This window comes from Oerskovia sp. PE-21s (genome assembly GCF_056158145.1).
Genome location: NZ_JBUXJM010000005.1, coordinates 56581 through 114251, shown reverse-complemented (window position 1 = coordinate 114251; position 57671 = coordinate 56581). Strand labels below are relative to the sequence as shown.

The window sequence follows — 57671 nt, the reverse complement described above, 5'->3', positions numbered from 1 at the left end:
TGGGCACGACCGACTGCCACAGCTCCGGCCCTCGCTCCTCGCCGTCGACCGCGAGCACCCGCGCACGGGACGGTGCGCCGTCGTCGGCCCCGGGGGCGTGCTCGTCACTCGCGGCGAGCTCGATCGCCCGGACCGTGACCTCGTGCGCCCGGACGTGGTCCGGGTGCCCGTAGCCGCCCGACGGCTCGTACGTCACGACGACGCGGGGCCGGCGCTCGCGCAGGACGCGGGCCAACCGGTCAGCCGCCTCGTCGAGCGGGACGCCGACGAGCGCGCCGTCCGGGAGATCGGCCTCGGCCGCCGCGCGGGCGATCCCGGGAGCGGCCCAGGCCATGCCCGAGTCGCGGTAGGCCACTGCCGACCCGCGCCCCGGGGTGCCGGTGGAACCGCTCGGCGGGACCTGGTCCAGGAACACGTGGTCCCGCACCCCCAGTGCGGCCAGCGCGGCGGCGAGCTCGCCCTCGCGATGTGCCGCCAGAGCGGGGCCGTCCCCTTCGAGGTGCGCGAGGTCGGCGCCGATGACCTCGCCCTGCTCACCACGGGTGCAGGTCACGAGCGTGACCGGCTCCCCCGCCGCGGCCCACGTCGCGAGCAGAGCCCCGGTCGCGAGGGTCTCGTCGTCGGGGTGCGCGTGCACGGCGAGCAGCCCACCACGGGGCTGGACCGGTTCGGACCTCATGCGTCCTCCAGAGGGGGCAGGTAGTGCGGAGCCCGTGCCGCCGGTCACGAGGACCGGCGGCACGGGCTGCGTACTCAGGGGTTGCGCCGTCCTGACGAGGTCAGGACTTCTTCGCGCGGGAGAACGCGCGGGCGCGCTCGGTCTGGTCGAGGATGACCTTGCGGATGCGCACGACCTCGGGGGTGACCTCGACGCACTCGTCCTCGCGGGCGAACTCGAGCGACTCCTCGAGCGTCAGGTGCTTCGGGGGCGTCAGGTTCTCGAAGGTGTCGGAAGACGCCGCACGCATGTTGGTGAGCTTCTTCTCCTTCGTGATGTTGACGTCCATGTCCTCGTTGCGCGAGTTCTCGCCGACGATCATGCCCTCGTAGACCTCCTGGGTGGGGTCGACGAAGAAGGAGCCGCGCTCCTGCAGGTTGATCATCGCGAACGGCGTCACGACGCCCGCACGGTCGGCGACGAGCGAACCGTTCACACGGGTCTCGATCGGGCCGGCCCACGGCTCGTAGCCCTCTGCGATCGAGGAAGCGATGCCGGTACCGCGCGTGTCCGTGAGGAAGCGGGTGCGGAAGCCGATCAGGCCACGCGCCGGGACGACGAACTCCATGCGGACCCAGCCCGTGCCGTGGTTCGACATGGTCTCCATGCGGCCCTTGCGCTGCGCGAGGAGCTGCGTGACGTTCCCCAGGTACTCCTCGGGGACGTCGATCGTCATGCGCTCCATGGGCTCGTGGCGCTTGCCGTCGACCTGCTTGGTGACGACCTGGGGCTTGCCCACGGTCAGCTCGAAGCCCTCACGCCGCATCTGCTCGACGAGGATGGCGAGCGCCAGCTCACCACGACCCTGGACCTCCCACGCGTCGGGACGCTCGGTCGGCAGGACGCGCAGCGACACGTTGCCGATGAGCTCCTTGTCGAGGCGGTCCTTGACCTGGCGGGCCGTGACCTTGTGGCCCTTGCCACCCTTGCCCGCGAGCGGCGAGGTGTTGATACCGATCGTCATCGAGATGGCCGGGTCGTCGACCGTGATGAGCGGCAGCGGACGCGGGTCGTCGGGGTCCGTGAGGGTCTCACCGATGGTGATGTCCTCGATGCCGGCGACCGCGACGATCTCGCCGGGGCCCGCCGAGTCGGTGGGCACGCGGGTGAGCGCCTTGGTCTCGAGCAGCTCGGTGATCTTGACGTTCTGCATCGTGCCGTCGGCACGGGCCCACGCCACGGTCTGGCCCTTGTGGATGGTGCCGTTGAAGATGCGCAGCAGCGCGAGGCGGCCGAGGAACGGCGACGCGTCGAGGTTGGTGACGTGAGCCTGGAGCGGCGCGCCCTCCTCGTACGTGGGGGCCGGGATCTTGTCGAGGATGACCTTGAACAGGGGCTCGAGGTTCTCGCTGTCGGGGACCGAGCCGTCTGCGGGCTGCTCCGTCGAGGCGCGCCCGACCTTGGCCGCGGCGTAGACGACGGGCATGTCGAGGATCGCGTCGAGGTCGAGGTCGGGGACCTCGTCGGCGAGGTCGCTCGCGAGTCCCAGCAGCAGGTCGGTCGCCTCGGCGACGACCTCCTCGATGCGCGAGTCGGGGCGGTCCGTCTTGTTGACCACGAGGATCACGGGCAGCTTGGCGACGAGCGCCTTGCGCAGCACGAAGCGCGTCTGGGGCAGCGGGCCCTCCGACGCGTCGACCAGGAGCACGACACCGTCGACCATGGACAGGCCGCGCTCGACCTCGCCACCGAAGTCGGCGTGGCCCGGGGTGTCGATCACGTTGATCGTGATGCCGTCGGGCTGACCGGCAGCGATCGCTGCGGGACCGGCGTAGTGCACGGCGGTGTTCTTCGCGAGGATCGTGATGCCCTTCTCGCGCTCCAGGTCACCGGAGTCCATGGCCCGCTCGTCGACGTGCGCGTGAGCGCCGAAGGCGCCGGACTGGTGCAGCATCGCGTCGACGAGGGTCGTCTTGCCGTGGTCGACGTGGGCGACGATCGCCACGTTGCGCAGGTCAGAGCGCACAGACATACAGAACTCATTTCGGGAGAGGAGCGAGCGACGGAGGATTCCGCCCGAGTTGGTGGCCGGCGGACGGGCGCCGCCCGCGCAGAGCACGCGCGCGCCGTCGTCCGGGCACGGCTATCTTACCGGGTGGCAGCCAGTGCGTGGAGAGGGTGCTCCGTCACACCCGCTCGTCACGCTCCCCAGACGCGAGATGCCCGACGACGGCGGGTGCCGTCGTCGGGCATCTCACCCGTGCTGCGGACGTCAGGGCTGCTGCGGGATGCGGTCGCCCTCGATGTTCTCGCGGCGGTCCGCCTGCGAGCGCAGGAGCGCGTCGACCTCGTTCGCCTCGTCCCTGGCGATGTCCTTCGCCTCGTTGACGAGCAGGAGGTCGCGGGCCTCGCGACGCACGCGCTGCTGCTCCGGGTCCGGGACGGGCACCGCGGCGAGAAGACGACGCGTGTAGTCGTCCCGCGGGGAGTTCACGACCTGCGCCGTGTCCCCGACCTCGACCAGCTTGCCGTGGTGCATCACCGCGATCCGGTCGGACAGGATCTCGACGACCGCGAGGTCGTGCGAGATGAACAGGCACGCGAAGCCGTGCTCGCGCTGCAGGTCCTGGAACAGGTCGAGGACCTTGGCCTGGACCGACACGTCGAGCGCCGACGTGGGCTCGTCCGCGACCAGCAGCTTGGGCTCGAGCGAGAGTGCACGGGCGATGCCCACGCGCTGACGCTGACCACCGGAGAGCTCGTGCGGGTAGCGGTTGCGCATGGCCCGCGGCAGCTCGACCTGGTCGAGCAGGCGCTCGACCTCGGTGCTCAGCGCCTTGCCCTTGATGCCCTTGTGGAGCATGAGGGGCTCGCCGATCGACTCACCGATCGGCAGGCGCGGGTTGAGCGACGACCCCGGGTCCTGGAAGACGATCCCGACCTGGTTGCGCAGCGGACGCAGGTCGCGAGCGCGCGCCCCCACCATGTTCTGGCCGACGATCGTCAGCTCGCCGCCCGTGACGGGCAGGAGGCCCACCGCGGCACGACCGATCGTCGTCTTGCCCGAGCCCGACTCGCCCACGAGCCCGACGACCTCGCCCTGGCGGATCGTCAGGTTGACCTGGTCCACCGCGCGGAAGCCCGGTGCACGGCCACGGCCCGGGTACTCGATGACCATGTCCTTGGCCTCGAGCACGACCGGACGCTCGTCGACGACGGCCTGCGCCGGCTCGACGACCTCGGCGCGCGCGGTGCCGAGGTGCGGGACCGCGTCCAGCAGCCGCTGCGTGTAGGGGTGCTGGGGCGAGGAGAAGATCTGCGCCGCAGTCCCCTCCTCCACGACCAGGCCGTTCTTCATGACGAGGATGCGGTCCGCCATGTCGGCGACGACACCCATGTCGTGGGTGATGAGGATGATGCCCGAGTCGATGCGGTGACGTAGGTCGCGCATGAGCTTGAGGATCTCGGCCTGGACCGTCACGTCGAGGGCCGTGGTCGGCTCGTCGGCGATGAGCAGGCGCGGGTCGCACGCCAGCGCCTGCGCGATCATGGCGCGCTGGCGCTGACCGCCCGAGAGCTGGTGCGGGTAGGAGTCGAACCGGCGCTCGGGCTCGGGGATCTCCACGAGCGTGAGCAGCTCGATCGCGCGCTTCTTGGCGTCCTTGGGACCCATGTCGAAGTGCGTGCGGAGCGTCTCGACGATCTGGAACCCGACGGTGTACACCGGGTTGAGCGCCGTCATGGGCTCCTGGAAGATCACCGAGATCTCCTTGCCACGGATGTGGCGGAGCTTGCTCGTGGACATCCCGATGAGCTCACGGTCGCCGAGCTTCGCGCTACCGGTCGCCCGGCCGTTCGGCGGGAGCAGACCGATGAGGGACATCGACGACTGCGTCTTGCCCGAGCCGGACTCGCCCACGATCGCGAGCACCTCGCCCGGGTGGACGTCGTAGCTGACGCCGGACGCAGCGGGGAACCACTCGCCGTCGACGTAGAAGTCGACGCCGAGGTCACGGACGGTCAGCACGGGTTCGCCGGTGGGCGCCGGTGCCGCCTGGGGTGCTGTCTCGATTGCCACAGGTATCAGGATCCTTCCTGTATGCGACGGACGTCGGCGCTGGTCAGCGCTCCGGTCGATGTCTGCATCTCTGGGAGTATGGGCCCATGGGACCCACACACGTTTTCAGGTCGACGTACGGCCGGATACTGACCGGTGCCGCGGCGCTGGTCGCGCTCGTCACCCTGGTCAGCCTCGCGACGTCGGGGGGCGTCGAAGAAGTACTGCGCTACGGCGCGTGGCCGCTGCTGGCGGTGCTGGTCGTCTGGGCGCTCTTCTGGTACCCCGAGGTCCAGGTGAGCGACGGCGAGATCGTGCTGCGCAACGTGCTGCGCACGGTGCACGTCCCGTGGCCCACCTTCCGGAGCGTGGACTCGCACCTCGCGCTCAAGGTGACGACGACGAGAGGCACCTTCACGGCGTGGGCCGCACCCGCGAGCAGCGGCTCCGTGGCGAGGCTGCGCAACCCCCGCACGGTCGACCCCACCAAGGGCATGGTCGGCGACCGGCTGGTCAGCGGCGCCAACGCCGACGCGGTGGCCCTGGTGATCGGCGAACGCTACGAGGCGCTCCGATCGGCCGGCTACCTGGACGGCGACGACCACGGTCTCGCGCCCCGTACGACGTGGCACCTCGCGACCGTCGCCGGCCTCGTGGCGCTCACGGTCCTCGGGGTGCTCGCGCCGCAGCTCGGCTGAGCACGCCACCGGTACCGGCGGCACCCCGAGGGGGACCGTCGGCACCGGTGGCGTGAGGCCGGTCATGTCAGTTCCCGCCACCCATGGCCATGCCCGTCTGGCCGCCCTGGGCCTGCAACGGGATCGTGGTCTCGTGCGCCCTGCCGGCCGCGCGGTCCATCTTGCGCTGCGAGGGGATGCGCTTCTGGCGCGGGTCGAACGCGTCGCGCAGACCGTCGCCGATGAAGTTGATGCACAGCGCGATCACGACGATGAACAGACCGGGCCACCAGAACAGCCAGGGCCGCGTCGCGAACGACGACTGGTACTGGCTGATGAGCTGGCCGAGCGAGATGTCCGGCGCAACGATCCCGAAGCCCAGGTAGCTCAGCGCGGTCTCGAGGAGGATCGCCGAGCTCATGAGCAGCGTCGTCGCGACGATGATGACGCCGATCGCGTTCGGCAGGATGTGCTTGAAGATGATGCGCGAGTTGGACGCGCCCGCGACGCGTGCCGCGTCGACGAACTCCCGCTCGCGCAGGCTGAGGAACTCACCGCGCACCAGACGGGCCAGGCTCGGCCAGAGGATCAGGCCGAGCGCGGCACCGAAGATCGCCGCGCTGAGGGAGCCCGCCATCTTGCCGATGACGGCACCGATCACGATGGTCGGGACCGTGATGACGAGGTCGGTGAAACGCATGAGGACGCCGTCCGTGCGACCACGGAAGAAGCCCGAGAGCGAGCCGATCAGGACACCGAGCACGCAGGCGATCGTGCCGATGATGAACATGACCCCGAGAGAGGTCTGGGTGCCCTTCATGACGTAGTAGAACATGTCGTGCCCGTTCTCGTCCTGACCGAACGGGTGCTCGCCGATGGCGAAGCCGGACCCGCCGAGCCAGGTGGGCATGCTCAACGTGGGCGCTCCGCCCGAGTTGATGACCTTGCCCGACCCTGCACCCTGCGGCCACCATCCCGGCACCGGGCCGAAGCCCACCGAGGTGAAGGCGAGCAGCACGACGAGGATGAGGACGGCGAGCCCGACCATGGCGCCCTTGTGCCGGAAGAACCGGCTGCGGACGATCTGCCCCTGGGACAGGCCTTCGACGTCCTTGAGCTCGATCGCGTTCTCGATGGTGACCGAGTCGTCGCCGTTCTGGGGGTTCTGAGGGGTACTCATGCGTTCACCCGAATTCGTGGGTCGAGGGCAGCGTAGATCAGGTCCGCCACGATGTTGGCGATGATCGCGAGCGCAGCGGTGATCAGGAGGTAGGCCATGACCGGCTCGATCTCAGCCTCCTGGAGCGAGTTGAGGAAGAGCGCGCCCATGCCGGGCCTGTTGAAGATCCGCTCCGTGACGACCGCACCACCGATGAGCGTGATGACGTCGATCGGGACGATCGTCGCGAGCGGGATCAACGAGTTGCGGAAGCCGTGGCGCATGATGACGGTGCGCTCGCTCAGCCCCTTGGCGCGGGCCGTGCGGATGTAGTCCTGGCTCATGACCTCGAGCATGCTCGAGCGCGAGTAGCGCGTGTACCCCGCGAAGGCGACCAGGATCAGCGTCAGGGTCGGCAGCAGCAGGTGCGTGTACTGGTCGAGGACCTGGACCCAGTAGTTGCCGCCGAGGTTCGGGGTCCGGTCACCGAACGTCGCGATGGGACGGCCGTTGATCGCGTTCGAGTTCACGTACGCGGGCCAGACCTGCATGACACGGTCGACGTAGATCATGGCCGCGACCACGAACGCCGTGATCCCGCCGGTCCGCGCGGAGACACCCCAGTCGGGTCCGCGGAACAGGAAGCCGACCAGGACGCCCACGCCGATCGCGACGAGCGCGAGGCCGAACATCATGAGGTGCGACGGGGTGACCGCGCTGAAGAAGCCCTGGAGCGGGTAGTAGAGGGCCACGCCGATGGCCACGGTCGCGAGCGCCGTGTAGAGGGCGCGGCGGTTGCGCAGGCCCGCGGAGAGCGCGGTCAGCGCGAACGCGAAGCCGACACCGGTGATGGCGATCAGCACGGGGCCCAGCTGCGGCCTGGACCACCAGTCGGTGAGCTGGACGTAGAGCATGACGCCGAGCGTGGCCGCGAAGGCCAGGCCGAAGGTCTGCAGCCTGCGCTTGACCGAACCGCCGATCGCGAGCACCCACAGCAGGCCCATGAGCGCCGCGACGACGATCAGGACCGGTATCGACAGGGCCGGGTCCGCGAGGAAGTCGTTGAACCCGATGGCCCCCCACTGCTTGAGGAGGACGGCGACCCAGAACGAGGGCAGCGAGTAGAGCAGGAAGGACAGGAAGATGATCAGGTAGTCGAACGTCGCGTACTGGCGCAGGGCGCTGACGATACCGACCGAGACACCGAGGATCAGCGACAGGACCGTGGCGGCCGTCACGAGCTGGAGGGTCGAGCCGATCGCGTGCGAGACCATCGTGCCGACGTCCTGCCCGGAGCGCCAGGCGATGCCGAAGTCTCCCTGGAAGGCGTGGCCGAGCCACTGGAAGAAGCGCACCACGACGTTGGTGTCGAGGTTGAGCATGTCCTCGCGTGCGGCGATGCGGGCCGCCTTGTCCGCTCCGCGGTACTCCCGGAGGTCGGCCAAGGGGTCGATCGCCAGATCGACCAGGAGGTACATCAAGAAGATGGCCACGAACAGAGTGGCTATGCCGGCCAGAAGGCGGCGCGTAATGAACGTCAACACGTTGGGATAAACCTCGCAGACGACTGAGGACTCGCGATCAGCGAGTCATTCTATTCCGCGGCCTGGCAGATGATGCACGGCGGATACTGCTGGCCGGCGTGTGCAGGCACGCGCGAGGGCGCCGGATGGGTGCTTCCGGCGCCCTCTCGTCGTCTCCGACCGAGGAGATCTTACGCGCTCGCGGGGAGGGGATCACACCCTCCCCGCGAGCGACTCGTCTCACCTGACGGAGTCGGTACTACTTGCTGGCCTCGGCGTTGCCGGTCGTCCAGTCCCAGAACCCGTAGAAGATGCCCGGGGCGATCGTGAGCGGCTTGACGCCCGAGATCTTGGACTCGTTCCAGGCGGTGACGCCCGGGAACTGGAAGATGGTCACGCCGAACGCGTCGTCGACGAGGTGCTTCTCGACGTCGCCGAGGATGCGGGTCTGCTCGGCCGGGTCGGTCTCGGTCTGCAGCTCGTCGAACAGCGCGTCGACCTCAGGGTTGGAGTACCCGTAGTGGTTGTTCGTCGCGCCGGTGCGGTAGTTCGCGTCCGACTCGGTCACGGCGGTCGAGGTCGACTGCCAGCCGAAGAGCGCCGCGTCGTAGAACGACTTCGCGCTGCTCAGGTCCGTGCCCCAGTCGGTCTGGACCTGGTACGGCGTGACCGTGAAGCCGGCCAGCGCGGCCGACTCGGTGATGAGCTGCGACTGGTTGACACGACGCGTGTTGTTGGGGTCGAACAGCAGGCGGACGGAGACGGGCGAGGTGACGCCGGCCTCGGCCAGGAGCGCCTTGGCGCCCTCGATGTCGACCTGGTCGTACTGCGACTGGCCGTTCGCCGCGACGATGTCGTCGTAGGCGGGCGAGCCGGGGACCGTGGTGTACGAGTTGCGGATCTCGGCGTCCGGGTTCAGCGGCTTGATCAGGTTGTCGATGATCTGCTGGCGCGGGATCGTCTTGAGGAACGCCTGGCGGACCTTCTTGGCCTTCTCGGCGTCGCCACCGTAGGTGACCGGGTCGAAGGGTCCACCGTTGGAGAACTGCAGGTCGACGTGCTCGTACGTGCCCTCGGTCGCGGACTCGACCTGGACGCCGTCGAGAGCACCGACCGCGGAGAGGATGTCAGCCGTGGACTGCGGGTTGATGAGGTCGACCTCACCGTTCTGCAGTGCCTGGACCTGGCCCATCGGGTCGCCGTTGTAGCGGATGGTGACCTGGTCGATGCCGGCCTTGTGCTCGCCCTTGTACGACTCGTTGGCCTTCAGCGTGACGTACTGGTCCTTGACGAAGTCCGTCATGACGTACGCGCCGCTCGAGAGGTAGAGGTTCTCGTCGTCGGGGAGCTCGGTGTAGTTGAAGTCCTTGTTCCAGACGTTCGCGATCTTCTGCAGGCTCGCGATGTCACCGTCCTGGATGGCCTTCACGACGGCGTCGCTCGCCTCGGCAGCGTCCTCGATGCCGAGCGCGCGCTGGCCCACGACGTGTGCCGGGAGGTTCGGGGCGATCGCCGTCTCCCAGTCCGCGAAGGGCTTGGAGTAGGTGAACGTGATCGAGTCGTCCTCGATGACGGGGACGTCGGTCACGAGCGAGATGCCCGGGGACGAGGCGTCGAAGTAGACGCCGGCGTCGACGGCCTCCTGGTTCGTGACCTCGCCGGTCTCCTCGTCGTACTCCGGCTCGACGTTGTTGTACTTACCGGTCTGGGCGACCCACTCGAGGAGGAGGTCGGCGGGGCCGGCCGCGACGCCGTCGGACCAGCCGGCGGTGTCCGCGTAGGTGTACTTGATCGTCAGCGGGTCGTCGGAGACCTTCTCGTACGTGCCGTACGACTCGTCCGGAACCAGGTTCAGGTCCTCGTCGTAGTAGTTGAAGCCGGCGCGCATGAGGTAGAGCACGACGTTGTTCGCCGTGGCGTTACCGGTCATGGAGTTGCCGTTGTACGAGTAGAACGGCTGGTTCCACGCGATGTTGACGCTCTCGCTGTCGTTGATGCCTGCGCCGTCGTCGCTGTTGCCGTCGCCGGACCCACCGGCGCACGCGGAGAGCGCCAGTGCGCTCGCCGCCACGGCTGCGACAGCCGCAGACTTCCGTGAGATCTTCAATGTTCCTCCTCAAGGGGATGGTGGGTTCCCCGTCGACGTGCCCCGCAGCAGCACTGCGCGCGGAGCTCGGCGACACTCGCGGGAGACCCACCATTGGTTTGGGGCAACGGTACCGACCAAGATGGGCGACTTCACCCGGTTGCACCTTTCGAGCGGCCGATCGTTACCGAGTTGATACTGGCCGGTACGGTGCTGTTTCCCATTCGATACCCGGAGAAACCGGTACGTAACGGACCGGAAACACAGGACGGGCGCCCCCTGCGTCTCACGATGCGGCGGCGCCCGTCCCATAACCGGCGAATGTGGCAGACCTCATAGCGGCCCGCCAGGGGTCAGACGTTGAAGCGGAACTCCACCACGTCGCCGTCGACCATCACGTAGTCCTTGCCCTCGATGCGGGCCTTGCCGGCCGCCCGGGCCGCCGCCACGGAGCCCGTCTCGACGAGGTCGTCGAACGAGATCACCTCGGCCTTGATGAAGCCCCGCTCGAAGTCGGTGTGGATGACCCCGGCTGCCTGCGGCGCGGTCCATCCCTTGCGGATGGTCCAGGCGCGCGACTCCTTGGGCCCGGCCGTGAGATAGGTCTGCAGGCCGAGCGTGTCGAACCCGACGCGCGCGAGCTGGTCGAGACCGGACTCCTCCTGGCCCGTCTCCGCGAGCATCTCGGCGGCCTCCTCGGGCTCGAGCTCGACGAGCTCGGACTCGAACTTGGCGTCGAGGAAGATCGCCTGCGCGGGCGCGACGAGCGCGCGCAGCTCGGCCTTGCGCTCCTCGTCCACGAGGCCCGCGTCGTCGGTGTTGAAGACGTAGATGAACGGCTTGGCCGTCATGAGCTGAAGGCTCGCGATCTCCGCCAGGTCCAGCCCGGCGGCCTTCGCGCCCTGGAACAGGGTGATGCCCTGCTCGAGCAGGGTCTGCGCCTTCTGGGCCGCGGCGAGCAGGACGGGGTCGCCCTTCTTGATCTTGACCTCCTTCTCGAGGCGCGGGAGCGCCTTCTCGAGGGTCTGGAGGTCCGCGAGGATCAGCTCGGTGCTGATGGTCTCGATGTCGTCCGCCGAGTCCGTCGACCCCTCGACGCGGATCACGTCGGGGTCGTCGAACGCGCGGGTCACCTGGCAGATCGCGTCCGCCTCACGGATGTTCGCGAGGAACTTGTTTCCGAGCCCCTCCCCCTCGCTCGCACCCTTGACGATGCCCGCGATGTCCACGAAGGACACGGTCGCGGGCAGGATGCGCTCGCTGCCGAAGATCTCCGCGAGCTTGTTCAGCCGCGGGTCCGGGAGGGACACGACGCCGACGTTCGGCTCGATCGTCGCGAACGGGTAGTTCGCCGCGAGGACCTGGTTGCGCGTCAGGGCGTTGAAGAGGGTGGACTTGCCGACGTTGGGCAGGCCGACGATGCCGATAGTTAGAGCCACGGGGCCTGAGTCTACGCCGAGCGACCGTGCGCGCCGCTCGCGCCGGAGCCGGCGGCCGGGCGCCCGGACGGCCTGACGGCGCCGCTCGCGCCGGGCGACCACGTGCACTGCTGCACGGGCGCACCTGGGCGAGCGGCGCCGTCGGGCCGCTGCGGGGACCGCCTACTTGTAGCTCATGACCTGCTGGAGGAGCTCCGGTCCGCGCTGGTCGACCAGGCGGCCGCCCCAGCGCATGCCCACCACGAGGAAGACCACCCCGAGGCCGACGCCCACGACCAGCGCGAGCCAGCCCCAGACCGCCACCCCCGTCAGGACGTTCGTGAGCGCCAGCCCCGCGGCCGGCAGGCACAGCGCCGTGAGGACCAGCATCGTGATCATCTGGGCGACCAGCGTCGCCATCGCGGCGCCCTGCGGAGACTTGAACGGGCTGTCCCCCGGCTTCGGCACCGGGTAGAGCAGGCGCGCCGAGACCACGCTCGACACGCCCAGCCCCGCACCCAGCACACCCAGGCTCAGCCCGATCGTGGCGACCAGGAGGTCCCAGCGACCCGTGAACGCGACCGAGCCCACCGCGAAGACCAGCACGACCGGCACCCCGATGACCGCGGCCGCGACCACACGGCCCGCGCGGTCCGCGAACCCGCTCACACCCGACGACACCTGGGTCCAGAACGCCGTGTGGTCGTACGCGACGTCCGCCGAGATCGCGAACCCGAAGGTGAAGGCCGTGACCGGGCCCAGCACGAGCATGAGCTCGACGAACCCGTCGCCGCCGTCGGCCCGCATGCTCGACCCGACGAACCACAGCAGGACCGGGAGCAGCGGGACCACGGCGATCGAACCCGAGTAGCGCGGGTCCCGGAACCAGTACGTCAGGCAGCGTGCCGCCACGGCTCCCACGGGCGTCGCGGGGAAACGGTCGAACCAGCCGAGCCCCTTGGACTTGCCGGCCGAGGCTCCGCCGTGCGGCGCGACCAGGGCCTTGGCGAGCGCGCGGTCCCACACGACCCACGCCGCGACCAGGACGACCACCGCGATGGCGAGCCGCGCGAGCGCGAGGCCCCAGGCGCCGTCGGACACCGCGGACGCGACCGCCCACGGCGCACCGAACGGCGTCCAGCCCAGGACGTCCGCGATGACCGGCAGCACCTCCTGGCCGCGCGCGATCGCCGACGTCGCCCAGCCGATGATCGGCCCGGCGAGCATGAGCGGCACGAACGCCGCGATCGACAGGACCTCGCGGTAGCGCCGCGAGTCGAGCAGCGGGGCGAGCGCGGTCGTCGTCGCACGGGACCCGACGACGCACAGCGCGACCGCGAGCAGCGCGCCCACGAGCGCGGCCAGGGCCGCGAGCGGCGAACGCCACCACGCGAGCGCCGTCCCGGCCGAGGCGACGAGCGTCACGATCCCCGGGATGCCCACGAGACCCGCGACCGCGAGCCCCGCGAGGAGCTGACGCTGCGGGACCGCGAACGTCACGAAGCGCTGCGGGTCGAGCGTCGCGTCCACGCCGAACGCGAACAGCGGCACGATCCACCACGCGAGCACGACGACCGAGCCGACGATCGTGATGATCTGGCCCGCCACCTCGGGGGCCGTGGTGCCCAGGACCGTCAGGCCGATCAGGGCCATCGAGATGACGCCCAGCCCGTAGAGGATGCCGAGGACCAGCCCCACCGTCTGCCACACGCTCTTCTTGAGCGTGTTGCGCAGGAGGGTGAGCTTGAGCCTTACGAGGTGCGCAACCACGACAGCCCCTCCGTGGTGTGACGCCCGCCCACGAGGTCCACGAAACGGTCCTCCAGGCTCTGGCCCGCGCGGACCTCGTCCACGGTGCCGGCCGCGAGCACGTGCCCGCCCGCGATGACCGCGACGTGGTCGCACATGCGTTGGACCAGGTCCATGACGTGCGAGGACACGATGACCGTGCCGCCGCTCGCGACGTAGCCGTTGAGGATCTCGCGGATGTTGGCCGCGGAGACCGGGTCGACGGCCTCGAACGGCTCGTCGAGCACGAGCAGGTTCGGGGCGTGGATCAGTGCCGAGGCCAGCGCGATCTTCTTGGTCATGCCCGCCGAGTAGTCGACCACGAACGTGTTCGCGTCGGCCGCCAGCCCCAGGGCCTCGAGCAGGTCCGCGGTGCGCTCGGCGACCGTCTCGCGGTCCATGCCGCGCAGCAGGCCCGCGTACGTGATGAGCTGCGCGCCCGTGAGCCGGTCGAACAGGCGCACGCCGTCCGGGAGGATGCCCAGCAGACGCTTGCCCTCGAGCGGGTTCGCCCACAGGTCCAGGCCGTGCACGTGGACCGAGCCGAAGTCCGGGCGCAGCAGACCCGTGGCCATCGACAGCGCGGTCGTCTTGCCCGCGCCGTTGGGGCCGACGAGCCCGTAGAACGAGCCGGCGGGGACGTCGAGGTCGATGCCCGCCACGGCGACCTTCTCGCCGAACTTCTTCCACAGCCCGCGCACCGACAGCGCAGGGGCCGTGCCCGCCGCATAGGTCGGGGGTGTGGGCGTCGCAGGGGCGAGCACCGGCGCGGCGGTCTGCAGGCCAGGCGTCGCGGGTGCTGCCGGGGCGGTGTCGTCGACGGGTGGGAACTGGTCGCGGGGCTCAGGATCGTGGGCCATACGGACAAACCTAGTGGAGCCGGACGGCCTCTCCCCAGGAGATATGTCACGTCTTTCCAGGTGGGAGCCGGATTCACCCGCGCGGGCCGTCGCGCGAGGACCTCCGACGCGCCCGACGACGCAGCTCCCCGTCCCGTGTGGGTACCACCTGGCAGAGTGCGGGCATGGACAACGCCCTGCCGTGGCTCATGCTCGTCGTCGGACTCCTCGTGGGAGCCCTCCTGGGCTGGCTCGCGCGCCGCACCTCCCCCGACTCCGGGCGCGCCGAGATCGGCCGGCTCACCGGGCTCCTGACCCAGGCCCAGCAGGAGGCCGCGCGCGGCGCGGGCCTCGCCGAGCGCCTCGCCGCAGAGCGTGAAGGGTTCGAGCGTCAGCTCCGGACCGAGCGCGAGGCGTTCGGTCGCCAGCTCGCGGGCACCGAGCGCGCCGCGGACGAACGCTTCGACATCGAGCGCGCCAACCACGAGCGGGCGATCGAGGAGCTGCGCGCCGGTTCCGAGAAGCGGCTCGCAGAGATCCGCGGCGACCAGGCCCGGCTCGAGGCCCAGTTCGAGGCCCTCGCGCGCAAGGCGCTCGCGACCAGCTCCGAGCAGTTCCTCACGCAGGCCGAGGAGCGCTTCAAGCGCAGCCAGCAGGTCGGGGAGGCCGAGCTCGCCAAGCGCGAGCAGGCCGTGCAGCAGCTCGTCGAGCCCCTCAGCAAGGCCCTCGACCAGGTCAAGGCCGAGGTCTCCGCCGCAGAGCAGGCGCGCCGCGAGGCACACGGCACGCTCGCCGAGCAGGTCCGCGGCATGCGCCACGACTCCGAGGCCCTGCGCGCCGAGACCGCCCAGCTCGTGACCGCGCTGCGCTCCTCGCAGGTCCGCGGCGCCTGGGGCGAGCTCCAGCTGCGCCGCGTCGTCGAAGCCGCGGGCATGATCCCCCACGTCGACTTCATGGAGCAGGACCAGGTCAGCACCGACGACGGTGCGCTGCGCCCCGACATGGTCATCAAGCTCGCAGGCGGCAAGAACATCGTGGTCGACGCCAAGGTCGCCTTCCTCGGCTACCTCGACGCGCAGCAGACCACCGACCCCCGTGTCCGGGAGGAACGGCTCGCCGCGCACGCACGCCACTTCCGCAAGCACATCGACGACCTCGCGGGCAAGCGGTACTGGGACCAGTTCAGCCCCGCGCCGGAGTTCGTCGTCATGTTCGTCCCCGCCGAGTCGTTCCTGTCGGCCGCGATCGAGCAGGACCCCTCGATCCTGGAGTACGCGGTCGCGAAGAACGTCATCATCGCGGCCCCGATGACCATGATCGCTCTGCTGCGGACCGTCGCCTACGCCTGGCGGCAGGACGCGCTCGCCGCGAACGCCCAGCAGGTCCTCACGCTCGGCAAGGAGCTCCACGGGCGCCTCGCCGTCATGGGCACCCACCTCGCCAAGCTCGGCCGGTCGATCCAGGGAGCCGCCGAGTCGTACAACAAGACCGTCGCGTCCCTCGAGACGCGCGTGCTCGTGAGCGCGCGCCGGTTCGCCGACCTCAACGTCGTCGACGAGGACCTCGAGACCCCCGCCGCGGCCAACCCGCAGCTCAGCGCGGTGAGCGCCCCCGAGCTCCTCGCCTCGGTCCACGAGAGCTTCGTCGCGATCGACGAGATCCCGGGGTCGCGCGCAGGCGCCGCTCCGGCGGACGACGAGCAGGAACCGCTCGACGCCGGGATGCTCGGGACCATCAACGCCCCCGGGCGGCACGAACGCGACCGGGGAGCGGACGCGTCCTGACGTGACGACGGACGAGGCCCGTCCCGGAGCGTCCGGGACGGGCCTCGTGCACGTCAGCGAGCCAGCGTCAGACGGGCTCGACCGAGAGCGCCGTGCGGTTCTCGCGACGCGGGCGCGCAGGCGCGTTGCCCGCGGCCTTGAGGTCCGCGCGCAGCTCCTTGGGGAGCGAGAACATGAGGTCCTCGGTCGCGGTGCGCACCTCCTGCACGTCGCCGTAGCCGCGCTCGGCCAGGTACGCCAGGACGTCGTTCACGAGGATCTCCGGGACCGAGGCCCCCGAGGTCACACCGACGGTCGTCACGCCCTCGAGCCACGACTCGTCCATCTCCTGTGCGCGGTCGATGCGGTACGACGCGTCCGCGCCGGCGCCCAGGGCGACCTCGACGAGACGCACCGAGTTCGACGAGTTCGCCGACCCGACCACGATCACGAGCTCGCACGCGGGCGCGAGCTTCTTCACCGCGACCTGACGGTTCTGCGTCGCGTAGCAGATGTCGTCCGACGGCGGGTTCTGCAGCGTCGGGAACCGTTCGCGCAGGCGGTCGACCGTCTCCATGGTCTCGTCGACCGACAGCGTCGTCTGCGAGATCCACACGACCTTCTCCGGGTCGCGGACCGTGACGTTCGCGGCGTCGTCGGGCGAGTTGACGATCTGGACGTGGTCCGGGGCCTCGCCTGCGGTGCCCTCGACCTCCTCGTGGCCCTCGTGGCCGATCAGCAGGATGTCGTAGTCGTCCGCCGCGAAGCGCACGGCCTCCTTGTGCACCTTGGTGACCAGGGGGCACGTCGCGTCGATCGTCTGGAGGTTGCGCTGGGCGGCCGCCTCGTGGACCGCGGGCGAGACGCCGTGCGCCGAGAACACGACGCGCGCGCCCTCGGGCACCTCGTCGGTCTCGTCGACGAAAACCGCGCCCTTGTCGCTCAGCGACTCGACGACGTACTTGTTGTGCACGATCTCCTTGCGGACGTACACGGGGGCACCGTAGTGCTCGAGCGCCTTCTCGACCGCGATCACCGCACGGTCGACGCCCGCGCAGTAGCCGCGGGGGGCGGCGAGGAGGACACGCTTACCAGTCGGGGAAGTCACGCCACAAGTCTAGGTGACGGGTCTGCGGCGCTCGGCCTGGCGGCCGGGTCCGGGCAGGCTCCGGGCCATGTCCTGGCAGCAACTCCACAGGATCCCCACGGGTCCGCCGGCCAAGACCGGCGGGTGCGTGCGGGATCGGCGCCTGTCACACCCATGAGGCAGGCTTGACCCGTGACCGACCGACCCGCCGACCCCACCGGCCCCCCGGCCTCCCCGGTACAGCCGCCCGCGCAGCCGACCGCGCTCCCCGTCCGGGCCCTCGACACGAGCGCCGAGCACCCCTGGCCCGTCCGGCTCCTGTCGAGCAAGATCACCGCGTACATCGACAAGATGGCGCCGGTCTGGGTCGAGGGGCAGGTCGTGCAGCTCAACCGTCGTCCCGGCGCCTCGATGGCCTTCCTCACGCTCCGTGACACGGACGCCGACATGTCCCTCCCGGTCGCCGCGATGGCCCGGGTCTTCGACGCAGCGAGCACGCCGCTCGCCGAGGGTGCGCACGTCGTCGTCCACGCCAAGCCCGTGTTCTGGCCCAAGCGCGGTTCGTTCCAGCTCCAGGCGAGCGAGGTCCGCACGGTCGGGATCGGCGAGCTCCTGGCCCGGATCGAGCACCTCAAGCGCATCCTCGCGGCCGAGGGCCTGTTCGACGCGGACCGCAAGGTCCCGCTCCCGTTCCTGCCCGCTGTCGTGGGCCTCGTGTGCGGCCGCGAGTCCAAGGCCGAGCACGACGTCGTCGTCAACGCCCGCGCACGCTGGCCCCAGGTGCGCTTCGAGATCCGCGAGGTCGCGGTGCAGGGCGCGAGCGCTGTCTCGCAGGTGAGCGCCGCGATCGCCGAGCTCGACGCGCGCCCCGACGTCGACGTGATCGTGGTCGCGCGCGGCGGTGGCGCGGTCGAGGACCTCCTGCCGTTCAGCAACGAGGCGCTCGTCCGGGCGGCGGCCGCGTGCCGCACTCCCCTGGTCAGCGCGATCGGCCACGAGACCGACACCCCGCTCCTCGACCTGGTCGCGGACTACCGCGCCTCGACGCCCACGGACGCGGCCAAGCGCATCGTGCCCGACGTGGGCGAGGAGCGTGCGCGCGTGCTGCAGGCCCGGTCACGGATCCGGGCCGCGATCACGCACCAGCTCCAGCGTGAGCAGTCGCGTCTCGACAGCGCGCGCTCTCGTCCGGTCCTCGCGGCCCCCGAGACCATGATCTCCACACGCGAGCAGCAGGTGCTCGCGGCCCGGGACCGGGCCCGCCGCTCGCTCGACGCGATCCTGCTCCGCGCGCACGGCGAGGTCGACCGCCTCGCGGCCCAGGTGCGCGCGCTGTCCCCCGCGTCGACGCTCGAGCGGGGCTACGCCGTCGTGCACGGACCGGACGGCGGGATCGTCCGCTCCCCCGAGGACGTGAGCCCCGGCGACGCCCTGCACGTGCGCCTCGCGAGCGGCGCGATCGACGCGACCGTTCGCTGACCCGATCCCTCCGGCCGGTCCGGGCCCAGCCCGCCCAGCCCACCGTCCCGCTCTCCGACGCCCCAGCCCCTCAGCCCAGGAAGGCCCTCCACCATGAGCAGCACCACCCCGCCCCCCGCCGACGTCGCAGCGCTCACGTACGAGCAGGCGCGCGACGAGCTGGTCCAGGTCGTGTCCCGCCTCGAGGCCGGCGGCGAACCGCTCGAGGCCTCGCTCGCCTTGTGGGAGCGCGGCGAGGCCCTCGCGGCCCGGTGCCAGCAGTGGCTCGACGGCGCACGTGAACGTCTTGCGTCGGCCCGGGCGGCAGACGGCGCCCCGGCCACCTCGGTCGACGCGCAGGGCGCCGGCACCGAGGACGACTGACCGGGACGCCCGGGGGTCACGCGCTCTTGCGCGCCTGACCCTCGGTCTGCGCCTGAGCCCGTTCGAGCGAGGCGCGCCGGTCCTCCTCGTTCTCCTTGTCGAGCCGGTCCACCTCGTCCTGGTCGTGCGTGAGGTTCTCGCCCGTCTCGGGGTCGAAGACCATCATCTTGTCCGGGTCGAACCAGAGCTCGGTCGTGTCGCCGTCGCGCACGCGGGACGCCGAGTTGAGCGCGACGACGAACTGGGTGCGCAGTCCTTCGCCGTCGAGCTCACGGTCGAGCTCCTCGAGCTTCGCCGCGACCGAGGCGTGCATCTCGAACGGCACGTAGGCGTAGAGCTCGGCGCCGAGCCACTCGGTGACGTCGATCTGCGCGTCGAACGTCCGCCCCCGGTCCTTCTTGGTCGGGTCGACGAGGCGCGCGTCCTCGAAGTGCTCGGGGCGCAGCCCCACGATCACGAGCTCGCGCCCCCCGATCGCCGAGACGATCCGCTCGGGCAGCTCGAACGTGCCGAAGGGCAGCTCCATGCTGCTCCCGGAGACCTCGCCCGGCAGGAAGTTCATGGGCGGGGACCCGATGAACCCCGCGACGAACAGGTTGACGGGCTGCTCGTACAGCGCGCGCGGGCTCGCGATCTGCTGGAGCTCGCCCTTGCGCAGGACGGCGACGCGGTCGCCGAGCGTCATGGCCTCGGTCTGGTCGTGCGTCACGTAGACCGTCGTGGTCGCGAGGCGACGCTGGAGGCGCGCGATCTCGGTGCGCATCTGCCCGCGCAGCTTGGCGTCGAGGTTGGACAGGGGCTCGTCGAACAGGAACGCCTTGGCGTCGCGCACGATCGCCCGACCCATCGCGACGCGCTGGCGCTGCCCGCCGGACAGGTTGGCGGGCTTGCGGTCGAGGTGCTCGTTCAGGTCGAGGAGGTCGGCCGCGTGCTCGACCTTCTCGCGGATCTCGGCGTCGGTGAACTTGCCCTTGGTCAGGCGCAACGGGAACGCGATGTTCTCGGCGACCGTCAGGTGCGGGTAGAGCGCGTAGTTCTGGAAGACCATCGCGAGGTCGCGGTCGCGCGGGGCCTTCTCGTTGACGCGGTCGCCGTCGATCAGCAGGTCGCCCGAGGTGATGTCCTCGAGGCCGACGATCATGCGCAGCAGCGTAGACTTCCCGCAGCCCGAGGGGCCGACGAGGATCACGAACTCGCCGTCCGCGATGTCGATGCTGACGCCTTTGACGGCGGGGAACCCGTCGCCGTACTTCTTGACGATGTTCTTGAGGGTGATGGAGGCCATCAGCTCTCTCCTCGGTCGGGGGACGGGCGGCGAAGGTTTCGGGGGCGGGGCCGGAGCCCCGGCCAGGGTGCGGGCCCAGGCTCGTACGCGCGGGCGCCCTGCCCGCACGGGGTGGGCGGCGCCGTCGGGCGGATCGTGGTGCTCATCCCTTGACCGCCCCCTGCGTCAGGCCGGAGACGATCTGACGCTGGAACAGCACCACGAGGATCACCACGGGGATGGTCACGACCACGGCCGCGGCCGAGATGGCACCGGTGGGCTCCTCGAAGTACGACGCGCCCGTGAAGAACGCCAGGGCCGCCGGGACGGGCCGGGCCGCGCTCGTGGACGTGAGCGAGATGCCGTACACGAAGTCGTTCCAGGCGATGAAGAACGCGATGAGCGCCGTGGTGAACACGCCCGGCGCGGCGAGCGGCACGATGACCTTGCGGAACGCCTGCCAGGGCGTGGCGCCGTCGACCTGCGCGGCCTGCTCGAGCTCCCACGGGATCTGGCGGAAGAACGCCGCGAGGGTCCAGATGGAGATCGGGAGCGTCAGCGACAGGTACGGGATGATCAGGCCGAGCCACGTGTCGTAGAGGCCGATGTTGCGCCACAGGTTGAACAGTGGCGTGACGATCGAGACCACGGGGAAGATCGAGACGCCCAGCGCGGTCGTGAGGATCAGGCGCTTGCCCGGGAAGTTCAGGCGCGCGATCGCGTACGCGGCGAGCGTCGCGAGGACGACCGCGATCGCGGTCGCGATGAGCGAGATGCCGACCGAGTTGCGCAGGGCCGACAGGAACAGCTCCTGCGCCGAGCCGCCCGAGGACAGGATCTGCTCGTAGTTGTCGGTGCTCCACTGCGGCGGCAGGAACGTGCCGGAGTTGAGGTCGCTCGGTCCCTTGAAGCTCGTCATGAGGATCGACAGGACCGGGAACAGCGCCCCCACGAGGACGACGACCGTGATGACGGCCCACCACACGCGGGCCCGGGTGCTCAGGACGCTCCCCATCATCGCTCCCCTCTCGCGCCGGCCAGATCCACCTTGAACAGCTTGATCGCGACGAAGCAGATCCCGATCACGCACAGGAACAGCAGCACGGAGATCGCCGACCCCATGCCGATCTGGAGCTGTCCGATCGAGGTCCGGTAGGCCAGCAAGGACAGCACCTCCGTGTTGTTCGCGCCGTTGGTCATGATGAAGACGTTGTCGAAGATGCGGAACGCGTCGAGCGCGCGGAACAGGACGGCGACCATGATCGCGGCCTTCATGTTGGGCACGATCACGCGCGAGAAGCGCTGCCAGGCGGTGGCGCCGTCGACCTTCGCGGCCTCCTCGAGCTCGCCCGGGACCTGGGCGAGGCCCGCGAGCAGCAGGAGCGAGATGAACGGCGTGGTCTTCCACACCTCGGACGCGATGATGACGAACAGGCTCGTGCCCTGGTGGGCGAACCAGTTGAGGTCCGGCCCGATCCCGGGCACCCAGTCGAACCAGCTGTTGACGTACCCGGAGGTGATGTCGAACGCGTAGAACCACGCGAACGCCGAGACCACGGTGATGATGCCGTAGGGCACGAGGATCGCGGTGCGCAGGAGCCCGCGCAGGCGCTTGATCGCGCGGTGCATGACGAGCGCGAGCGCGAAGCCCAGGACGAGCTCGACGACCACGGACACGACCATGATGAAGAACGTCACGGCGAAGTCGCGCCACCAGACGGGGTCGGTGAGGATCACGACGTAGTTGCCGAGGCCCACGAACGAGCGGTCGTCGGGGGCCGTGAGCTTGTAGTTGAACAGCGAGTCGTAGACGGCCTGGAGGATCGGGTAGAGCGTCACGGCCAGCATGACGACGAACGCGGGTCCCGCGAGGTACCAGCCGAGCCGCGCCTCGGCCCGGGCCCGGTCGCTGCGCGCGGCCTTGGCCTTCTTGTCGGGGACGAGGTCCTGGCCGTCGGGCGCGGGGTCCGGTTCGGGCTGGGGGCGACGTGCGCCCCGGGTGTCGGTGCTCACAGCAGTCGCTCCCCTCGCAGGACGGCGGTGATGAAGTCGGTCGACTTCACGGGCGTGCCGTCCTCGGTCACGCTCGCGGGCGGGTACCACGTCTGCTGGAGGCCCGTGGAGACCTCGTTGTAGAACGGCGTCTGCGGCCGGGGCGCGGCCTGTTCGAGCGACTGCCGGATCACGTCGTACATGGGGTAGGCCTCCTGCACGGCGGGGTCGTCGTAGGCCGCGGTGTTCGCCGCGGGGTTCCCGTCGGACACGAAGTAGGCGGCCTGGTTCTCGGCGCTCACGATGCACTGCGCGGCCTCGTAGGACAGGTCGGTGTGCTCGCTGAACGCCCCGACGCCGAGGCTGATGCCGCCGTAGGGCGGGCGCGTGTCCTGCCCTTCGACCACCTGCGGGTACGTCGTCCAGCCGATGTCGTCGAGCAGGGACTGCTCGAGCGAGCCCGCCTCGACGCCGCTCAGGGTCGAGGACCACACGAACGGCCAGTTGACCATGAACGAGCCCTTGTCCCCCTGGAAGAGGGTCAGCGACGCGGACTCGTCCTCGCTCGGCAGGCCCGGGCCGCCGAGGCCCGAGCTCCCGATCTCGCCGATGATCCGCGCGGCGGCGCGGCCTGCGTCGGTCTCCAGGCCGAGCGTGAGCTCGTCGGCGGGGGCCTCGGGGTTCTCGAGGATCTGCCCGCCGGCGGACTCGACGAGCGCGTTGATCCACACGGTCAGCGACTCGGCCTTGGCGCCCTGCACCGCGAGGTACTTGTCCTGGTCCTGCGCCGCGGTCATGATCTGGTCCCACGTCACGGGCTGCGTGAGGTCGAGCCCCGCGGCCTCGGCGACCGACTTGCGGTACCAGAGGAGCTGCGTGTTGGCCCAGAACGGGATCGCGACGAGCTCGTCCTTCCACGTCGAGCCGTCGATCGCGCCCTGCACGACGTCCTGGGTCGTCGCGGTCGCGACGTCGTCGGGCACGGGGGCGAGGAAGCCCGCCTCGGCGAGCTCGGGGATGAACGGCGGGTCGAGGCTCATGAGGTCGATCGACGAGTCCTTGGCCGCGAGGCGGCGCGCGAGCTGTTCGCGCTGGGCCGCGGCGTCGCGCGGCAGCAGCGAGGTCTCGATGCTGTACGCGCCGCCCGAGGCGTCGCTGCAGGACGCCGCGATCTCGGCCTGCCCCCCGTTGTCCGGGTTGATGTACCAGGTGAGCACGGGTGGGCCGGAGCCCTCCCCGGTGCTGCACGCGGCGAGCGGCACGATCGTCGCGACGGCCAGCGCCGCGGCGAGTGCCCGGGTGCGTCGGTGCACGGTCTCCCCTTCTTCCAACGAGCGCATCGCTGCGCCGTCCTCGGTTGGTTCCTCCTTCTAGGGGTACCCGGTTCCGGGACGTCTCGCCACGCGAGCGACATTTCCACCGTGCCCGACGGCGCCGCTCGCCCGGGTGCGCACGTCCGGGTGTCCAGGGAGGTGGTCAGATCGTGAACGCTGCGCACGGCACGGCCCGAGGTGAGCGAACATGGAGGTTGTGACGACGACGAGCAGCACCCCCGAGACCACCTCCATGACCCCTGCCGAGGCCTGGGCCCAGCTCCGCGACGGCAACGGACGCTTCGTGCGGGACGAGATGGAGCACCCGTCGCAGGGCGCCGCGCGTCGCGCCGAGGTGAGCGTGGCCCAGCACCCCCACACGGTGATCTTCGGCTGCGCCGACTCGCGCGTCGCGGCCGAGATCATCTTCGACCAGGGGCTCGGTGACGTGTTCGTCGTGCGGACCGCGGGTCACGTCCTGGACACCACGGTGATCGGGTCGATCGAGTACGGGGTCAACATCCTCGGCACGCCGCTCGTGGTCGTGCTCGGCCACGACAGCTGCGGTGCGATCGCGGCGGCCGCCCACACGCTCGCGACGGGCGAGCAGGCAGACGGGTTCGTCCGCGCGGTCGTCGACCGGGTCATCCCCTCGATCGTCAACATCACGAGCAGCAAGGGTGGCGTGTCCGCCGTCGACCCCGACACGCTGCGTCGTGAGCACGTGCGCCACACCGTGGACATGCTGCACGGCTACTCCGCGGCGCTCGCCGACGCGGTCGCCGAGGGACGGCTCGCGATCGTCGGCGTCGAGTACACGCTCGCGGACGGCCGTGCCCGGCTGGTCGAGGTCGTGGGCGAGGTCGGCGACACCCCGGACGTGTGAGTCCCTGGTCCCGCCTGCGGGCGGGACCTGCCCGACGCTCCGCTCGCGGGTCGTGGACGGACCGGTTCGAGAACACCCGTCCCGGTGCGGCACCATTAGGCCCATGACTTCTGCCGAAGCTTCCGACTACCGCATCGAGCACGACACCATGGGTGAGGTCCGCGTCCCCGCGGCCGCCCTCTACCGCGCGCAGACGCAGCGCGCCGTGGAGAACTTCCCGCTGTCGGGCACTCCTCTCGAGCGCAGCCACATCGAGGCCCTCGCTCGCGTCAAGAAGGCTGCCGCGCGCGCGAACGCCGAGCTGGGGGTGCTCGACGAGGACGTCGCGGCCGCCATCGTGGCCGCCGCCGACGAGGTCGCCTCGGGCGCCCACGACGCCCACTTCCCGATCGACATCTTCCAGACGGGCTCCGGCACGTCGTCGAACATGAACACCAACGAGGTCCTCGCGACGCTCGCGACGCGCTCGCTGGGCCGCGAGGTCCACCCGAACGACCACGTCAACGCCTCGCAGTCGTCGAACGACGTCTTCCCGACATCGGTGCACCTGGCCGCGACCGCGGGCGTCGTGCACGACCTGGTCCCGGCCCTGACGCACCTCGCGGAGGCCCTCGAGGCCAAGGCGGCCGAGTTCGCGACGGTCGTGAAGTCGGGTCGCACGCACCTCATGGACGCGACCCCCGTCACGCTCGGCCAGGAGTTCGGCGGGTACGCCGCGGCCGTGCGTTACGGGATCGAACGTCTGCAGTCGGCGCTCCCCCGCGCGGCCGAGGTGCCCCTGGGCGGGACGGCCGTCGGCACGGGCATCAACACCCCGGCCGGCTTCCCGCAGCGGGTCATCGCGCTGCTGGTCGAGGACACGGGCCTGCCGCTGACCGAGGCGCGCGACCACTTCGAGGCGCAGAGCTCGCGTGACGGGCTCGTCGAGCTCTCGGGCGCGCTGCGCACCATCGCGGTCTCGATCACGAAGATCTGCAACGACCTGCGCTGGATGGGCTCTGGCCCCAACACGGGCCTGGGCGAGATCTTCATCCCCGACCTGCAGCCCGGTTCGTCGATCATGCCGGGCAAGGTCAACCCGGTCGTGCCCGAGGCCGTCCTCATGATCGCCGCGCGCGTGATCGGCAACGACGCGACCGTGGCCTGGGCCGGCGCGTCGGGGAGCTTCGAGCTCAACGTGCAGATCCCCGTCATCGCCCTCGGTGTGCTCGAGTCGATCCGCCTGCTCTCGAACGCGTCGGTCGTCCTCGCGGACAAGACGGTCGTGGGCATCACGGCCAACGTCGAGCGTGCGCGTGCACTCGCGGAGTCCTCGCCGTCGATCGTCACGCCGCTCAACCGCGTGATCGGCTACGAGGCGGCGGCCAAGGTCGCCAAGCACTCGGTCAAGCAGGGCCTCACGGTCCGCGAGGCCGTGATCGACCTGGGCTTCGTCGAGCGCGGCGAGGTCACCGAGGAGCAGCTCGACACGGCGCTCGACGTCCTGTCGATGACGCGCCCGCCGCAGGCGTGACCGTTCGCTGAGGCTCCTGCCCGAGAGGGCGGCGCCTCAGGAGGAACGACGAACGGCGTGGGCCGGGCGCTTGTCACCCGGCCCACGCCGTTCGTCGTTCCGGGCAGCTGAGCGCTACTCGGCCCCGTGGTTCGCGACGAGCTCCTGCGCGGGCGAACGCCGGGCGGCCCAGATCGCGGCACCCGCCAGGACGGTACCGATCGCGGCACCGATCGAGTTGGTGAGCCAGTCGTTCGTGTCGCACGAGCGACCGAGCGCGGGGGCCAGCGCCTGCACCAGCTCGACCGCGGCGGAGCCCGCGACGCCACCGAGGAACGCGACCAGCGGGCGGCGGCTCGCGATCGCCGCGAGCAGGACGGGCGGCACGAAGAGGATGACGTTGGCCATGAGCTCGACGCGGCCGAAGGTGGGCAGCGCCCAGGCGACGGCGCACCGTTCGACGATCTCCCGACCGGACGGGACGAGCGTGAGCAGCACGATCGGCACGAGCGAGATCCCGAACAGGACCCACGCGACGCGTGGGCGCCCGTACAGCCACCCGCCTGCGACCGGGCCGGCGATCACGAGCAGAGCGAGGACCGCCGGGGAGAACCACGGGTACTGGACCAGGAGGGTGGAGATCACGGTGCGAGGACCCTTTCAGCCGAGTCGGGTACGAGCGCCCCACCGTAGCCCGCCACCGCGATGCTACCGGCGACGCGCACCGTCCTTCGGGGCCCCACCGGCTCAGTAGTCGACCGGGTCCACCCGTCGCAGCACGATCGCGAGCAGCTCGCCGAGCCGTTCCCGCTGGTCCTCGGTGAGCCCGTCGAGCGCCGCACGTTCGCGGTCGAGCTGGGCGGGGAAGAGCTCGTCGACGAGCCGTTCGCCCTCCTCGGTCAGCGAGAGCAGCACCCCGCGCCGGTCGCGCTCGACCACGGTCCGCTCGACCAGCCCCTCGCGCTGGAGGTGGGCGAGCCGCTTGGTGATCGAGGCGCCGGGCGCGCGCGTGATGGTCGTGACCTCGCGGGCCCGCAGGGGGCGTCCCGCGCGACGGAGCGCGGCGAGGACCTCGAACTCGGGCCGGGTCAGGGAGCGTTGCGCGAGGGCCGCGTCGCTCGACTCGGCCAGGAGCGCCGCGATGCGCGTGATCCTGCCGATCGAGTCGACTGGCGAGAAGTCGACGTCGGGCAGCCGCTCGACCCACTGCGCCCGCAGGCGCTCCACGTAGTCCACGGGGCCAGCCTAGGGCCTCGCTCCCGATAGTTCACATATGAAACATCTACGAACGAGGCGTATCCTGGACGGGATGCCACCCTCCCCGCCCCTCGCTCCCCCGTCCACCCCCACGACCACGGCGCCCCATCAGGCGCCGACGACCCGGCCGACGACGACCGCCCGCCGCTCGCAGGTCCGCACCGCCGCGCGCGAGGTCCTCGACCCCGCGCACCTGCGCGCCGCCCTGCGGCTCACCTCGGTCGACGCGACGCTCGTCGCCGCCCTGCTGTGCGGGGCGAGCGTGGCGATCACGCTCGTGATCGCCGCGACGAGCGGCCATCAAGACCTCGCAGGCTTCGCCGCCCTCGGCGCCCTGACCTCGCTGTACGGGCGCTTCGACCCGTACCGGCGGCGCGCCGCGCTGCTCGCGTCGGTCGGCGCGATCATGGTCGGCTCGATCCTGGTCACGACGGCCGTCGCCGCGGCCGGCGCCCCGACCTGGGTCGCGCTCGCGGTCGTCGCGCTGCTCGCGGGCGGCATGACCGCGCTGTGCCAGCTGCTGCGCACGGGCCCTCCCGGCGCGACGATCGTCGTCTTCGCGGCCGGTGCGGGCCTGGCAGGAGCGCCCACGTTCGCCGACCTCGCACCCCGGGGGCTCGCCGGGCTCCTGGGCGTCGGCGTCGCCTGGGTCGTGTGCGTCGCGGGATTCGTGCTCCGGCCGAGCGGCCCGGCGCGGCTCGCCGTGCGTCGCGCGACCCTCGCCGCCGAGGCCGCAGCCCTCGCCCCCGACGACCGCAGCGCCGTCGGGCGGGCGCGCGACGCCGTGGCCCTCGCGCGGACCGTCCTCGCCGACGACGCGTCGCACCGCCGCACGCGCGCGACCGCGCTGCGCCTCGCCGACGAGCTCTCGGGGGCCGCCGGGACGCCCGCCGACCTGCCACCTCGCCTGAGCCTGCGCGCGACCGCGCGCGAGTCCCTCGCGGGAGCGGGCTGGCGGCTGCGCTCGGTGCGCGTGACGCTCGCGGCCGCCGCCGCGGCGGCGGTCGCGCACGTCGCAGGGTTCGGGCACCCGGCCTGGGCCGCGATGGGTGCGACCGCGACGCTCCAGGGCACGACGACGCAGCACGCCGTGGTCCGTGCGCTCCAGCGGGCCCTCGGCACGGTCGCGGGCGCCCTGATCGCGTGGCCGCTGCTCGACCTGCACCTCGGCTTCTGGGCGACCGCAGCCCTCGTCGTGGGACTGCAGGTCGTCACCGAGATCGTCGTCGGGCGCCACTACGGCCTCGCGATGCTGACCATCACCCCCATGGCCCTGCTCATGACCTCGCTCGGCGGCTCGAGCGAGGGCATCGCGCTCGACCGGGCCCTCGACACGGCGGTGGGCGCGGTCGTCGGCGTCCTCGCGGTCGTGCTGGTCCACGCGCGGTCACGGTCCGTGCGGGGTCTCACCGCGGCGGCGCGGACCTGACCGAGGCTCCGCGAGAGGCGCGCACCCTGTCCTCCAGCTCGTCCTGGACCTCGTCGAAGAACACGGTCTTGGCGCGCGTGTAGTCGTCGTAGTCGCCGTCCTCCGCGTGCTCGCGAGCCAGCCGGCGCTTGAGGTCCTCGTACTGCTCTCGTCGACGCGAGTCCTCTCGCAACAGGTCACGGAGCGCGACCGTGTACGCGGCCCAGGGCGAGTCCGTGCGCCTGACGTGCAGGATCGCAGCGGGCAGAGGCGACACGAAGAGGCACTTCCTCCAGAGGGTCTCGTCGTCGCGGCCGGTACTGCCTCGGGGAAGGTCGAACGTGACCCCCGGGGAGTCCGGCCGGCTGCCCCGCGCGGGACGGAACGTCGTCGTCCCGAGCGCTCGCGTCCAGTCCTCGACGGGCAGGAGCACCGGGACACGCACCTGGAGGTCGAGGAAGGGCTTGGCCGCGAGCCCGGGAACCGCCGTCGACCCGATGTGGTCGTAGACCATCCCCTGCGCACCATCGAGGACGGCGAACGCGGAGCGCACGACCGCGAGGAGCTCGACCGCCTGCTCGCCCCACGCGGGATCCGGTGGGACGAGGGATGCGGGACCTGGGCTCATCGACCGATGATGCCGCGCCCTCGCACCGCAGACCATCCCGACGCGCCGGGGCTCGGCACGACGTGCGCCCTGTCGCACGCACCACCACCCCCCCAGGTTCCCCGTGGACGGCTCAAGTCCCGCAGATCTCCACCCCACCGAGCCGACCCGCCGGTTCCTCGTGCGCGGCGTCGTGGCTCCGGTCCCCCGCGGCCCGGAGCCACGACCCGGGCCGACGCGCCGGGCCTCAGACCTCGATGCTCTCCAGCATCTCGGTCACGAGCGCCGCGACGGGCGAGCGCTCGGACCGCGTCAGGGTCACGTGCGCGAACAGCGGGTGCCCCTTGAGCGCCTCGATCACGGCCGCGACACCGTCGTGGCGCCCCACGCGCAGGTTGTCGCGCTGGGCGACGTCGTGCGTGAGGACCACCCGGGAGGACTGGCCGATGCGCGAGAGCACCGTGAGCAGGACGTTCCGCTCGAGGGACTGGGCCTCGTCGACGATGACGAACGCGTCGTGGAGCGAGCGCCCGCGGATGTGGGTCAGGGGCAGGACCTCCAGGACGTCGCGGTCCACGACCTCGTCCATGACGTCCTTGGACACGAGCGCGCCCAGGGTGTCGAACACCGCCTGCGCCCACGGGTTCATCTTCTCGGCCTCGGAGCCGGGCAGGTAACCGAGCTCCTGACCGCCCACGGCGTACAGGGGGCGGAAGACCATGATCTTGCGGTGCTGCCGCTTCTCCAGCACCGCTTCGAGGCCCGCGCACAGCGCGAGCGCCGACTTGCCCGTCCCGGCCCGGCCACCGAGCGACACGATCCCGATCTCCTCGTCGAGCAGCAGGTCGATCGCGATGCGCTGCTCGGCCGAGCGGCCGTGCACGCCGAACACGTCCTGGTCCCCCCGGACGAGCTGCACGTGCTTGTCGGCCGTGACCCGGCCGAGCGCCGAGCCCCGTGGCGAGTGGATCACGAGCCCCGAGTGGACCAGGAGCGGCTCGGCGGCCGCGACAGCGGCCGGGTCGAGGCCCGAGAGCTCGACCGACTCGTGCTCCCACAGGTCGGCCATCTGCTCGTCGCTCACGTCGATCTCGCCCATGCCCGTCCAGCCCGAGTCGATCGCGAGCTCGGCCCGGTACTCCTCGGCGCGCAACCCCACCGCGGAGGCCTTGACCCGCATGGGCAGGTCCTTGGACACCACGGTCACGTCGCAGCCCTCGCTCGCGAGGTTGGCCGCGACCGACAGGATGCGTGTGTCGTTGTCGCCCAGGCGGAACCCGGCGGGGAGCACCGCCGGGTCCGTGTGGTTGAGCTCGACGCGCAGCGTCCCGCCGACCGCGCCGACGGGCAGCGGGGCGTCGAGGCGACCGTGCTTGACCCGCAGGTCGTCGAGCATGCGCAGCGCGCTGCGGGCGAAGTATCCGAGCTCGGCGTGGTGGCGCTTGGCCTCGAGCTCGGTGATGACGACGACGGGGAGGACGACGTCGTGCTCGGCGAAGCGGAGCATCGCTCGCGGGTCGGACAGGAGCACGGACGTGTCGATGACGAAGGTGCGACGACCCGCAGGGCTCGCGGGGTCGGGGCTCGTCGGGTCAGGGGACGCGACGCCCGTGACGTCGGGTGCAGCTCCAGAAGCAGAGGCGGTTCGGACCACAGCAGGCTCCCTCCGGCGCACGGCGCCGTTCTCGCTGGGTGGGGCGGGCGACCGGCCGACGAAAGGCCGGTGCCGGCCCTCCTGCGCGGAGCAGAAACTCCATCGGATGGCCTCCCGGAGGACGACGTGTGTCGTCCGTCACGTTCGAAACTACGCCCGTGTCGTTCTCCCGTGTCGAGGCAACACGCCGCACGTCCGAGATGTCACCTGCCGTTCACACGAGGACGTCCCGCCCACCCCCTGGGACGGGGTGGGCGGGACGGGAGGCCCTCAGTCCGCGTGCGCGACGTGCGTGGCACGCATCGAGAGTGCCGCGACGAGCCCGATCACCAGCACACCCGCCGTGACGAGCAGCGTCTGCCCGACCGCGAGCGAGAACCCCTGGTGCAGGGCCGTCGTCGCGGCGTCGCGGATCTGCGCGGCGGCCTCGGGCGGGATGCCCGCGGGGAGTTCCATGTGCTGCGCTCCCCCGGTGAACGAGCCACCGGCGGCGGCGAAGCCGTCGACGAACTGCTGACGGAGCTCGGCGGGGAGCCCCGCCGAGGCGTCGCGCGCAGCGGCCGGCAGGGTCGCCGAGAGCCGGCTCGTGAGCGTCGCGACGATCGCGGCCGAGCCGATCACGCCGCCCACCTGGCGGAACGTGTTGAACGCTCCGGCGCCCGCGCCGGCTGTGCGGTGGTCGAGCCCTGACGTCGCGAGGTTCGCGAGCGGCGAGAAGAGCGCGCCCGTCCCGATCCCGAACAGCGTCATCGGCGCGACGATCGACCAGGCGCTCGCGTCGGGCGTGGCCGCGACGCTCAGCCACACGACCGAGGCCGTGAGGAGCGCGAAGCCCGTCGCGACGACCCACTTGCCCGGGATCCGGTCCGAGAGCCGGCCCGCGAACGGCGCCACGACACCGGACACCAGCGAGCCGGGCAGGTTGATGAGCGCCGCCTCCAGGGGTGAGAGGCCCAGGATCGACTGCAGGAAGATCGTCAGCGGGAAGAAGATGCCGATCATGCCGAACGACACGGCCATGCCCGACACGTTCGCGAGCGAGAAGTTGCGCGAGTGGAACAGCGTGAGCGGCAGGAGCGCACGCTCACCGAGGTGACGCTGCCACAGCACGAAGGCCGCGAGGACCAGGACGCCGAGGCCGATGATCGTCCAGATGTTCAGCGGTCCCACGACCGTGCCCCAGTGGTAGGTCTCGCCCTCCTGCAGGCCGAACACGAACAGGAACAGGCCCACGATCGACAGCGCGACCCCGACCATGTCGAAGCTGCGCTTGTTGGTCGGCAGCGACGGCAGGCTCCGCAGCGCCAGGACGAGGGCCACGACCCCGACGGGGATGTTGACGAAGAAGATCCACTCCCAGCCCCAGGTCTCGACGAACACGCCGCCGAGCAGCGGGCCCGCGATGGTCGCGACGCCTGCGACGGCTCCCCACAGCCCCATCGCGGAACCGCGCTGACGTGGCGGGAAGACGCGCGTGATCATCGACATGGTCTGCGGGGTCATGAGCGCGGCACCCACGCCCTGGACGGCGCGCGCCACGATGAGCATCTCGACCGAGCCGGACAGCCCGCACCACAGCGAGGCGAGCGTGAAGACCACCAGGCCGAGCACGAACACGGGCTTGGGGCCGAAGCGGTCGCCCAGGCGACCGGCGAGCAGGAGCAGCACCGCGTACGTGAGCAGGTAGGCGCTGTTGACCCAGCCCACCGCGGTCAGGGTCGTGTCGAACGTGTCGACGAGCGTCGGGACGGCGATGTTCACGATCGTGGTGTCGACCATGATCATGAAGAAGCCCAGGCACAGGGCCGGGAGGATGCTCCACGGGCTGCGCCCGCCGAGGTCGACGAGCGGGGGGCCGGCGGGTGCGCCGGCAGGCGGACCGGCGGGCGCGGTAGCCGTGGTGGACGACGCGGCACCGGTCGCGGGCAGGCTCCCTGAGGGAGGGGTCGTGGTCATGAGGTCCTCTGAGGTCGAAGGAGGGCAGGGTGTTCAGGAGGCTGCGCGAGCAGCCGCGGCCGGGCGCGATCCCGGCGGCAGGTCAGGGCACGTGGTCCGTGGCCTGCGCCCGCGAGCGGGCGGCGACGAAGTCGCGGAAGGACTGCGGGACGGGCTCGTCCCAGTCCAGGGCGCCGGAGTCGAGGTCGGCGAGCAGGCCGTCGAGCCACGCGAGCTCGGACTCGATCCGGTGGAGGTCGTACTCGACGTCGAGCAGGAGTCGACGGGGCAGACCGTGGCTCCGCACGACGTCGTACCTGCGGGACCAGGCAGCGAGCTCCTCGGCCGTCGCCGCGCGCCGGGCCCGCAGCGCGGTGACCGCACCCGACCGGTCGATCGCGTGCGCCTGCGACAGCGCGAGCGGGAAGCAGGGGTGCTCCTGCCGGGGTTCGCCGAGCAGCAGGGCCGTGCGAGCAGCGAACGCCTCGCGCCCCGCATCGGTCAGCCGATAGGTGGTGCGCTGGGGGCGGTTCCCCTCGCGGTCGGTGCCGACGGCCTCGACGAGGCCGTCGGACGCGAGCCGGTCCATGGAGTGGTAGACCGAGCCCGGCGTGATGCTCGCGAGCCGGTCGTCGCCGCGCTGCTTGAGGGTCTGGTGGACCTGGTACGGGTGCATGGGGCGCTCGTGGAGCAGCCCGAGGAGGAGCAGCGCAGCGGCGGAGAGCTCCTTGCGTGCCATGCGTCGCCTCCTCGTGGTCGCTCCCGGGTGGAATACTCCGGCTGGAATATACGCCTCGGGCAACCGTCAGGTCGAGGGGTGCGTGCGCGTCGTGAGCGGCATCACGGGCGATGCCGGGACACGGCGCGTCGAACCGACCTGCCGCGGCGAGGGGCAGACGGGTGACGGTCCCCGGCGCTAGGGTCGGGGGAAGCAGGTCGGGGAAGCAGGACCCGCACCCGGAAGGCAGAGCGTCGCCGCAGGTCAGCGTGCCCTCCGGGCAGCGAGACGGGCGGCCCCGCGAGGGCCCGGCTCCCGCCCGCCGACGGCACCGGGGCAGCATCGAGGACGAGCTCGACACGAGGAGACGCATGGACACCACCACGGGCACGTCACCGGCAGCGTCCTCGGCAGGAGGACCAGCACGTGAGACGCCCCGCGCCCCCGGGAGCGCCGACGCGGCGCTCACACCGGTGGTCCCGCTGCCCGGCGGGTCGTTCCGTCGGGGCTCGGCCGAGTTCTACCCCGACGAGCAGCCTGTCCACGAGGCCACCGTGGCCCCCTTCGAGATCGAGCAGCACCCCGTGACCAACGCGCAGTTCGCCGCGTTCGTCGCCGCGACGGGCTACGTCACCGTGGCCGAGCGCCCGCTCGACCCGGCCGACTACCCCGGCGTGGCGACCGAGGACCTCGTGCCGGGCGCGCTCGTGTTCACCCCGACCGCGGGCCCGGTGAATCTCTCGGACTGGCGGCAGTGGTGGCGCTGGCAGCCGGGTGCCCGATGGAGCGCCCCGCACGGCCCCGGGAGCTCGACCGAGGGCCGCGAGGACCACCCCGTCGTGCAGGTGTCGTTCGAGGACGCTCAGGCGTACGCGGCGTGGGCCGGTCGGTCGCTGCCGACCGAGGTCGAGTGGGAGTACGCGGCCCGGGGAGGGCTCGACGGTGCGCGTTTCGCGTGGGGCGACGAGTACCGGCCCGACGGCGAGCTGCTCGCCAACCACTGGCAGGGGTCGTTCCCGTACCGCAACACGGGAGCGGCGGGATGGGTCGGGACGAGCCCCGTCGGGGCGTTCCCGGCGAACGGCTTCGGCCTGGTCGACATGATCGGCAACGTCTGGGAGTGGACCACGTCGTTCTACACCCCGAACCATGCGGCCGAGGCCCGGTCCGCGGCCGAGGTCGAGGCGGCCAGGTCCGCGCTCACGGTCGAGATGCCCGCGTGCTGCTCGCCGAGCGCCGGGCAGGCACGGGGTGCGCGCCACGACGCGGCGGACGCGCACTCCCCCGCCGGCTCGGTCGGCAGGCCTGGCACGCCCGACGTCGACCCGCGCGCCGCCGCGAGCGCCGAGCCCGGCTCGACGATCCCCCGCAAGGCCCTCAAGGGCGGCTCGCACCTGTGCGCCCCGGAGTACTGCCTGCGCTACCGGCCCGCGGCCCGCTCGCCCCAGGCGGTCGACACGGCGACGAGCCACATCGGGTTCCGCTGCGTGGTGCGCCCCCCGGTGCCCGTCACGTCGACCGCTCCGGCGATGCCCGGCTCCGCACGCAACCTGCCGGGCTGAGCCGTGACGTCAGGGTTCGCGGTGCTGCTGCGGGGCGTCAACGTGGGCGGCGGCCGCAAGGTCCCGTCGGCGGTCCTGCGCGAGATCGCGCAGGACGCCGGCTTCACGGGGGCACGCACGCTCCTCGCGAGCGGGAACCTGGTCGTGGCGCCGGGCGCGTCCGGCGCCACGGGGCCCGACGACGTCACCCGCCTCGTGCGCAGCGGCCTCGCCGACCGCCTGGGCCTGGACGTCGACGTGCTCACGCTGACCGGCGCGGACCTGGCGGCCGCGATCGCCGCGAACCCGTTCGACGACGCCGCGCGCGAGGACCCGTCCCACCTGCTCCTGACGTTCCATCCGCACGCGCCCGCTCCCGACCGGATCGAGGCCTTCGACCCCGCCCGCTACGGCATCACGCACATGGCGTGGTCGGGCCCCGTGAGCTACACGTGGTTCCAGGGCGGGGTCGGCACGTCGAAGCTCACGCCCGCCGTCCTGCTCCGGGCGCTCGGCGTGTGGGGCACGGCACGGAACTGGAACACCGTGACCAGGCTGGCCGCGCTCGTGGACGAGACGGGCTGACCGCGGCTCTCAGGCGCGACGCCCGACGCCGATCGCCCCGGCCCCGACACCGTCGGCCACGAGGCGCCAGTGCTGGACGGCGCCCTCGTCGCGCACGACGACACCGATCGCGGCGAGATCCTCCCGCACGTCCCGGGCGTGCGCCTCCTTGCCTGCCTCGAGGAGCCCCGCCCGCGCACGGAGCAGCGCGTCCGCCCCGGCGGGCAGCGTCTCGTCGCCGGTCTCCCAGCGGCGGTACGCGGAACGGAAGGGGTCCCCGCCCTCACGCCAGGGCCAGCCGTGGCCCGCGAACGCCGCCGCGACGTGCCGGGTCGGCAGGTCCGCAGGCCACCGGTGGAGCTCGCTGCCACCACGCAGCAGCACGATCACCGCACCCTCGACGAACACGTCGGTCACCTCGGTGCGGCCGACCGTCTCGAGCGTGTCCTTGTTCTTGAACCCCGCCCCCGTGACCGTGACCGCGATCCGGCCCATGCTCTCCACCAGGTGCTGCGCGAAGCACGCCCCGACGACCGCGCCCGCGGCACCGAGGCCCACGAGGGTCCATGCGCCCCACACGTCGGCCAGGGCGTCGACGGAGCGAGCCAGTCCCTGCCACGGGACCCACGGCAGGCCCGCCATCCAGGCGGCGAGCCAGCGCAGGCCGACGCCAGCCCCTGCGCCCAGGACCGGCAGGACGAGCCGGAGGAAACGGGTCTCACCGGAGGAGGCCCCGACGACCGTCTCCGTGGGGTCGTGGGAGCCGGCGTCCGTGGTCAAGGATTCGTGGATCTTCTCGTGCACCCCGTCATGCTCCCGTGCACCGAGTGCCCGAGACATCCCCCTTTCGGCGGACTTCCGGCCCGTCGAGGTCCTCCTTCCGGCGTGCCGCCGACCCAGGGCTCCGCCTGCCGGGCCGACCGCCCGGTAGGATGGCAGGCTGGTGTGCCGGGAAGTCTGGTCGGCGTGACGTCGACGACCCCTCAACCACAGGAGACCTGTGAGCACGCACGAGCAGCACACCCCCACCCCGGACGAGACCCCCCGGGGAGACCCGGCCCTCCCCACGGGAGCGACGCCGTCGGGCGCCCTGCCCCTCGTGACGACCCAGCGGCCGAGCGCCGGGCGCCGCTGGAAGCGCTGGGTCACCCGGGAGACCACGGGCGGTGCGCTCCTCATCGGTGCCGCGATCCTCGCGCTGCTGTGGGCCAACTCGCCCTGGCGCGCGGCGTACTTCGACCTCGCGGCCTTCACGGTCGGTCCCGAGGCGTTGCACCTGGACCTGTCGCTGTCGACGTGGGCCGCCGACGGCCTGCTCGCGATCTTCTTCTTCGTCGTGGGCGTCGAGCTCAAGCAGGAGTTCGTCGCCGGATCGCTGCGCAACCCGCGCGAGGCCGGGGTGCCCATGCTCGCGGCCGTGGGTGGCATGGTCGTGCCCGCGATCCTCTACGTCACGGTCGCCCTGTGGGGCGGCGGTGCGGACGCCGTGCACGGCTGGGCCATCCCGACCGCGACCGACATCGCGTTCGCGCTCGCGGTCCTCGCGGTCTTCGGCCGCGGCCTCCCGACAGCGATCCGCACCTTCCTGCTGACGCTCGCCGTGGTCGACGACCTGCTCGCGATCGTCGTCATCGCCGTCTTCTACACCGAGACCCTGCACTGGGCGCCGCTCGGCCTCGCCCTCGTGGGCGTCGCGCTGTTCGCGTTCCTCGTGCGCCGCCGCCGCACGCACTGGTGGCTCCTGCTGCCGCTCGCCCTCGTCGTGTGGGCGCTCGTCCACGCGTCCGGCATCCACGCGACCGTCGCGGGCGTCCTGCTCGGCTTCATGGTCCCCGCCCTCGCGATCCACGGCGAGAAGACCTCCCGGACCCACCAGTACGAGCACCGCATCAGGCCGATCTCCGCAGGGATCGCGCTGCCGATCTTCGCGTTCTTCGCCGCAGGTGTCTCGCTCGTCGACGGCGGCGGGGTCGGCGAGATGATCGGCCAGCCGGTCGCGATCGGCATCATCGTCGGGCTCGTGGTCGGCAAGGGGATCGGCGTCCTGGGCGTCACGGCGCTCGTCACGAAGCTGACGCCGCTGCGCCTCGCGCCCGGCATCGGCGTCCGCGACCTGCTGCCCGTGGGCCTGCTCGCGGGCATCGGCTTCACGGTCTCGCTGCTCATCGCCGAGCTGTCCTTCCCCGACTCCGAGCACACCGAGTCGGCCAAGGCCGCGGTGCTCCTCGCCTCGGTCGCCTCGGCGCTCCTCGCGGCCGCCGCGCTGCGCTGGGACGCCCGGCGCAAGCGCTCCGACGACATGAACGAGGACGGCCTGCCCGACGGGATCTCGACGTACATCGGCGACGCCGCGGACGACGAGCGTTGACCCGGCAGCTCTGCACCGGCACCCGCCCGGCGGAGACCTGCTGACGCCCGGGGCAACTGCATTGAGAGAGCATGCGCGACTCTCTGACCTCGACCGACGACCGCACCTGCGTAGCCGGGTGCGACGAGAACCGGTGCCGGTGCGAGACACCGCCTGACGTCCGGCGCCCCCGAGGTCGTCGGACCGTCGGGACCCGGCTCCTCGGCGTAGCGCTCGTCGCGGCCCTGGCGAGCGGGACGGCCGCGATCCCCGGCGACGCACCGAACCCCGTGGCCGGCGCCTCGGCCGCCGCGACCGGCGACACCGAGCGCGCGAGCGCCCAGGAGAAGGCGGCCCGGTTCGTCGAGCGCGCGACCCGCACGGTCGAACGGGCCGCGGGAAAGGTCGACGAGGGTCTGCGCAGCGCGCTGCGCCGCGCGATCGACGAGGTCGGCGTGCAGGCCGAGAGCACCTCTCGTACGCCGAGCCCCCTCCTCGCCCGGGGTCTCGCGCGTCTTCGCATCGCCGTCGAGCATGCCGAGGGCCTCGACGCCCAGGTGCGTCTGGCGACCGCGAGCTACGAGTTCGAGCAGTCACGGGCTGCCGCGGCGCAGAAGGCGGCCGCCGAGCAGGCGGCAGCGGAACAGGCCGCCGCAGAGCAGGCCGCAGCGGAGCAGGCGGCCGCGGAACAAGCGGCGGCAGAGCAGGCCGCTGCGGAACAGGCCGCCGCCGAGCGGGCCGCCACCGAGAAGGCAGCAGCAGACCGAGCGGCCGCGGACAAGGCGGCCGCAGCCCCGCAAGCTGCCACCTCCTCGCCGTCGCAGGCGGCCCCCGCGCAGTCGATCCAGGAGGTCGGCGAAGCGACCCTGCGCAGCCTCCCCGGCAACGGCGGCGTCTCCCTCTCGTGGGACGACCCTGGCCTGTCCGGCCACCTCGGTGGCGTGTGGAAGGGCAACACCTCGACGATCCTCGTCAACGCCTCGCGCCTGGCCGGGCAACCGGCCAAGACGAAGGACGTCATCCGGCACGAGATGGCCCACATCTACCAGGGGCGCCTCATGGCCGCACACGGCTTGTCGTGGTCGCAGGTCGACGGCCTGCTCGCGGGCGCCTACGGCTCCAACGCGAGCGAGAAGGTCGCGGACTGCGTCGCGATCCGCTTCGGCGCGTCCTGGGTCAACTACACGAGCGACTGCTCGGGAGCGGACAAGCAGGCGTGGGTCGACGCGTTCATCGGGGGCTACCTGCCCTGAGCGTCACGAGCGACCCACCACGCTCTCGGTGGCGCGATCCTGCCAGCCCCGTACGATCGCACCCGTGACGCCAGACGCCCCGCGCCAGTCAGAGACCGCCCCGACCACCGGGACCGCGACGGCTGCGGAGCACCTGCCCCGACGCGGTGCGCAGGCCGCGCCGGAGACCCCCGACACGGTGACCCGTGCGGACGCGCCCCGAAACGGTGACCGACCGGCGCGCCCACCGCTGCGCCGTCGGGCGTGGGCATGGCTCCAGCACTACGCGCGCCGCTTCTCGACGACCGGCCTCGTCCTCGCCCTCCTGTTCTTCTGCTACTCGCTCACGCCCTCGCTCATCCCCCGCGCCTGGTACTACCAGGCGCTCATCACGGGCATGAGCATGGTCGGCGGATACGGGATCGGGGCGTTCGTCGAGTGGTTCGCCCTCAAGGTCGGGCTGCGGATCCGCTGGAGCCCTCGCGTGAGCCGCATCGCGTGGTGGGTGCTCGGCGCCGCCACTCTCGTCCTGGTGCCCCTCTTCCTCGTCCTGGGCGCCCGGTGGCAGCACGAGCTGCGCGCCCTGTTCGGCATGCCCGAGCAGGCACCCGCCAACGACGTCGCGACCGTGTTCGTGGCCCTGCTCATCGCGATCGCGGTCCTGCAGCTCGCCCGAGCGCTGCGTCGCGTCGCCCAGTGGGTGAGCCTGCTCGTCGACAACATCATGCCGAAGCCGGTCGCGCGCTTCCTGAGCGGCGTGATCGTCGCGGTCGTCGTGGTCCTGCTGTTCAACGGCGTGATCTGGGCCGGCGTGCTGCACATGCTCAACAACGTCTACGCGAGCGCCAACGAGCAGATCGACCCGAAGCTCTCCCCGCCCACCGAGCCCGAGCGGTCGGGCTCGGCGGAGTCCGGCTCGTCGTGGGAGTCGCTCGGCGCCGAGGGACGACGCTTCGTGGCGCTCGGCCCGACCCAGACCGAGCTCACCGAGTTCGCAGCAGGTGGAGACGTGGTCGACCCGGCGGACGTCCAGGTGCCGATCCGCGTCTATGCGGGTCTCGACCCCGCGGGAGACCTCGACGCGACCGCGCAGCGCGTGGTCGACGAGCTCGACCGCACGAACGCGTGGGACCGGTCCGTCCTGGTCGTCGCCACCACGACGGGAACGGGCTGGGTGGACCCGGGCATGAGCAACTCGCTCGAGCTCATGCACGGCGGCGACACCGCGATCGCCTCGATGCAGTACTCCTACCTGCCGAGCTGGATCAGCTTCGTGGGTGACCGCAGCACCCCGCCGGACGCGGGCAAGGCCCTCTACGAGGCCGTGTACGAGGCCTGGTCGCAGCAGCCCGAGGACTCCCGGCCGAAGCTCATGGCGTTCGGGATCTCGCTCGGCTCGTTCGGCGCGCAGGGCGCGTTCAGCGGCCTCCAGGACATGACGACCCGCACCGACGGCGCCATGTTCGTGGGCACGCCCAACTTCACGCCCAACTGGACGTACTTCACGACGAACCGCGACCCGGGCTCGCTCGAGTACTCGCCCGTGTACGGGGACGGGCGTCAGATCCGCTGGGGCACCGAGGTCTCGAGCGCCGCGAACGTCTGGTCCGTGCCCGGCACGTGGGAGACCCCGCGCGTCGTCTACGTCCAGCACGCGTCCGACGGCGTCACGTGGTGGTCGCCCACGACCCTGTGGTCCGAGCCCGACTGGATGCGCGAGCCCCGCGGCCCCGACGTGCTCGACGCCGTGCAGTGGCGACCCTTCGTCACGTTCTGGCAGCTCACGGGCGACCTGTTCGTCGCGGCCGCCTCCGACATCCCCGCAGGTCACGGGCACGTGTACTACCTCGAGTACGCCGACGGCTGGTCGGCGCTCAACGCGCCCGGCGGCTGGGACGAGGCCGACACCGCACGGCTCAAGGAACAGATGCTCACCAAGCAGCCCGCGGCGTCGAGCTCGACGGGCTGAGCCGCCCTCCCTGCTGCCCGACGGCGGGGCGCGCCTTCCGCGTGAAGGCGCGCCCCGCCGTCGGGCGGACGAGCGGGACGGCTACCAGGCCTGGGTGCCCGCGGCGTCCAACGCCGAGAGCCGGCCCCACGCACGGTGCAGGCCGACGGCCTCGACGAGGTCGTCGAGCAGGCCGTCCGACAGCTCGTCGGCCGTGAGAACTCCTTCGGCCGCGATGTCGATCCCGGCCGCGACCAGGACGTCGACGCCGTCGCCCCAGGCCGCGATCGCCTTGCCGTGGCGGAAGGCCTCCTCCAGCACGGTCCGCGTCCGCGGGTGGGTCCCGAGCGCAGACCCGGCCGTGCCGTCCGCGACCACGACCGCGTCGAGCTCGATCGAGCGGACGGTCGCCGCGGTGCGGTCGACCTTCTGCTCGTCGGCCCCCGAGCCGACCACGCCACCGCGTGCGGCGACGACCTTGACGAGTGCCTGCTCGGCGCCGATCCGCTCCCGGACCGCACGAAGGCCGTCGACCAGGTCCTCGCCGACGAACACGCCGACGTTCCTCCCCGCGATCGGGCCGGGGACGTCGCTGACCTCCGAGATCGCGGCAGACCGCGTGATGCCGTCGGACTCCCCCGCCCCCGGTCCTTCTCCCGCGCCGTCACGACCGTCGCCGGGCTCGCCCTCGGGGACCAGCAGGCCCAGGCCCGTCGCGACACGAGCGACCAGGTCGGCGTCGATCTTCGCCAGGGCGCGCAGCTGGTGCACGCGCACCTGCTCGTCCTCGCACTTGCCGAGCTCGAAGGTGTAGGCCGCCACGGTCTGGGTCTGCTCGATGGGCGTGAGCGAGTTCCAGAACATCCGGGGCTGCGTGAAGTGGTCGGCGAACGACACCGGGTTCTCCCGGACCTTCTCGCCCGACACCGGGGTCGGCAGCGTCACGTAGACGCCCGGGTCGCTCATGGGACACACGGCCGGCAGGCCGTCCGCCAGGGTGTTCGGCTGGTACGTCCCCAACCCCTCGTGCACCGCCGTCTGGTGCATCCCGTCGCGCAGCATGTCGTCGACCGGCGCGTGCGGCCGGTTGATCGGAAGCTGCGCGAAGTTCGGCCCGCTTAGACGGCTGATCTGCGTGTCCAGGTAGGAGAACAGGCGCCCCTGGAGGAGCGGGTCGTTCGTGACCTGGATGCCGGGCACCAGGTGGCCCGGGTGGAACGCCACCTGCTCGGTCTCGGCGAAGTAGTTCGACGGGTTCGCGGTGAGCCGCAGCCGCCCCACCTTCTGCACCGGGCACAGCTCCTCGGGCACGATCTTGGTCGGGTCGAGGAGGTCGATGCCCATGAACATCTCGTCCGGGGTGTCGGGCATGACCTGCAGTCCCAGCTCCCACTCGGGGAACGCGCCCGCCTCGATCGCGTCGGCCAGGTCACGACGGTGGAAGTCGGGGTCGAAGCCCGCCGCGAGCTGCGCCTCCTCCCAGACCATGTTGTGCACGCCCGCCACGGGCTTCCAGTGGAGCTTGACCAGCGAGGTCTCCCCGGCGGCGTTCTCCATGCGGAACGTGTGGACGCCGAACCCCTCGGTCGTCCGGTAGGACGCCGCGAGCCCGCGCGGCGACATGACCCAGATCGTCGTGTGCTGGGCCTCTGTGTGCCGGGACACGAAGTCCCAGAACGTGTCGTGCGCGCTCTGCGCCTGCGGGATCTCGCGGTCCGGCTCGGGCTTGACCGCGTGAATCAGGTCCGGGAACTTGATCGCGTCCTGGACGAAGAACACCGGGATCACGTTGCCGACCAGGTCGTACACGCCCTCGTCGGTGTAGAACTTGGTCGAGAAGCCCCGGACGTCACGGACCGTGTCCGCCGAGCCCCGCGACCCCGCGACGGTCGAGAAGCGGACGAAGACCTCGGTCTCCTTGCCCTCCTGCGCCAGGAAGCCCGCCTTGGTGATCGCGGACGCGTTGCCGTACGAGGTGAAGACACCGTGGGCGGCCGCGCCCCGCGCGTGCACGACGCGCTCCGGGATCCGCTCGTGGTCGAAGTGCGTGATCTTCTCGCGCAGGTGGTGGTCCTCGAGCAGGACCGGGCCGCGCGGTCCGGCCTTGAGCGAATGGTCGGTGTCGTGGACCCGCAGCCCCTGGGCCGTGGTCAGCCGGTCGCCCTGCTGGGCGCGGGGGTCCGGGTCCTTCTGGTCGGCGGGCACGCCCGTGGGGCTCACGTCCGCCGGGGGCTCCTGGTCGGGGGTTCGTCGCGCGCTCATGGGTGATCCCTTCGGTCGGGGCGTCGGTGGTCGGTCCGGTGGCGCCTCCGGTCGCTCGTGGCGTCCGGAGCCTGCGGACCCGCCACCGTAGGCACGGCCCGGGACGGCTCGCACGCGCTCGCCCCGCCCGGTGCCGACGCTCAACGGCGGCAGGAGCACCGGAGTCCGGGTTCACCGGGTTGCGGGCCTGTCCTCCGCCGCTGCTAGGGTCGACGCATGAGCAGCTCGTCGACCGTCATGATGCGCCCCACCCGGGGCCCTTCGTGATGCGCTGACGCGCTCCACCACCCAAGGCCTCGCCGCAGCGAGGCCTTTCGTGTGTCCGGGCCCGGTGCGGTCGAGGCGCCACCGCACCCGTCGAGGGTGCGTCCCCGAGAGGACTCCCGCCATGACCGCCCAGACCTCCCCCGCCGGCGCGCCCGCCCGGCCCACCTTCTACGTCACGACCGCCATCCCCTACGTCAACGGCGCCCCGCACCTCGGCCACGCGCTCGAGCTCGTCCAGACCGACGTCCTGGCCCGGCACGCCCGCCTGCGCGGACGCCCGACCCGCTTCCTCACGGGCACCGACGACCACGCCCTCAAGAACGTCAGCGCCGCCCGCGCGGCGGACCGCGAGGTCGGGGCGTTCGTCGCCGAGCACGTCGAGGACTTCCGCGCGCTGCGCCCAGCGCTGTCCCTGTCCACGGACGACTTCCTGTCGACGTCGACCGACCCCCGGCACCGCCCCGGCGTCGAGGCGCTGTGGCGGCGCTGCGCCGACGCGGGGGACTTCTACCGGCGTTCCTACGAGGGCCTGTACTGCGCGGGCTGCGAGCAGTTCTACTCCCCCGACGAGCTCGACGCGTCGGGCCGCTGCCCCGAGCACCTGCCGCTGCCCGAGCGGGTGGTCGAGGAGAACTGGTTCTTCCGGCTGTCGCGCCACACGGAGGCGATCCGCGAGGTGATCACGTCGGGGCGTGTGCGCATCAACCCGGCCGCCAAGCGCAACGAGGTGCTCGCGTTCCTCGACGCGGGGCTCGAGGACTTCAGCGTCTCGCGTCCCGCGACCCGCTCGGACGGCTGGGGCATCCCGGTCCCCGGGGACCCGTCGCAGGTCGTCTACGTGTGGTGGGACGCGCTGACCAACTACGTCACGGCGCTGGGCTACGGTGTGGACCCCGCCGCCCCGGGAGCAGCGGACGACTACCGCACCTGGTGGTCCGGCGGCGACGAGCGCGTGCACGTGATCGGCAAGGGCATCACGCGCTTCCACGCGGTCTACTGGCTCGGGCTCCTGCTCTCGGCGGGCGAGCCGCTGCCCACCACGATCCACGTGCACGACTACGTCACGGCCGGTGGCGCCAAGCTCGCCAAGTCTGCGGGCACCGCGGTGCACCCCGTCGGGCTCGTGGACGCGTTCGGCACCGACGCCCTGCGGTGGTGGTTCGCGCGCGAGGTCCCGCTCCTGGGCGACGCCGAGTTCACGACCGAGCGTCTCGTCGCGCGGCACGACGACGAGCTCGCGCACGGCGTGGGGAACCTGGTCAACCGCACGCTCACGCTCGTGCACCGGTTCCGCGGCGGCGTCGTGCCCGCGATCCCGCGCGCCCGGGCGACGGACCCCGACGAGCTGAGCGCCGCCGTCGGGCAGGTGGGGGCGGCCGTGGACGCGGCCCTCGCCGACGCCGACCTGCGCGCCGCGACCGGGGCCGTCCGGCGCGTCGTCGACGCGGCCAACCGGTACGTCAACGCGGAGAAGCCGTGGGAGCTCGCGGCCCGCGAGCGCACCGGGAACCAGGACGCGGGCGGGCGCCTCGACCACGTCCTCGCACGGCTCGTCGAGGCGTGCCGGGTCGTCGCGGTCGAGCTCTCGCCGTTCGTGCCCGACGGCGCCGCGCGCCTGCGCGAGCAGCTCGGCTCCCCGCAGGTCGCCCAGGCCTCCGGACCTGACCGCGTGGGCCACCCGACACCGGTCTTCCCCCGCCTGGGCTGACCGCTAGCGCAGCGCCGGGGCGTGGGACTCCAGGAAGCGGAACACCTCGGTCTGGTCCACGCCCGGGAACGCCCCGACCGGCATCGCGGCGAGCATGCTCGCGTGCGGGCGCGCGCTCGGCCAGGACCGGTCCGCCCAGCGCTCGGTCAGGGCCGCGGGCGGGCGACGGCAGCACGACTCGTCGGGGCAGCGCGAGACCGTGCGCTCGGTCGTCTCGCGCCCGCGGAACCACTTGACGTGCCCGAACGGCACGCCCACGCTCACCGAGAACTGGCCGTCGTCGGAGTCCTGGACCCGCGAGGTGCACCAGTAGGTGCCCGTCGGGGTGTCGGTGTACTGGCTGAACGGGCTCAGCCGGTCCTCGACCGCGAACACCGTGCGCGCGGTCCAGTTGCGGCACACGTACTGCCCCTCGACGGCCCCGAGGGGGTCCGCGGGGAAGCGCACGCCGTCGTTCTCGTACGCCTTGTGGATGATCCCCGACTCGTGGATCTTCATGAAGTGCACGGGCACGCCGAGGTGGGTCGTGGCGAGGTTCGTGAACCGGTGGGCCGCGGTCTCGTACGACACCGAGAACGCGTCGCGGAGGTCCTCGACCGAGATCTCGCGTGCGTCCTTGGCCTCCTTGAGGAGCTTGACCGCGTCGCGCTCGGGCAGCAGGAGCGCGGCCGACAGGTAGTTGGCCTCGACGCGCTGGCGCAGGAACTCGCCGTAGTCGCGCGGCTCGTGGTGGCCCAGCACGTGCGACGCGAGGGCCTGGAGCAGGGCCGAGCGCGGGTCGCTCGACGCGCGCGTGCCCGTGCTCGGCAGGTACACGCGGTGGTGCCGCAGGTCGATGACCGAGCGGGTCGAGTGCGGCAGGTCGTGCACGTAGTGCAGCGAGAACCCCAGGTGCGTCGCGAGGTCAGCGGCCACGCGCTGCGACATGGGACCGCGCGCGTGCCCGACGCCGTCGAGCAGCTCGCGCGCGGTCGTCTCGAGCTCGGGGAAGTGGTTGTCCTGGGCGCGCATGGTCGCGCGGAGCTCGGTGTTCGCGCGGCGGGCCTCCTCGGGGGTCGCGGCCCGCTCGGTGTGCAGGCGCTCGAGCTCGCGCTGGAGGCCGACGATCGCCTCGAGGGCGTCGCTCGGGAGCGACTTGCCGACCCGCACCGCGCCGAGCCCGAGCGAGGCGAACAGCGGGCCGCGCTGGGCACGTTCGAGCTCGATCTCGAGGGCTGCGCGGCGCGTGGGCGGCTCGGCCGAGAGCAGGTCCTCGACGCTCGCGCCGAGGGCACGGGCGATGGCCTGGAGCTGGGAGAACTTGGGCTCGCGGCGCCCGTTCTCGATCACGGAGACCTGCGAGGGCGCCCGGCCGATCGCGGCTCCGAGCTCGTCGAGGGTCATGCCGCGCTCGGTCCGCAGGTGCCTGACGCGACGGCCGATGGTCAGGGCGTCGGCCTCGTCCTCGACGGGCATCGTGGCGCCCGGCGGCGCCCCGCCGTGGTGTCCGAGGAACTTCTGTGCTGACTGCGCGTCAGATGCCATGACTGAGGGTGACACACGCCACTCCTTGCGCACAACAGAAGAAGTGCATTTCTTCTACCGAAGAAGTCCTTGTGGACCCCTTGCGCGGCGAAGGAAGGTCGTTCCACGTCCACCGCTCATCCGGGCGGCGGCCGGAACGAGTACCACCGCACGCAACGAAGCTCTGGAGGCACCCCGTGACCACCCCGCCCATCATCAGCCGCCGCTCCGAGAACGAGTACGCCACGCCCCGGGCGTCCGCGACCTCCCGGACCGAGGACGTCACGGCCTCCGTCGCACCGTCCGGCCACGCCACCGGGCACGCACCTTCACGGCCCGGCGACCAGCGCCAGACCGCCGCCGACCTCGCCCTGTCCTGGGCGACCGACCCCCGCTGGTCCGACGTGCAGCGCGACTACACGGCCGAGGACGTCGTCGCCCTGCGCGGCTCGGTGCGCGAGGAGCGGACCCTGGCCCGCCGCGGCGCCGAGAAGCTGTGGGACCTCATCCACACCGAGGAGTGGGTCGCCGCGCTCGGCGCCATGACCGGCAACCAGGCCGTGCAGCAGGTCCGCGCGGGCCTCAAGGCCATCTACCTGTCGGGCTGGCAGGTCGCGGCCGACGCCAACCTGTCGGGCCAGACGTACCCCGACCAGTCGCTCTACCCCGCGAACTCGGTGCCTGCCGTCGTGCGCCGCATCAACAACGCGCTGCTGCGCGCCGACCAGATCGAGACCTCAGAACGGTCCGGATCGGCCGCCGGGCAGACGCCCGAGCGCGACTGGATCGCCCCCATCGTCGCCGACGCCGAGGCCGGCTTCGGCGGTCCCCTCAACGCCTACGAGCTCATGCACTCGATGATCGAGGCAGGGGCCGCGGGCGTGCACTGGGAGGACCAGCTCGCGTCCGAGAAGAAGTGCGGCCACCTGGGCGGCAAGGTCCTCGTCCCGACCGCGCAGCACATCCGCACCCTCAACGCGGCCCGCCTCGCCGCGGACGTCGCCGGGGTCCCGACCGTCATCATCGCCCGCACCGACGCGCTCGCCGCCGACCTCATCACGTCCGACGTCGACCCGCGCGACCAGGAGTTCCTCACGGGCGAGCGCACGGCCGAGGGCTTCTACCGGACGCGGCCTGGCATCGACACGGTCATCTCGCGCGGCCTGGCCTACGCCCCGTACGCCGACCTCATCTGGGTCGAGACGGGAGAGCCCGACCTCGAGCTGGCCCGCCGGTTCGCCGAGGTCGTCCACGCGCAGTACCCCGACAAGAAGCTCGCGTACAACTGCTCGCCGTCGTTCAACTGGAAGAAGCACCTCGACGACGCCCAGATCGCGAGCTTCCAGAAGGAGCTCGCCGCGATGGGCTACGCGTTCCAGTTCATCACCCTGGCCGGCTTCCACGCCGTGTCCCACTCCATGTTCGAGCTCGCCCGCGGCTACAACGACCGCGCGATGAGCGCCTACGTCGAGCTCCAGGAGGCCGAGTTCGCCTCCGAGTCCGACGGCTACACGGCCACCCGCCACCAGCGGGAGGTCGGCACCGGCTACTTCGACCGCGTCGCCACGGCTCTCAACCCCGACAGCGCCACCCTCGCGCTCGCCGGGTCCACCGAGACCGCCCAGTTCCACTAAGCCCCGCCCCGCCTCGCCGAGGTGGAGGTCCCGCGTCGGGGTGGAGGGCTCCCTCTACCCCGACGACTCCCCTCCGCCTCGCGGCACAGACCATCGGAGCCAGCCATGCCCAGCACCGCCAGCACGCTCAGCACCCACTCCTCCGGCCCGACGACGTCACGCACCTCGTCCGGTCAGCACCCCGGCCCCCAGCCGGGCCACCACGACGGGCGAGTCGACAGCCCTACCCGCGCGACGCCGTCTGGCACCCTGGACGTCACCGGGCCCCTCGGCGAGCGCTACCGCGAGATCCTGACCCCGGGCGCCCTCGACTTCCTCACCGCGCTGCACGACCGCTTCCTGGCCGCCCGCCACGGGCTGCTCATGGACCGCCAGCAGCGCCGCCAGGACGTGGCCGACGGGATCGACCCCGACTTCCGCGCCGCGACCCGGCCCGTGCGCGACGACCCGTCGTGGCAGGTCGCCGGCTCGCACGGCGCCCCGGGGCTCGAGGACCGCCGCGTCGAGATCACCGGACCCACCGACCCGAAGATGGCGATCAACGCCCTCAACTCGGGCGCCAAGGTGTGGCTCGCCGACCAGGAGGACGCGTCGTCGCCCACGTGGCGCAACGTGATCGAGGGCCAGCTCGCGCTCCACGACGCGATCCGCGGCACGCTCGCGTTCACGTCCCCCGAGGGCAAGCAGTACGCGCTGCGCTCGACCGCGCTGACCGACCTGCCGACCATCGTGTTCCGGCCCCGCGGCTGGCACCTCATCGAGAAGCACCTGCGCTACGTCGACCGCGCGGGCGTGGCGGTCTCGGCGTCGGCGTCGCTCGTGGACTTCGGGCTGTACTTCTTCCACAACGCGCGCGAGCTCGTCGAGCGCGGCCGCGGACCGTACTTCTACCTGCCCAAGCTCGAGGGCTACCGCGAGGCGCGCGTCTGGAACGACGTGTTCGTGTTCGCGCAGGAGTACCTGGGGATCGAGCAGGGCACGATCCGCGCGACCGTGCTCGTCGAGACCCTGCCCGCCGCGTTCGAGATGGAGGAGATCCTGCACGAGCTGCGCGACCACTGCGCGGGGCTCAACGCGGGCCGCTGGGACTACCTGTTCTCGGTCATCAAGTCGTTCCGCACGCGCGGCGACCAGTACGTCCTGCCCGACCGCTCGCAGGTGCCCATGACCGCCCCGTTCATGCGGGCCTACACCGAGCTCCTCGTCGCGACGTGCCACCGGCGCGGGGCGCACGCGATCGGCGGCATGAGCGCGTTCATCCCCGACCGCCGCCGCCCGGACGTGACCGAGAAGGCGTTCGAGCAGGTGCGTGCGGACAAGCGTCGCGAGGCCGGCGACGGGTTCGACGGCACCTGGGTCGCGCACCCCGACCTCATCCCCGCGGCGCGCGCCGAGTTCGACGCCGTGCTGGGCGACCGGCCGCACCAGGTCTCGCGCCTGCGCGACGACGTGAGCGTGGGGCAGCACGAGCTGCTCGACATCGGGTCGGTGCGCCGCGCGGGCGCGACGGTCACCGCGGCCGGGCTACGGTCCAACGTCTCGGTCGGCGTCCGGTACATCGAGTCGTGGCTGCGCGGCGTGGGCGCCGCGGCGATCGACCACCTCATGGAGGACGCCGCGACGGCCGAGATCTCCCGCTCGCAGGTGTGGCAGTGGATCGCGTCCGGGACGCGCACCGACAACGGCGTGCCCATCACACGGGCCCGCGTCGAGGCGCTGCTCGCCGAGGTCGTCGACGACCTGCCGCGCGGCGAGGGCAACCGGGTCGACGATGCCGCGCACGTGTTCCGCGCCGTCGCCCTCGCCGAGGACTTCCCGACGTTCCTGACCATCGGGGCGTACTCGCAGTTCCTGGTCGGGTCGCCCGTGGACGGGCCGCGCGAGGGCTGACCACCTGAGCGCCGGCCGCTGCCGGCGGAGGTCGACCACCGCCCGCTGCCGGCGGAGGTCGAGAACGGGGTTGAGGTCGTCATCGAGGGGATGACGACCTCAACCCCGTTCTCGAGCGCACAGAACACCGGCTGAACTGCGCAGATACCACTGGCGCGCCCGGTCCGGCGGGTGCGATGATCCACCCGCACGGCGCGCGAGCTGCCGAGCGACACCCTTCCTGGACCGTCCGGTCCCGTCGCCCCGTGGAGCCTTCGTGAGTGACCTCTTCGCCCCGCCCTCGTCATCGCCGAACCAGCACTCCGACGCGGGAGCACCCGGTCCCGCCTCCCCGACGGCCCCGTCGCCCGTCCCGCCGGCGAGCCCCGCCACGACGGCTCCACCAGCCGCGGGGTACCCCGTGGCGACGGCGTACCCCGGCCCCGGGACGGCCGCCCCGGCCGGGGCTGCGGCACGCAACCCGTACGCCGCGTACCCACCAGCCCCGCAGCACGGGGACGGCGGCCCGTCCACCCCTGGACCGTACGCCGGGCACGGCGGCGTGTACGGCCCGGGGCACGCTGCCTCGCACCCTGCGCCGGCCGCGTCTCCGTACGCGAACCCCCCGGCCGTCCCGGGAGCTCCCGCCCCCGGTGGGAGGACGGGGCCCTCACGCGTCCTGGTCGGCGTGCTCGCGGGGGTCGCGGGCCTGGTGATCGGGGGCGTCGGCGCGACCGGCGTGACCCTGGCCGTGGTCGCGGGCAACGAGCTCTTCGCGGGCGCGGAAGCGGCGGCCGACCCGTGGTCCCTGGGACCGGCACCCGACGAGGAGTCGGACACCTACGGCGACGAAGACGTCGCGGGCCGTGACGGTGGCACGGTCGAGGACCCCTGGCTCCTCTCGGACGAGGTCTACACCGAGGAGTGGTCGGTCCTGCTCGACGCACCCTACGAGGCGACGGCCGAGGTCCTCGCGCACGACGACGTCAACGTGCCGCCCGCCGACGGCATGGAGTACTGGATCGTCCCCGTCCACGCGACGTACTTCGGCCCCTCGCTCGAGGCGAGCGCGCCGCAGTCCATCACCCTGGAGCTGGTCGACGGAACGGGGGCGGTCTTCGACGGCCGGTGCGGCGTCGTGCCCGACGGCCTGACGGGCAAGGGGTTCATGTCCACGGACGAGTCCGTCTCGGGCAATGTCTGCCTCCCCGTGCCCGCGGGCGCACCAGGCCTGTGGCGGCTCACGATCGACGACTACATGCCGGTCTACCTGACCACCGACCCATCGACCACCAAGTCCTGAGACCTGTCCGCGGAGGCCGGCCGTCACCAGGCGAGCGCGTCGCGCAGCTCGTCCTCGAGCCGCGTGGACAGCGCCGTGTCGTCGCGCACCACGGTGCGCTCGGCTACGGCACGGCGCGGGCTGCTCGTGATGATGCCGTCGACGCCGTTGCGCAGCTGGGCGCGCATCGCGGCAGGGTCGTTGACGGTCCAGACGTAGACGTCGATCCCGGCCGCGCGAGCCTCGGCGCGCACGCGGGCGGAGTCGGAGGACTGCTCGATCGCGACGAAGTCGACCGGCAGGCCGCCGAGCGCTCCGCGCAGGAACGGGACGACGTGGCCGACGGCGATCTCGGGGCCGAGCGCCCGCACCTCGGCGGCCTGCTCGGGGTAGATCGACTGGACCAGGTACTCGTCGGCGACGCCCTGCGCCCGGAGGAGCGCGACGACGTCCGCGACGAACGTCGGGGTCTCGTGGCCGTGCGCCTTGAGCTCGATCAGGAGCGGCACGTCGAGCTCGCGGGCCCGCTCGACGAACTCATCGAGCGACGGGACCCTCGCCTCGAACCCGCCCTGGCGGATCGTGGTCGCGGTCAGCTCGTCGAGCGTCATGGTGTGCACGGCACGGTCGGAGCCCGCGAGCCGCCGCAGGGTCAGGTCGTGGAAGACGACTAGCCCGCCGTCGGCGGCCTGGAGCACGTCGAGCTCGACGTAGTCCACGCCGAGCGCCGCGGCCGACTCGAGCGACGCGATCGAGTTCTCGACGCCGCCGCCCGGGTCGCCCCGGTGCGCGACCACCGCACCGGGCTCCTCCCGCGCGAGCGTGGTCATGGCCCGGGTGTTGGCCACCGTGACGGCCAGGAGCGCCAGCACGGCAGCCAGCCCGACGACGGCACCCACCGCGCGCGGCCGGCCCGCCCGGCCGCGGCGCAGGACCGGCGGAACGCTCGCCGACCCGCGCACCGCCCCTGCGGTGTCTCCTGCGGGCCCCCCTGGTCCTGCCCCGGCGGACGGGACGACCACCTCCGTCGCGGGCGCGACGGTCCCGGCCCGAGCGGCGCCGTCGGGCAGCGGCGCCCGGTGCTCCGCCGCGACCGCGACCACGACCTGTGTGAGGAGCGCCGTGACGAAACCTGCGAGCACGAACCCGGCCACCTGCACGACCGTGAGCGTCGCCCCCGCGACGACGGGCGCGAGGCCCGGGGCGTGGAGGTCCGCGACCCGCGTGGGGGCCAGCGCGAGCGTCACGACCCCCGCGGCGACCACGAGCACCGCGAGGCCCACGACGGCGAAGACGCCGAGGAGGCGCGGCCACGACCGCCGGGTCGCGCGCCAGCTCTCGCCCATGGCCCCGACGACGGACACGTCCGAGGTCAGCAGGATCGCGAGCGTCAGCACCAGGCGCAGGTTGAGGAACAGGACTCCCGCGAGGAACGCGAGGTAGACGTACAGGCCACCCTCGAACTTGAGGAGCTCCCCCACGACGAAGTCCGGGATCGCGATGCCCCGCACGAGGAACGCCGCCATGCCGAACCCGCCCACCGGGACGAGCACGAAGAAGTACCCGACGAACAGCACGAGCTGAGGCCCGAGGAGCCGGCGGCTCGCGCGGGCGAGGTCCTGCGCGACGGCGCGCGTCGAGACCGGCTCCCCCGCCCGTACGCGCACGCCGATCGCGAGGAAGGCCCCCTGCTGGACGAGGACCACGACCGAGGCGACCAGAGCCAGCAGCACCAGCAGGAGCACCGCGCCCGGGCTCGACAGGACCCGCACCACGTCGAGGTGCGTGAACGAGGGGACGCCCGCGACCGCCAGCGCCTGGTCGAACAGCCACACCAGGAGCGGGACGACGACCAGGCCCGTGACGACCTGGAGGAGGACGACGGTCAGGAGGTAGGTGGGCAGGTGCGTGCGGACCGTGCGGGCCGCGGGGAGCACCAGGCTGGACCTCGCTCCGTCGTCGAGGGGGCGCACGGCGGGTCGGGCGGCGGAGGGCACGAGCGCAGCCTACGGGCGTGGCGCGCGGGGCCGGTGGGTGCGGTGCCCCCGAGAGCCCGCCGGGCGAGACTTCACCCGGTCGCCGGGTACGTGATGCGGGTGGTCGGGAGGTGCTCCGCCGCACCCCCGCCGGCCGGGGCGTCCTGCGCCCGGACACCCGCACGGCCGCCCTCCCCCAACCCCACGACGAGCTCGGTCACGAACGTGAGCACGATCAGCGGGAGCAGGAGCGGCAACGCGACGAGACCGGTCCCGACCGCGCCGAGCATGCTGCCGACCGCCGCAGGCACCCAGCGCTCGGCACCGCCCTGGCGACTCTCGACCCCGGCCCACGTCGCCTGGGCGAGCAGCACGACCAGCGCGACCGCGGTCACGACCAGTGCACCCACGAGCCAGGGCCCGGCCGTCCCCCCGGTCAGCACGCCCGCGACCACCAGGCCGAGCGCGACGAGCCCGGCGACGACCGCGAGCAGGAACACGACCGCGACCGGCAGGCTCCCGAAGATCCGGACCGCAGCCCACATGAGCCACCGCCGGACCGGGCCCGTGCCGGTCTCGCGCAGGGTCTCCCGGAAGAGACGGTCGGCATCGCGTCGCGCGGCCCGCCGACCGCTCGGCGGTACGTCGGAGTCCGCGAGCGCCCGCGACGTCGCATCGTGCAGGATCGCGGGCAGCGTCTGACGCCCGTAGCTCGCGATCACGCCCCACAGCGGCATGGGCACCGACGCGAGGTCGGTCACGAGGCCCGCCGGGACGGTCTGCTCGATCGACGCCCTGCGCCACACAGGGCCGGTCGGGCTCTGCTCGTCGGCGCGACGAGAGGTGTACCCGAACGGGGTGAGGACCTCGAACCAGACCTTCCACCGACCGGACACCGGCAGCTGGCGCAGGTCGACCGTCGCGGCGGGGACCCAACGGTCCCGGTCCCCGGGCAGCGGCGCGACGAACGGCACGGCGACCCGCCTCAGCCGGCCGGGGCAGGAACCGGGGCCGGCGCGGGCGCGGGAGCTCCGCCGTCGGGGCCCGGCTCGACCGGAACGGCCGCCACCGGCACCTCCTCGTTCGTCACGCCGTACGGCACCAGGACGCTCGCGACCTCGCGCGCCACCGGGTCGAGGTGCCCGCGCTGGTCGTCGAAGAAGATGTGCGGGCGCAGGACCCGCAGCACGCGCCCCTTGTCGGCGCCGCCCATGAAGAACGCGTCGTTGACCGTGACGCCCCACGAGCGCAGCGTGTTCACGGCCCGCTCGTGCGAGGGCGCGCTGCGCGCCGTGACGATCGAGACGCGCACCCGGGGGCGGTACGTCGGGTCCTCGACCACCCGCTCCTCCTCGCGGCGCTGGATCGTGCTCAGCGCCCGCAGGAAGGGCAGGATCGGCCCCGCGTGGTGCTCGGTGACCTTGCGCGCGCTCTCGTACCGGTGGAACTGCTCGAGACCGTCCGACTGGAAGATGCGCTCGGCGCTGTCGTCGGCGAGCACGCCGTCGAAGTCGAAGGCCACGCGCAGGGCGCCGTCGTCGGCCGCGCCGTCCGAGTCCTCGCCCGGGCTCTCACCCGAGGCGACGGGCACACCGGGCGTGCGCTCCGCCGTCGGGCCCGCTGCGGCGACATGCCCGACGGCGGCGCTCCCCAGGACCTGCCCGGCCGGGTGACCCAGCAGGGTCGCCGTCCGGACGTCGCGCGCGTCCCCCGACAGGAAGAGCGAGATGTTGAGCGCCGGGATGTACGCGTACGGCGCGAGGCCCTGCGTGAAGATCGACCGGCTGATCGGCAACCCGTGCGCCGCGACCGAGCTCATGACGCGCAGGCCCGTCGTCGGGTCGTTCTTCGACAGGACGAAGACCTCGACGAGCGGGTCCTGCGCGCTGGGCGACAGGTCGTTGAGGCTCAGGAGGCGCTGGACGAACTCGAACGCGACCCCGGGGCGCAGCGTCCGGTCCAGGTGCTCGTCCTGGTACGCGCGGTACGCGTCGATCCCCTGCTCGTCGAAGACGCGCTGCGAGTCGGACAGGTCGAACAAGGCGCTCGAGGAGACACCGACGACGAGCCGGTGATCGAGGTCGTAGGGCGGCACGGGGCTCCTTCGTCGGGACTGGCGTGTTCGTCGGGAACGGCTCGGCGCCTCAGGACTGGTCGGTCGAGCGGCGGACCTGGTCCTGCGGGTGGCGGCGACGGTACCGCACGACGCACTCCTTGCACATGGGCATGGTCGGCAGGCGCGCGGCCTCGCGCGGCGTCATCTCGCCGATCACCTTGGCGCCGCACAGACCCCTGTCCGGGTGCACGATGTGCCCCCACTCCGACTCCCAGCGGTACCCGAACCGGTACGGCGGACGGACCTGGAACTCGCGCACCTGCGGCGCCGAGCGCAACGCCTTGGCCTTGTCGATACCGTCCTCGCCCCCCGTGCCGTACCCCAGGGGCTGGCGCTGGCACACGTGCCGGACCCGGAACGGCATGGTCGGCCTGTACGCGAGCTGCGTACCCGGCACCGCGCCCCGGTTCGACGTCAGGAACCAGCGCACCTCGTCCCCCGCGTGCACGCTGCGGACCTCGTCGAGCGCGAACGCCCGGCGGCGTCCGTCATAGCACGGCAGCCACTGCACGTCGCCGCCGCACTGCTCGCACCGGCCCAGGCGGACGTCGCTCATGCGAGACCCCTGACGTCCGGCACGGGCGCTCTCGGTGGACGGGCGTGCAACGGCGGCCTCCGGTGGACGGTCGGGACGGGCGGGTCGAACGGCCACAACGGGCCGAGGACACTGTACGTGTCGGGACGGACGACGGGCCGCCTACCCCTCCCCGCCGTCCCCTTCCGTGACCGCGAAGTAGCCATGAGCGCCGCGCTCGGCGTCGATCATCGCGTGGCTCACGAACGGGTACCGCCCTGCCTCGGGGAACGACATCTCGACGAACCCGCCCTGGGCGACCGCGAGACCCAGGACCTGCGAGCCGCCCGACTCGGCGTCGCCGGGCCGCAGCCGGTAGGCGCCCTCGCTGAAGACCGTGTCGAACTGGCCTCCCACGACGTGGAAGGACGTCCCCCGGTTGGGCCCCGCGGGCAGCACCCACACGCGCACACGCTCCCCCACGCGGGCCGGGAGCGGCGCCGCGTCGTACTGGTTGGCGTAGCCGTTGAACGCCACGACGTCGGGGTCCCCCGTCGCGAGCCGGTCCATGTCGACCTCGCCGCCCTGGGGGCCCAGGTAGTACTCGGACTGGACCAGCAGGTACTCGCGGTCGACCGGTGCGAGATCGGGGGGATCGATCACGACCGCGCCGAACATGCCGTTCGCGATGTGCGCCGACATGGGCATGGTCGAGCAGTGGTACATCCACACGCCCGACATGGTCGCGGTGAACGTGTACGTCAGCTCCTCGCCCGGGGCGATCGTGCGCATCGGTTCGTCGGGGGCCAGGGCACCCGCGTGGAAGTCGATCGAGTGCCCGATCGTGCCGTCGTTGACCAGCGTGATCTCGAAGCGGTCGCCGACCTCGCCGCGCAGCGTCGGGCCGGGGGCCGTGCCACCGAAGGTCCAGAGCCGCTGCGTCACGCCCGGCGCGACCTCGGTCACGACCTCCGCGACGGGAAGGCGCACCCGGTGCACGGTCTCGGCGCTCGCGGGCGGCAGCTCGGCCGGGTGCGCCGCGAAGTCCCTGCCCGGCGTCGCCATGAAGTCCAGGTCCTCGGCGGCGCTGGGCGCAGTGCTCGTCCCGTCCGGGTCGTGGTCCGTGCCGGCCATGTGGTCGCCCGCGCTCCCAGCGTCCCCGGAGGGCGCGGGCGACCCCGCGGCGTCCGGCACGGCGCCCGCTCCCGTCGGCGTGATCGTCAGGACCATGCCCATCTGCCGGTGCCCCACGACCGTGCACCACCCGTCGATCGCTCGCCCCACGACCCCGACGTCGAACGTCTCGGTCGCGCCCGGCGCGATCCGGCCGCTGGTCCGGCCGGTGTCGAGCGCGAGGTCGTGGACCGTGGTGTCGGTGTTGGTCACGACCAGGACGAGGGCGTCGCCGGCGGGCACCTCGATCGCGCTCGGGACGAAGCGCATGTTCGCAGCCTCGACCTCGACCGTCGTGGTGCGGCCCGTCGC

General features: G+C 72.1%; 44 protein-coding genes (2 of these 44 only partly in view). 16 read left to right on the top strand and 28 right to left on the bottom strand.

Going from position 1 to position 57671, the window contains the following annotated elements; translation table 11 throughout:
• From ACZDYF_RS11590 to ACZDYF_RS11580, 3 genes are all read right to left on the bottom strand, one after another.
• Positions 1-679 carry the 5' portion of a PIG-L family deacetylase gene (locus tag ACZDYF_RS11590; RefSeq protein ID WP_475056744.1) on the bottom strand. 419 nt of this gene lie to the left of the window's left edge, so the window shows 679 of its 1098 coding nt (coding positions 1-679); it begins with the start codon at positions 677-679; the stop codon falls past the left edge of the window.
• Between the two features lie 100 nt (positions 680-779).
• Positions 780-2690, bottom strand: coding sequence for a translational GTPase TypA (typA, locus tag ACZDYF_RS11585; protein WP_191788801.1), 1911 nt, complete (start codon positions 2688-2690; stop codon positions 780-782).
• Positions 2691-2930: 240 nt separating this feature from the next.
• Positions 2931-4736 carry an ABC transporter ATP-binding protein gene (locus ACZDYF_RS11580; protein ID WP_191788800.1) on the bottom strand — a complete coding sequence of 602 codons (1806 nt, stop codon included), beginning with the start codon at positions 4734-4736 and terminating at the stop codon, positions 2931-2933.
• 86 nt (positions 4737-4822) lie between these two features.
• Here ACZDYF_RS11580 and ACZDYF_RS11575 point away from each other — a divergent pair, with 86 nt between their 5' ends.
• Positions 4823-5413: a PH domain-containing protein gene (locus ACZDYF_RS11575; protein WP_191788799.1), complete on the top strand. Its 591-nt coding sequence runs from the start codon at positions 4823-4825 to the stop codon at positions 5411-5413.
• A 67-nt stretch (positions 5414-5480) separates the two neighbouring features.
• On the opposite strand, the gene ACZDYF_RS11570 is transcribed toward ACZDYF_RS11575, so the two are convergent.
• The 6 genes from ACZDYF_RS11570 to ACZDYF_RS11545 all read right to left on the bottom strand — a co-directional run bounded on the left by ACZDYF_RS11570 (position 5481) and on the right by ACZDYF_RS11545 (position 14226).
• Positions 5481-6572, bottom strand: a complete 1092-nt coding sequence (locus ACZDYF_RS11570; RefSeq protein WP_191788798.1) for an ABC transporter permease — start codon at positions 6570-6572, stop codon at positions 5481-5483.
• Complete coding sequence (locus ACZDYF_RS11565) at positions 6569-8044, bottom strand: ABC transporter permease (RefSeq protein WP_475056740.1); 1476 nt, start codon at positions 8042-8044, stop codon at positions 6569-6571. The genes ACZDYF_RS11570 and ACZDYF_RS11565 overlap by 4 nt, the downstream gene beginning before the upstream one ends.
• A 289-nt stretch (positions 8045-8333) precedes the next feature.
• Positions 8334-10181 carry an ABC transporter family substrate-binding protein gene (locus ACZDYF_RS11560; protein ID WP_475056738.1) on the bottom strand — a complete coding sequence of 616 codons (1848 nt, stop codon included), beginning with the start codon at positions 10179-10181 and terminating at the stop codon, positions 8334-8336.
• Positions 10182-10513: 332 nt separating this feature from the next.
• Positions 10514-11599, bottom strand: a complete 1086-nt coding sequence (gene ychF, locus ACZDYF_RS11555) for a redox-regulated ATPase YchF (RefSeq protein ID WP_191788795.1) — start codon at positions 11597-11599, stop codon at positions 10514-10516.
• A 162-nt stretch (positions 11600-11761) separates the two neighbouring features.
• A complete protein-coding gene (locus ACZDYF_RS11550) occupies positions 11762-13348 on the bottom strand; it encodes a hypothetical protein (protein ID WP_475056735.1) in 1587 nt (528 codons plus the stop codon).
• A complete protein-coding gene (locus ACZDYF_RS11545; protein WP_475056733.1) occupies positions 13330-14226 on the bottom strand; it encodes an ABC transporter ATP-binding protein in 897 nt (298 codons plus the stop codon). The genes ACZDYF_RS11550 and ACZDYF_RS11545 overlap by 19 nt, the downstream gene beginning before the upstream one ends.
• 164 nt (positions 14227-14390) lie before the next feature.
• On the opposite strand from ACZDYF_RS11545, the gene ACZDYF_RS11540 reads away from it, so the two are divergent.
• The gene (locus ACZDYF_RS11540) at positions 14391-15989 is read left to right on the top strand and encodes a DNA recombination protein RmuC (protein ID WP_475056731.1); all 1599 of its coding nucleotides are present in this window, start codon (positions 14391-14393) and stop codon (positions 15987-15989) included.
• 67 nt (positions 15990-16056) lie between these two features.
• Here the strand turns inward: ACZDYF_RS11540 and ACZDYF_RS11535 are convergent, their stop codons facing one another.
• Positions 16057-17076, bottom strand: a complete 1020-nt coding sequence (locus ACZDYF_RS11535; RefSeq protein ID WP_191788791.1) for a 4-hydroxy-3-methylbut-2-enyl diphosphate reductase — start codon at positions 17074-17076, stop codon at positions 16057-16059.
• Between the two features lie 171 nt (positions 17077-17247).
• On the opposite strand from ACZDYF_RS11535, the gene xseA reads away from it, so the two are divergent.
• Together xseA and ACZDYF_RS11525 are read left to right on the top strand one after the other, a co-directional pair.
• Entirely contained in the window at positions 17248-18534 is a 1287-nt protein-coding gene (gene xseA / locus ACZDYF_RS11530) for an exodeoxyribonuclease VII large subunit (RefSeq protein ID WP_475056728.1), read from the top strand.
• Positions 18535-18627: 93 nt separating this feature from the next.
• Positions 18628-18897 carry an exodeoxyribonuclease VII small subunit gene (locus tag ACZDYF_RS11525; protein ID WP_475056726.1) on the top strand — a complete coding sequence of 90 codons (270 nt, stop codon included), beginning with the start codon at positions 18628-18630 and terminating at the stop codon, positions 18895-18897.
• Positions 18898-18913: 16 nt separating this feature from the next.
• On the opposite strand, the gene ACZDYF_RS11520 is transcribed toward ACZDYF_RS11525, so the two are convergent.
• The 4 genes from ACZDYF_RS11520 to ACZDYF_RS11505 all read right to left on the bottom strand — a co-directional run bounded on the left by ACZDYF_RS11520 (position 18914) and on the right by ACZDYF_RS11505 (position 23466).
• On the bottom strand, positions 18914-20182 hold the full coding sequence (locus tag ACZDYF_RS11520; protein WP_475056724.1) for an ABC transporter ATP-binding protein: 1269 nt from the start codon (positions 20180-20182) through the stop codon (positions 18914-18916).
• 142 nt (positions 20183-20324) lie between these two features.
• Entirely contained in the window at positions 20325-21179 is an 855-nt protein-coding gene (locus ACZDYF_RS11515; RefSeq protein WP_387485189.1) for a carbohydrate ABC transporter permease, read from the bottom strand.
• The gene (locus ACZDYF_RS11510; RefSeq protein ID WP_387485192.1) at positions 21176-22174 is read right to left on the bottom strand and encodes a carbohydrate ABC transporter permease; all 999 of its coding nucleotides are present in this window, start codon (positions 22172-22174) and stop codon (positions 21176-21178) included. The genes ACZDYF_RS11515 and ACZDYF_RS11510 overlap by 4 nt, the downstream gene beginning before the upstream one ends.
• Complete coding sequence (locus ACZDYF_RS11505) at positions 22171-23466, bottom strand: extracellular solute-binding protein (RefSeq protein ID WP_307824160.1); 1296 nt, start codon at positions 23464-23466, stop codon at positions 22171-22173. The genes ACZDYF_RS11510 and ACZDYF_RS11505 overlap by 4 nt, the downstream gene beginning before the upstream one ends.
• Positions 23467-23674: 208 nt before the next feature.
• Between ACZDYF_RS11505 and ACZDYF_RS11500 the strand changes: the two genes are divergently transcribed.
• Positions 23675-24352, top strand: a complete 678-nt coding sequence (locus ACZDYF_RS11500) for a carbonic anhydrase (protein WP_275581462.1) — start codon at positions 23675-23677, stop codon at positions 24350-24352.
• A 103-nt stretch (positions 24353-24455) separates the two neighbouring features.
• Positions 24456-25865: a class II fumarate hydratase gene (locus tag ACZDYF_RS11495; protein ID WP_475056720.1), complete on the top strand. Its 1410-nt coding sequence runs from the start codon at positions 24456-24458 to the stop codon at positions 25863-25865.
• A gap of 114 nt (positions 25866-25979) precedes the next feature.
• On the opposite strand, the gene ACZDYF_RS11490 is transcribed toward ACZDYF_RS11495, so the two are convergent.
• On the bottom strand, positions 25980-26489 hold the full coding sequence (locus tag ACZDYF_RS11490; protein ID WP_475056718.1) for a VanZ family protein: 510 nt from the start codon (positions 26487-26489) through the stop codon (positions 25980-25982).
• A 102-nt stretch (positions 26490-26591) separates the two neighbouring features.
• Positions 26592-27080 (bottom strand): MarR family winged helix-turn-helix transcriptional regulator, encoded by a 489-nt coding sequence (locus ACZDYF_RS11485; protein ID WP_475056716.1) that lies wholly within the window; start codon positions 27078-27080, stop codon positions 26592-26594.
• Between the two features lie 73 nt (positions 27081-27153).
• Here ACZDYF_RS11485 and ACZDYF_RS11480 point away from each other — a divergent pair, with 73 nt between their 5' ends.
• Positions 27154-28530, top strand: coding sequence for an FUSC family protein (locus tag ACZDYF_RS11480; protein ID WP_475056713.1), 1377 nt, complete (start codon positions 27154-27156; stop codon positions 28528-28530).
• Here the strand turns inward: ACZDYF_RS11480 and ACZDYF_RS11475 are convergent.
• From ACZDYF_RS11475 to ACZDYF_RS11460, 4 genes are all read right to left on the bottom strand, one after another.
• The gene (locus ACZDYF_RS11475; RefSeq protein WP_475056711.1) at positions 28508-29137 is read right to left on the bottom strand and encodes a GrpB family protein; all 630 of its coding nucleotides are present in this window, start codon (positions 29135-29137) and stop codon (positions 28508-28510) included. The two genes, ACZDYF_RS11480 and ACZDYF_RS11475, sit on opposite strands and share 23 nt — an antisense overlap.
• A gap of 226 nt (positions 29138-29363) precedes the next feature.
• Positions 29364-30623, bottom strand: coding sequence for a PhoH family protein (locus ACZDYF_RS11470; RefSeq protein ID WP_239527992.1), 1260 nt, complete (start codon positions 30621-30623; stop codon positions 29364-29366).
• Between the two features lie 417 nt (positions 30624-31040).
• Positions 31041-32726, bottom strand: coding sequence for a DHA2 family efflux MFS transporter permease subunit (locus tag ACZDYF_RS11465; protein ID WP_191788780.1), 1686 nt, complete (start codon positions 32724-32726; stop codon positions 31041-31043).
• An 82-nt stretch (positions 32727-32808) separates the two neighbouring features.
• Positions 32809-33444: a PadR family transcriptional regulator gene (locus ACZDYF_RS11460; protein ID WP_475056708.1), complete on the bottom strand. Its 636-nt coding sequence runs from the start codon at positions 33442-33444 to the stop codon at positions 32809-32811.
• A 350-nt stretch (positions 33445-33794) separates the two neighbouring features.
• On the opposite strand from ACZDYF_RS11460, the gene ACZDYF_RS11455 reads away from it, so the two are divergent.
• The gene (locus ACZDYF_RS11455) at positions 33795-34985 is read left to right on the top strand and encodes a formylglycine-generating enzyme family protein (protein ID WP_475056706.1); all 1191 of its coding nucleotides are present in this window, start codon (positions 33795-33797) and stop codon (positions 34983-34985) included.
• Between the two features lie 3 nt (positions 34986-34988).
• Positions 34989-35549: a DUF1697 domain-containing protein gene (locus tag ACZDYF_RS11450; protein ID WP_475056704.1), complete on the top strand. Its 561-nt coding sequence runs from the start codon at positions 34989-34991 to the stop codon at positions 35547-35549.
• A gap of 9 nt (positions 35550-35558) precedes the next feature.
• On the opposite strand, the gene ACZDYF_RS11445 is transcribed toward ACZDYF_RS11450, so the two are convergent.
• Positions 35559-36332 (bottom strand): YqeB family protein, encoded by a 774-nt coding sequence (locus ACZDYF_RS11445; protein ID WP_475056702.1) that lies wholly within the window; start codon positions 36330-36332, stop codon positions 35559-35561.
• A 196-nt stretch (positions 36333-36528) separates the two neighbouring features.
• Between ACZDYF_RS11445 and nhaA the strand changes: the two genes are divergently transcribed.
• The 3 genes from nhaA to ACZDYF_RS11430 all read left to right on the top strand — a co-directional run bounded on the left by nhaA (position 36529) and on the right by ACZDYF_RS11430 (position 41076).
• On the top strand, positions 36529-37896 hold the full coding sequence (gene nhaA, locus ACZDYF_RS11440; RefSeq protein ID WP_318243573.1) for a Na+/H+ antiporter NhaA: 1368 nt from the start codon (positions 36529-36531) through the stop codon (positions 37894-37896).
• Between the two features lie 71 nt (positions 37897-37967).
• Complete coding sequence (locus ACZDYF_RS11435; RefSeq protein WP_475056700.1) at positions 37968-39128, top strand: hypothetical protein; 1161 nt, start codon at positions 37968-37970, stop codon at positions 39126-39128.
• A gap of 64 nt (positions 39129-39192) precedes the next feature.
• Positions 39193-41076 carry an alpha/beta hydrolase gene (locus ACZDYF_RS11430; RefSeq protein WP_475056697.1) on the top strand — a complete coding sequence of 628 codons (1884 nt, stop codon included), beginning with the start codon at positions 39193-39195 and terminating at the stop codon, positions 41074-41076.
• A gap of 81 nt (positions 41077-41157) precedes the next feature.
• Here the strand turns inward: ACZDYF_RS11430 and ACZDYF_RS11425 are convergent, their stop codons facing one another.
• Complete coding sequence (locus ACZDYF_RS11425; RefSeq protein ID WP_475056695.1) at positions 41158-43317, bottom strand: catalase; 2160 nt, start codon at positions 43315-43317, stop codon at positions 41158-41160.
• 388 nt (positions 43318-43705) lie between these two features.
• Here ACZDYF_RS11425 and ACZDYF_RS11420 point away from each other — a divergent pair, with 388 nt between their 5' ends.
• Positions 43706-45292, top strand: a complete 1587-nt coding sequence (locus ACZDYF_RS11420) for a methionine--tRNA ligase (protein WP_475056693.1) — start codon at positions 43706-43708, stop codon at positions 45290-45292.
• Between the two features lie 3 nt (positions 45293-45295).
• Here ACZDYF_RS11420 and ACZDYF_RS11415 read toward each other — a convergent pair whose 3' ends face one another.
• The gene (locus tag ACZDYF_RS11415; RefSeq protein WP_191789120.1) at positions 45296-46747 is read right to left on the bottom strand and encodes a helix-turn-helix domain-containing protein; all 1452 of its coding nucleotides are present in this window, start codon (positions 46745-46747) and stop codon (positions 45296-45298) included.
• 419 nt (positions 46748-47166) lie between these two features.
• On the opposite strand from ACZDYF_RS11415, the gene aceA reads away from it, so the two are divergent.
• The 3 genes from aceA to ACZDYF_RS11400 all read left to right on the top strand — a co-directional run bounded on the left by aceA (position 47167) and on the right by ACZDYF_RS11400 (position 51601).
• Positions 47167-48429, top strand: coding sequence for an isocitrate lyase (aceA, locus tag ACZDYF_RS11410; protein ID WP_475057183.1), 1263 nt, complete (start codon positions 47167-47169; stop codon positions 48427-48429).
• Positions 48430-48534: 105 nt separating this feature from the next.
• Positions 48535-50319 carry a malate synthase A gene (gene aceB, locus ACZDYF_RS11405; protein ID WP_475056690.1) on the top strand — a complete coding sequence of 595 codons (1785 nt, stop codon included), beginning with the start codon at positions 48535-48537 and terminating at the stop codon, positions 50317-50319.
• A gap of 256 nt (positions 50320-50575) precedes the next feature.
• On the top strand, positions 50576-51601 hold the full coding sequence (locus tag ACZDYF_RS11400) for a hypothetical protein (RefSeq protein WP_475056688.1): 1026 nt from the start codon (positions 50576-50578) through the stop codon (positions 51599-51601).
• 23 nt (positions 51602-51624) lie between these two features.
• Here the strand turns inward: ACZDYF_RS11400 and ACZDYF_RS11395 are convergent, their stop codons facing one another.
• The 5 genes from ACZDYF_RS11395 to ACZDYF_RS11375 form a co-directional block, all read right to left on the bottom strand.
• Complete coding sequence (locus tag ACZDYF_RS11395; RefSeq protein ID WP_475056686.1) at positions 51625-53577, bottom strand: glycerophosphoryl diester phosphodiesterase membrane domain-containing protein; 1953 nt, start codon at positions 53575-53577, stop codon at positions 51625-51627.
• 71 nt (positions 53578-53648) lie between these two features.
• On the bottom strand, positions 53649-54530 hold the full coding sequence (locus ACZDYF_RS11390) for a DUF1353 domain-containing protein (RefSeq protein WP_475056682.1): 882 nt from the start codon (positions 54528-54530) through the stop codon (positions 53649-53651).
• A gap of 11 nt (positions 54531-54541) precedes the next feature.
• Entirely contained in the window at positions 54542-55651 is a 1110-nt protein-coding gene (locus ACZDYF_RS11385; protein ID WP_475056680.1) for a 5'-nucleotidase, read from the bottom strand.
• A gap of 49 nt (positions 55652-55700) precedes the next feature.
• A complete protein-coding gene (locus ACZDYF_RS11380) occupies positions 55701-56228 on the bottom strand; it encodes a hypothetical protein (protein WP_475056678.1) in 528 nt (175 codons plus the stop codon).
• A gap of 141 nt (positions 56229-56369) precedes the next feature.
• Positions 56370-57671, bottom strand: partial view of a multicopper oxidase domain-containing protein gene (locus ACZDYF_RS11375; RefSeq protein WP_475056676.1) — the final stretch only. It continues 1500 nt past the right edge of the window; only the last 1302 of its 2802 coding nucleotides appear in the window; its start codon lies beyond the right edge, outside the window — the gene reads right to left on this strand; the stop codon is at positions 56370-56372.

Coding starts and splice junctions, on each gene's coding strand:
- typA (WP_191788801.1), bottom strand. CDS start 2,690: ATGTCTGTGCGCTCTGACCTGCGCAACGTGGCGATCGTCGCCCACGTC.
- ACZDYF_RS11575 (WP_191788799.1), top strand. CDS start 4,823: ATGGGACCCACACACGTTTTCAGGTCGACGTACGGCCGGATACTGACC.
- ACZDYF_RS11570 (WP_191788798.1), bottom strand. CDS start 6,572: ATGAGTACCCCTCAGAACCCCCAGAACGGCGACGACTCGGTCACCATC.
- ACZDYF_RS11545 (WP_475056733.1), bottom strand. CDS start 14,226: ATGGCCCACGATCCTGAGCCCCGCGACCAGTTCCCACCCGTCGACGAC.
- ACZDYF_RS11540 (WP_475056731.1), top strand. CDS start 14,391: ATGGACAACGCCCTGCCGTGGCTCATGCTCGTCGTCGGACTCCTCGTG.
- ACZDYF_RS11525 (WP_475056726.1), top strand. CDS start 18,628: ATGAGCAGCACCACCCCGCCCCCCGCCGACGTCGCAGCGCTCACGTAC.
- ACZDYF_RS11520 (WP_475056724.1), bottom strand. CDS start 20,182: ATGGCCTCCATCACCCTCAAGAACATCGTCAAGAAGTACGGCGACGGG.
- ACZDYF_RS11515 (WP_387485189.1), bottom strand. CDS start 21,179: ATGATGGGGAGCGTCCTGAGCACCCGGGCCCGCGTGTGGTGGGCCGTC.
- ACZDYF_RS11500 (WP_275581462.1), top strand. CDS start 23,675: ATGGAGGTTGTGACGACGACGAGCAGCACCCCCGAGACCACCTCCATG.
- ACZDYF_RS11495 (WP_475056720.1), top strand. CDS start 24,456: ATGACTTCTGCCGAAGCTTCCGACTACCGCATCGAGCACGACACCATG.
- ACZDYF_RS11480 (WP_475056713.1), top strand. CDS start 27,154: ATGCCACCCTCCCCGCCCCTCGCTCCCCCGTCCACCCCCACGACCACG.
- ACZDYF_RS11475 (WP_475056711.1), bottom strand. CDS start 29,137: ATGAGCCCAGGTCCCGCATCCCTCGTCCCACCGGATCCCGCGTGGGGC.
- ACZDYF_RS11470 (WP_239527992.1), bottom strand. CDS start 30,623: ATGCTCCGCTTCGCCGAGCACGACGTCGTCCTCCCCGTCGTCGTCATC.
- ACZDYF_RS11465 (WP_191788780.1), bottom strand. CDS start 32,726: ATGACCACGACCCCTCCCTCAGGGAGCCTGCCCGCGACCGGTGCCGCG.
- ACZDYF_RS11460 (WP_475056708.1), bottom strand. CDS start 33,444: ATGGCACGCAAGGAGCTCTCCGCCGCTGCGCTGCTCCTCCTCGGGCTG.
- ACZDYF_RS11455 (WP_475056706.1), top strand. CDS start 33,795: ATGGACACCACCACGGGCACGTCACCGGCAGCGTCCTCGGCAGGAGGA.
- ACZDYF_RS11435 (WP_475056700.1), top strand. CDS start 37,968: ATGCGCGACTCTCTGACCTCGACCGACGACCGCACCTGCGTAGCCGGG.
- ACZDYF_RS11425 (WP_475056695.1), bottom strand. CDS start 43,317: ATGAGCGCGCGACGAACCCCCGACCAGGAGCCCCCGGCGGACGTGAGC.
- ACZDYF_RS11420 (WP_475056693.1), top strand. CDS start 43,706: ATGACCGCCCAGACCTCCCCCGCCGGCGCGCCCGCCCGGCCCACCTTC.
- ACZDYF_RS11415 (WP_191789120.1), bottom strand. CDS start 46,747: ATGCCCGTCGAGGACGAGGCCGACGCCCTGACCATCGGCCGTCGCGTC.
- aceB (WP_475056690.1), top strand. CDS start 48,535: ATGCCCAGCACCGCCAGCACGCTCAGCACCCACTCCTCCGGCCCGACG.
- ACZDYF_RS11380 (WP_475056678.1), bottom strand. CDS start 56,228: ATGAGCGACGTCCGCCTGGGCCGGTGCGAGCAGTGCGGCGGCGACGTG.